Origin of the sequence: Mesorhizobium sp. YL-MeA3-2017 (assembly GCF_030814575.1) — a bacterium.
GTDB classification, from domain to species: domain Bacteria; phylum Pseudomonadota; class Alphaproteobacteria; order Rhizobiales; family Rhizobiaceae; genus Mesorhizobium; species Mesorhizobium terrae.
Map to the genome: position 1 here is coordinate 1,025,116 of NZ_JAUSVH010000001.1, position 56,010 is coordinate 1,081,125.

A 56,010-nucleotide genomic window follows, 5' to 3' on the forward strand; every position below is an offset into this window, starting at 1 on the left:
CATCACGGCCGGAAAATCCCTCGCACACACTCCGCGCAGCGTACGAACGTGCCATAAGCCGCCCGCTCGGATCGCGGGCACTTCGCCAACGACACCGAGCGGGGCTAAGGGCGCCACGCACACGGCAACGTCGCCATCCGCAGGTTTTTCGACACGATACCAACCAACGCTGGCCATGCGAGCACCAATGAAAGCGAGCATGCCACCGGCGCGCGTAATAATCGCCAGGGCACCAGCCTCATTACTGTAGCTGCCACGAATCCCAAGACCAGGATCCACGCCAAAGCAGTCACGCACATAGTTGCCGACGAAGAGCGTGCAATCTTGTTGCCCATACTGCCAGCGGTGCATGGCCGCAGCGTCTATGTACTCATAGGGCGTCATGCTGAACGCGCCAACGCTCGCTGGAACACCGTCGGCAATGCCGTGTCATCGCCCAACGCTACTAGATAACTGCGGTCCAGCGGACGGGTCGCACCATATCGACGCACGATCTCGGACCTCACACCGGTTTCTGAGATGACTGTCTGCTCGCAGAAGGCACCGAATGTGCCGGTCAGGTCGGTCTCTACCAGCTTATCCATTAGACCCGGAAAGTCGCGTTCACGGTCGTTTGACTGATGAAGGAAGGCAAATATCTCCGATTGCGACAAACTCGGCGCGGTGAGCAGCGGGGCAATTGGGTTCATCGCACCAGCCGGCAATTTTTCGCCGGCCGCTTGCCCGGCCACGAAATATGCCTGCGGCCCATTCAGCGCAGACCAGCCACAGAACACCAGTTGGTAAGCGAGAGAAAGGTCGGTTTTTTGTCGCTCGATGACCGCCCGCTGGACCAATAGGACGGCCTCTTCAAATGTTGTGGCGGATGAAGCGCGTTCGGCAAACCATTCCAACATCGACTCGGCGCCGCGCAGCGTCATCGCTCCGAAGTCCCGAAGGCGTCTGACCTTCGTAACAGGGGGAACGGCCGCGCCGGGATAGCGGCCGATTGCCAACCCATCAGTCAGAAGCCGAACATCCTTCGAACCGACATAGACGCAAAACGCGGTCACCGCGGCCCCATAATGAAAATCGGACTGGAAGCCAGCGCTAACAATGTGAAGTCTGAGATGATGGCAAAGACGGGAGGGTGGAGAGCCAAGCTTTCTCCATTCGGCCGGTAGATTTTCGGCGGAAGCACTGTTGTGCTCCGCAGAGCGGTTGCATACCTAAGTTTCATCTTCGATGCTCCTGCATTGCCATAAAGCGGGCGGCCCGGGAGAAAGCCCCGGCCGCCCGTCGCCTTGCCACCTTGACCCGCTATCCAGACTCGAGCGCCGGGAGGTGACTTTCCGTTATTGGCCTGGTTGTTCAGCCTCAGAATGTGCGCTCAGAGTGATTAGGGCTTGACGCCAAGGATCTTGCAGAAAGACTCAGGGTGCGCGAACCCGACATCTGCGCGAATGTGGCAGATGAAGCCGATCTGGCCATTGGCGGCGAACGCCTGGTCAAGCCGCTGGATGCTAAGGCTCTCGCGAAGCCCGAGAATCGCCTGACTGAAGTCGCCGACGAGAATCGTGGATGCCGCAACCTCGGTGCCCTGGGTCTGATTGATAGGCACGGACGTACTGACCAGGCGCTCAAGCGCCTTCACATCATCATGAGCGTTGAGCGGCTGATTGAGCGTGTCTTTCAGCTTGCGCAACGTGCGCGCCGTGCGCGGATTGTAGATAGCGGCATTGGCGGGGCCTGCGTTCTTCGCCTCGATCTCGTACAACGCATCAACGAACGGGTCATAGTTGGAGATCACCGCACCGTTGGCCCCGAGACTAACCGAACCGATTCCAGGCGTGTTGAACAGTCCAAGCGGCTCAACGACCGTGCCGGCGCCGAACAGGCAGGCCCTGTCCAGTTCGACCGACATCGACCCCAGAAGGGCCGTTTCGAGCGCCTGGTCGATGTTGACAGAGTCGGCCAGAACCTCCCGGCTCACCTTGACCAAGACGGAGAGCGACCGAGCGACAAAATCGACAGCCTCGAAATTGGGGTTGGATTCTGCAATGGCCGCATTCTCGGCGCGCCACGCCGGTACAGGGTCTGCGGCGGTGCGTACGATGCGCGTCTTCATCGTGTCGAGGATCATCGTCCTTGCGCCGGCCTTGATAAACGTCGTCCTCGCGCGCAGCTTGTCGAAGAACTCGCGCACGACGTAGGTGGGAACGGAATACCCGCCGGCGCTATCCGTGCCCTCCGAGAGGGCATTGCGCATGGCGTCCGATCTGGCACCGAAGAGCATGCCGTTGAGATAGGTGCCGACGGACGCTCCGGTGCTGCCGTCATATTGCGTGCGCAGCTTGGCGAGGTTCTCGTCCGAGTTGACGATTTCGACAACCTTGCCGGTGTTGGCATCGCGCCAGGAACCGTCGGCAGCGCCTCTAATAAGCCCGGCATCTTCGAGCGTCTGCATAGCGACCGCGCGGTTTTCGATCTCGCGATCGACGATATTCAGAAGCGCCATCGCGCCTTCGTATGCAGGCTCATCCTGCTTGGCATTCCAGTCCTGCCGGCCGACGAAATTATTGACCCAGTTGCGGAGTTCATTCGACAACCGCCTGAAGTCGGCAGGGTGTTTTGTCTTGCTGCGAAGGGCTTCGAACCGCCGCTCCACGTCGTCAAAGAAGTTGCTGTCCGCCTGCTGCATGGCGACGCGATTTTTCGCGACGGCCTCGCGACAGTCCTGCAGCGAGATATGTTTGGTCATGTGAGTACCCTTTGGGACAGCCGGCTTTTTCCAGACGCCGGCACGGTTGAACATCAGAGCAGCAAAGCTGCCCCGTTCGTGCCGACGCATTAGCCAGGCGCAAAGGGCGCGGGGTGGAGGCGTCTCTCACAGTGACTGGAAAGGCCAGTATGCGAGCCAATATGATTTTCGTACTGCTTTCCGATCAGATTTTCAAACCTGAAGCGACGATCCCGAGAAATCATCAACCGTTTTTGTACGGCTTTGAGATCGAGTGCTTTTGCCATGAGCCATTAAACCTTTCTTTTTGCAGGAAAAAATCTATTCGCTATTTTCGCGGCGATACGCGCTTCGACATCGACCGGTCCATGCCATCTGGGCCTAGACTTTCGCCCCCCACCCACCCTTGATGTCGTTTGATCCGCCATCGGCGAAGCCAGACCAAGGACCGCGTGTTTTTGCATTCGACGGAGCAAAACCGAGAGTGCCGGCCGCGTCTCTTCTTCGGCCGGACGATGATCTTCCCGCAGACCAAGCACCGGGTTTCGACCTCATCGAACGGGAGCTGACCCTGTTTCATGGCTGCGCCTCGGCCGCATCGGCAGCATCTCCGAACAGTTCGGGGTAGAGGTGCGGGTTCGCCCGCTGGAACGACGTCGGCTTCGATCGGGTGGGCACCGCTGGTTCACGTGCCTCGATTGGGCGGCGCGCAGGCTTTGGCCGCTCGGACAGCGCGAGCCACTTCCGCTCGGCGAGGTAACTGGCGAAGGTCCCGAAGAACTTTCGGCCAACAGCTTTTGTGGTGGAGATGTATCTATCAATCTCGGTCGCGGCGTCGCGGCGGTCTTCATCGCCCAGCTCGCACCAAGCCGCCAACGCATCCCCCCGACTGTCGGCGAAGCCAGTCGGCCAAGCTTTGCGAGCTGCCTCGAATTCTTCATTTTCGCGCGCGCGCTCTCTCTCTTTTCGTTTAACAGGGGTCGTTAACATTGGTGCCCGCTCATGGGTGGGCACCCCCTGCCCATCCTTGGGCGGGCACCCCTGCCCACCAGTGGGCACCCCTGCCCATGTATGGGCACCATCCTCGTAGTGGCTAATTTCGCCACCGTCGAGGTGCGGAAAATCCGCACCGTCCCGCGTATCGAGCAGAACGCGATATTCGTGCGCAGCATCAGCCCCGCTATCACGATAGATCACGCGGTGCTCAAGGTATCCGGCCTCAACCAGTCGCGTCAGCGAGCGTTGCACCGTGGCGCGACCGCATGCCAGCTCACGCGCCATCTTCACCTGAGAACGGCAGCACCAACCGCGATTGTCGGTATGGCGGCCGAGCAGACACAAGACCTGCAAGTCTCGCGGCTCCAGCCGCCTATCGGTGACAGCTGCGGCGGGAATGATCGAAAAGCGCTGGCGGCCGTTACTCATCGCCCAGCGCCTTTCGCCTCGCGCAGCGCCATAACAGCCTCATGCGCGGTGAGGCCAAAGCGCCTCCGCAGCGCCGGGATCAGCGGCCGCTCGGCCGTGTAGCGGTGGTCGCGATACCAGGCGGCGGCCTGTTCGATCGAGACGCTGGACTGGTGGGAAAGACCTGTCGTTCCGCCGACAGGCAGGTCAGCCGATGTCACGATTTCGGTTTTACAACAGTGCGGTTTGTTCCGCCCTTGTTCATGCTTTTCCGGGTTTTCGCTGGAAAACGCATCCCGTTGACATTCAACTGGAAATGGCCGCTTATCTGGAAGCCTCCACTTCTCCTCCTCCCCCCAAACTCCCCCCAAAAAGCCGCCGCACGCCACCCGGCCATCTTTGGCCGCATTGCCTGCAGACAGGCCAGCGCCAGGCGCACCCTCCCGAAACATCGAAATGCCTTTCGTCGAGCCGCGCGCCGTCCGGCTTGCGCCACCAAACTCGTGGGAAGACAGCCATGCAGAACCAAACCGATCATTTCATCGTGCTCACCGGCGGTCCCGGCTCAGGCAAGACCACGCTCATCGAAGCGCTTGCCGCGCGTGGTTATGCCACCGCGCCCGAGGCCGGACGCAACATCATCCAGGACCAATCGGCGGTCGGTGGATCCGCCCTACCCTGGGACAACAAGGCATTGTTCGCTGAATTGATGCTCGCGTGGGAATTGCGCTCCCACCGCGCCGCCGCCAGGCAGGACGGGCCTGTGTTCTTCGATCGCGGCGTGCCGGACACACTGGCCTATCTAAAGTTGTGCGGCCTGCCCACACCGGCGCACATGCAGAAGGCGGCTGAGCATTTCCGCTATAACCGCCGCGTCTTCATCGCGCCGCCTTGGCCGGAGATCTTCACCCAGGATGCCGAACGCAAGCAGGACATCGAGGAAGCCCAGCGCACCTACGACGCCCTGGCCGACACCTATCCGCGCTATGGCTATCAATTGATCACCTTGCCTCACGCATCGGTCGAGGAGCGGCTCGCCTTCATCGTTCAACGATTGAAGAAGCCGTAAGCGGCCTCAGCCGTCACGACCCGACATCATCAGGCCGCGCGCGGTAGCCTGGCACCTTCGGCCAGCGTGCGGTTGCGCCCGGCATGTTTGGCCGCGTAGAGCATCTTGTCGGCGCGGCCGATCGCGTCCCAAAGGTCCTCGCCGGCACGGCACTCGACGATGCCGAAACTGCAGGTAACCTTGAACCCTGCCGGCAGACCGGCCAGTTCGCAGCTGGCGATCGCGGCCCTGAGCTGCTCGGTCAGCATATAGGCATCGTCCGTCGAACAATCCCTGAGCAGGATGACGAACTCCTCGCCGCCGATGCGCGCCACGAGATCTTTTGCCCGCACCTGCTCGCGGATGACTCCAGCGACGGTCGAAAGCACGACGTCGCCGGCGGCATGGCCGAAGCGATCGTTGATCGACTTGAATCGGTCGATGTCGCAGGCGACAACGCTGAGGGGATTGCGCACGGCACCGGACAAAACCTCGACCGCGCGCGCCTCGAGACCACGCCGGTTGAGCAGGCTGGTCAAGAGATCGCTGTCGCGTTCGCTCTTGAGACCAAGAACCACGTCGGCGCACACAACCACGAGCAGGCCGAGCCCCATCGCTACGCCGAGCACCGACATGGCGAACTGCGCCCACAGCCAGAATGGCGATTCGAAGAAGGCGGCGATGTCACTAGTGGGCACCGAGCCGCCGGTAAGCAGTGTGCGCACCACGAAGGTCAGCGAAAGACCGGACAGGAGCCAAAGCATCGCTTTGTCGATGGTGCTGCCGCGCGTGAGATGCCGCAGCTTCCAGGCCGCGCTGAGCACGATACCGGCCATGCCGAGATTGAGCGCACAGGCCCTGATCTGGAGATTGTCCACGACATAATAGAAATAGCCGAGCAACCCGACCATCAATGCCATCCAGGCGGCATGTTCGAGGAGTGGCATCCGCTTGCCCGAGCGCGAAAGCACGCCTTCGGCCAGGAACAATGGCCCTGCCGTGTAGAGCACTGCGCAGGCCAGGCTGTTGAGGCCGATGTCGGACGGCCACAATGCGAGTTGCACCACCGTTCCGGCACTGACCGACAGGAAGGCCAGCGAAAACAGCACGAGATGCCGGCGCCGCCGATCAAGCAGCCAGACGCTGAAAAAGCTGGCCGCGAAAAGCAGCAGCAATGCCGAAGGAATGAACTTCAAGGTTTTCGCCCGCGCCCGTTGCCCGCGTCCAATGCAGCCCGACATCTACACGGCACGGGTAAACAAGAGGATAGCGCGGCACCTAAAAGCCGCGACATTCGGGCGCTGCGCTGGCTTTTTCGTCGCACAAACAAAAGGGCCGGACAATTGTCCGGCCCTTCCGATCAGTCTTGGGAGAGACTTATTCCGCCGGCGCTTCGACCACCTGACGGGCACGGCCGAGGGTGACCTGCGTCAGTACGAAGGCGATGACAGCGGCCAGCGTGATACCCGCCACCATCGGCAGCGGCGTGCCGTCGAAGAACAGTCCGGCGACGCCCATCGCCACCGCACCAATGGCGAAATGCAGCGTGCCCATCAGCGCCGACGCCGTCCCGGCGATGGTGCCGTGTTCTTCCATGGCCAGCACCGACGTGGTCGGGATGACGAGGCCGAGGAAGCCGTAGCCGATGAACAGCAGGCTTGCCATCACGCCCAGCCGGTCGACGCCCGAAGCCATCACCGCCAGCAGCACCACCATGGCGGTGGCGTAGCCGACGACGGCAACCTTCACCACGCGCTTCAGCCCGAACCGGTCAGCCAGCCAGCCGGTCATCTGCGACATGCCGATGAAGGCAACGGCGTTGATCGAGAAGAACACGCTGTAAAGCGATGGCGACAGGCCGTAATGGTCGATCAGAATGAAGGACGAACTTGCCAGATAGACGAAGAACGAGGCGATGCCGAAGCCGCCGATCGCGGTCAGGCCAAGGAAATTGCGATCCTTGAGCAGGAACCAGTAGCTCTTCAGCGCCGTGCCGAAGGATGATCCTACACGGTCCTCGACCGGCCGCGTTTCCTTCTGTGCCGTAGCCAAAAGCACAATGGCAATCACAGCAGCGCCCGTCAGCACCCAGAACACTGCACGCCAGCCAAGGGTTTCGATGATCAGGCTGCCGGACAGCGGCGCGAGGATCGGCGACACCGAAAACACCAGCATCAGCAGTGACATCAGCTTGGCGGCCTCATTGCCGGTATGCATGTCGCGCACGACAGCGCGCGGGATAGCCATGCCGGCGCTGGCACCCAGCCCCTGCAGGAACCGGAACGCGATGAGCCATTCGATGTTCGGCGCCATCGCGGAGCCGATGCCGCCGACGATGAACAGGGCAAGGCCGACATAAAGCGGCGGCTTGCGGCCATACATGTCGGACAGCGGTCCGACGACGATCTGGCCGAAACCCATCGACAGGAAAAAGATCAGAAGGCTCATCTGCACGGCGGACGTGCTGGCCTTGAGATCAGCACCGATCGAAGGCAGCGCCGGCAGATACATGTCGACGGCGAAGGCGCCAACGGCAGACATAAGGCCAAGCAACACCGCGGTGCGGAGGAAATGCGCGTTCATAATATGGCTCTTTCAATCTGGTTGACACCGCAATGCGGCGTCCAACCCAGGACGTTCCATCCCTCGAGATACCGACAACGGTGTGTCGATTCTCTCAATTCATAGTCCAGAAAATTAGACATCCTTGTCTAAATTGTCAATCACGACTATATAGATTTCCATGAGCCAGACGATTTCTGCTGACACCTTCCCGCCACGCGGCCACGAAGCCAAGCGCGCTTCGGTCATCTCCTCCGCCGCCAAGGTGTTTTGCCGGGAAGGTTTTGCTGGAGCCAATATCGACTTGATCGCGGTCGAAGCAGGGGTTTCGCGCCAGACGGTCTACAACCATCATGGCGACAAGGAGAAGCTGTTCGTCGCCGTTGTGCGCGAACTCACTGAACGGCTGAATGCCGAGAGCTTCGCTACGCTCGCCACTTTCCCGGATCAACCGAAGGATCTCGAGGCCGACCTGATCGCCTATGCCGTGCGCATGAACCGCAATTGCATCTGCAGCCGCGATGGCAAATTCCTGCGCAAACTGATCCAGACCGAGAGCGAACGCTATCCCGAACTGTTCGCTGAATGGCGCGAAAACGGCCCTGGCACGACATTGTCGGCGCTGGCGGCGCGTTTTGCCCGCCTCGCCTTTGCCGGCCATCTTGCCATCGAAGACCCGGACGTGACCGCTCGCCATTTCATCGCTCTCGTCAATGCCGAACTGCAGATTGCCTTCATGATGGGCATCCAGCCGACTGAAGAAGAAGTGCTGCGGTCCGCCACAAATGGCGTGCGCGCCTTCCTGCGGGCCTATGGCGCACGCCAGCCGGCCGGCTCATTGCGCGAAGCCATTACGGTCTGATCCAAACGGTAACCATCACGCCAAAAAACGCTGAAGCACGCTGGCTTGAACGGAGCCGGGCCTATATCCGGTTTACGAGCCCGCCAAGCTTGATTACAGCTATGCGGACGATTCAACGGAACCGCCCTGGCATATGGCCGACGACCACATCCGCTACGACATTCTGGCTCAAGAAGCTCTGCGCGGCGTCATGCGCAAGGTTCTGGCCGAAGTCGCACGCACCGGCCTGCCCGGAAACCACCACTTCTTCATCACCTTCCTGACCGGAGCGCCCGGCGTACGCATCTCCACGCGCCTGCGCGAACGCTATCCCGAACAGATGACGATCGTCATCCAGTTCCAGTATTGGGACCTGAAGGTGACCGAAGCCGGCTTCGAGATCGGCCTGTCTTTCTCGGATATCCCCGAAAAGCTCGAGATCCCCTTCTCCGCCGTGCGCGGCTTCTACGATCCCTCGGTGAATTTCGAGTTGGAGTTCGACGTCAAGACCGAGTCGTTGACCGAGATCGAAGAAAAGCCGGCCGTGGCACCAGTCGCGCTCGCGCCGGAAAAGAAGACCACGTCGAAGAAGAAGGCGGCGGAACCCGAAGTGGCGCCAGCCGAAGAGCCTGCCACCGGAAAGGGCGCCGACGTCGTTTCGCTCGACGCCTTCCGCAAGAAGTAGGGCCAGCGGCGCATGGCCGAGATCGTCAATCTCCGCCAGTTCAGAAAAGGCAAGGCGCGCGAGGATCGTAGCGCCGAGGCCGAGCGCAATCGTATCCTGCATGGTCGCAGCAAGACCGAGAAGCAGCGCGAGCGGCTGGAAGCGGAGCGCGCCGCCAATTTCGTCGAAGGTCATCGCCGCGAACCGGCGCCCGATAGCAAGCCGCCCTCCCCGGACCGGAACTGAGCTGGAAGACGTGAGCCTGGTCGAAAAACGCTCTGTCACCATTCGCGGCCATCGCACGTCCTATTCCCTGGAAAAGCCGTTCTACGACGAGCTCGTAGCCATCGCGGAAAACCGCACGATCACCGTCGCGGCCCTGGTCGCCGAGATCGACGAAACCCGCCCGTGCGAGGCCAATCTGTCCTCGGCGCTACGGCTTTATGTGCTGCATTGGGCGAAACAAAAGAACCAATAATTCGGTGCGCTATGGCGTTGGTGAAATTTCCGGGTGTCAGAGCAGCCCGCTCGAGCCATCGGGGAATATATCTTTCAGTATCTTCCGGGCATCTTCATTTCCTTGCCCTGCTGCCTTCCTCCACCAGCGCTCAGCTTCGACGAGGTCTTTCTTTACATCCCGACCATTGAAATAAACAACGCCGAGATCGTACTGCGCACCAGCATCTCCTTGTTCCGCAGCCTTCCTAATCCACTCCACCCCCAACACACCATCTTGCTTTGTGCCAATGCCGTTATAGTAAAATTTTCCAAGATTTGCTTGCGCTTCCTTCAATCCGCGCTCAGCAGATCGCCGCATCCATAAGAATGCGAGAAAATCATCCTTTTTCACCCCCTGACCATTCAGATACATTACGCCAAGGTGGAGTTGAGCTTCTGGGTGCTCTTGCTCCGCAGCTTTTTGCAACCAATGCAGAGCCAGCATCTCATTTTTCAAGACACCTTGCCCCTGCAGGTACATTGTCCCAGTCAGATATTGCGCCGAAACCTGCCCTTGCTCCGCGGCCTTACTACACCATTGGAATGCAGTCTCGTATTCCCGCGGCACACCGGTGCCCGAAAAATGCACCGAACAGAGATCATACTGTGCTTCGGCATTTCCCTGTTTAGCGGCCTTTCGAAACAATTGCACAGCCTTGGCATCGTCTCTAGCCACCCCACGCCCGCTACCATACATAGCACCCAGCGCCTGCTCAGCCTCAGGTAGCCCCTGGTCGGCAGCTTTGTGGAACCATTGAGCGGCCTGCGCGTCATCCTGTTTGACAGCGGTTCCGTATAAGTGGGCAACACCTAAACGGAATTGCCCCTGAGCGTCACCTTGCAGCGCAGCGAGGCGAAGCAACCGCATGGCTTCTTCGTCATCCTTTCCAACACCTTCACCTCTCATATAGAACCCAGAGAGCACTACCTGCGAGTACGCACTTCCCTTCTTTGCTGAATCTTCCAAATACTGTAAAGCAATTCTTAGGTCTTTTGAAACTCCAGATCCCGTATAATACTTACATGCGAGATAAATTCTATAGTAATCACTACCTATAGAAAGACGTTTTGCTTTCTCGAGGCCAATTTCACCGACGCCATCCTGGCATCCACGAGTCAAGCCTATTTCGGTTTTGTGGAAGGCGAAGAAATAGATGCCCGCAACACCCAGAAACCAGAGAACGACCGGCCACCGCTGAAGCAGCTGAGAGACTTTGATCGACGATAGCAAAACTGCCCCCGTATCACGCGCAGATCGGGATCACCTTGCCAACAACGGGCGGATGTTTTCAAGAGATAGAATTGTTCAAATCATCCTTCAGGCCACCGCAATTACAACGGGAATCCTCATGATTTTGCAGATACTTACGACACAACGGGAAAAGCCGGCGCAGTAGACCGTCCTGAGGAGACGCAAGGCTTATCGTCTTCATTGCGGCTCTATATGCCGGGACATATGAAACAGGTCGCGTGTTCAGAACACCACCTACCGGCAGGTTCGCACGCTTCGATCACATCCGCGAGAACAGCGCCGCCAGTCGCAATCGCGCCACAATCGCTTCCGCATCATCGCGTGTAAGGGACTCGCTGCAACACAACCACAAGGGTGTGTCGATGAAAAACCTGGCGCTTGCAGGAATGATCGCAACCATATTCGCCATGCCGGTTTCCCAGGCAGGGGCCGTGGGCTGCCTGACCGGAGCCGTTGCGGGCGGCGTGGCCGGGCACTATGCTGGACACCACGGCGTCGTCGGCGCGGTTGGTGGCTGCGTCGCCGGCCATGCCCTGCATAAAAAGCAGGTGGCGGCACGCAAGCTGAAGCATCAGCAGGAACTTCAGCAACAGCAGACGGCGCCCACACAGGCCACGCAGCCGGCGCAATGACCTGACGACGACCAGGCCGCGCCCGGCGGCGACCTGCCTGACGCACGCCGCTGCGATACGCGGCGGCCGGTTCGGAAACGGCGACTTCCGGCAATTTGGGGGGAATGACGATGGAAGATGCCACGCAGGAACATCTGGAACAGGCCGAACACGCCGAACATGCGGCAAGCGAAGGCAACCCCTTCCTCATCACCGTTTCGGTGACGATCGCTGTGCTTGCGGTGTTGGCGGCGACCGTCGGCAGCTTTGAATCGCTTGAGACCGCCGAGGCAATCAACGACAAGAGCGACGCCGCCTATCTGCAGAACAAGGCGAGCGACCAATGGGCCTTCTATCAGGCCAAGAGCATCAAGAAGAACCTTTACGAAGTGGCTGCGGCGCAAGGCGGGCCAACAGCGGACGCGATGACCGCCAACGCCAAGCGCAACGAGCAAGACAGCGCCAAGATCCAGGCCGACGCGAAAGCCCTGGAGCAGCAGGTCGACGAAAAGCTGACCGACAGCGAATTGCACACGCGCCGCCATCACATCCTGACGCTGGCGGTAACCTTGCTGCACATCGCCATCGCCATCGCCACATTGTCCATCATCATGCGCGGGCGACGCTGGCCATGGCACGGGTCGCTGGCACTGGGCGTGATCGGCCTGCTGGCCGCCGGCTTCGCCTATCTTTGAGGCTCAGAGAGAGCTGCTGCAGCCGGCGGTTTTCCCGCGTCAGCCGATACGTCTCGCCATCATCACCTCGTCGACTTCCCTGCCTTCGTGGATCACGCCGGCTGGAATGCGGCCGAACGGGATAAACCCGGCGCGTTCATAGAAACGTTGCGCCTGGCCATTGTCGGCGTTGATCGTTAGTTCGAGCTGCAGAATGCCGATGCCGCACGCATGTTCGGCGAGCGTGTCGAGCAGTGCCTTGGCCATGCCGGTGCCGCGCTCACTGGTCCGCACATAGACCATGACGATGGTAGCGCGATGGCGCGATTTCGAAGACTGCTCCCGCAACAATCCCATCAGGCCGACCGGCTCGGCGCCGCGAAAGGCGATGAAGACCGGGTTGGCGGCAATGCGCCGCCGCCATTCCTCGTCTGGCAAAACCTCCCAGTCCTCCACCCGACTGGCGAAAGCCGAAGGCTCCAGCCGCAGCGCTTCGATACGGATCTGCCTGAAGGCTTCGGCATCGTCGACATCGGCCAGCCTCACGCTGACATCGTTCATCGCAGCCTCCCTTCATTGGCCATAGTCCGCAGCCGCGCCTGCTTGGCACAGTCACGATGGCCCGGCTTTTTCGCGCTACTGCAGCGACTTCAAGAAATCCCGAATCGAAAACGGCTCCAGCGCCGGTTTGGGCGCCGATTTGGGCACTGGTGTCGGGGCCGGAACGGGCTCGGCACGCGGCGCAGGCACGACAGTTGGCGTCTGCTCGGCAGCCCGGCGTTCCGCCTCCAGCCTGGCCTTTTCCTCAACGGCCAGTCTGATCGCCGCTTCCGCCTTGCGCCGCTCGACCTCTGCGGCCGCTGCCTGTTCGGCGCGGGCTTTCTCTTCCGCGTCGGCCTTCGCCTTGGCCTCGGCGGCAGCCCTGGCGTCCGCTTCCGCTTTTTGCCTGGCCTCTTCTTCCGCCTTGCGCCTTGCTTCCTCGGCGCGATCGCGCTCTTCCTGCAACGCCACATAGTAGCGCGCTTCGCGACGCAACCTCTGCTTCTCCAGCAAAACCGCCTGCATCGCCTCCACCCGCTGCTGCTCCTTCTCCAGCGCCCGCTGCGTCAGGAACTGCGCCAGCGGCGCGCTGTCGAACGCGCGCGCCGGTGCCGCTATCGGTCCGTCGATGCTGTAGTTCAGCGCCGGCTCGGAGCCGACAAGCGCCTCGTCGCCCGGGCGATAGGTCAGCGTACCGCGCGCGGTGGCCGTTGCCTTGACGAGATCAGCGGAAAGCTCCGCCGACAGTGTCGAGGCCGGTGTCTCGAAGCTGACGGGCGGCGCGCGCAGCACGCCCCCGGCCACGGTGAAGGCGATGTCGGCATCGTGTGCAACGTAGCTGCCCTGCCCCACGATGCCGGGAGCGAAGCCTGCCGTCCGCGCCGCATCGATGTCGCGGCCGAGCTCGTCCGCCTTGCTCAGCAAGGCCGGCAGCGCATCCGGATTGAGGTTGGCGATCGTCATGCCTCTCAGCGCCGCTGTTCCCGAGCCTGCAAGCGAACCGACCATCGCGTCGACCGATTTGCCGCTGCTGGTAAGCGTGGCGGTGAAAGTACCGGAGCCCGACAGACCCGAAGCCGGCAACAGCGTGGCGAGATCAGTGCTGGAAAGCGTCGCCTGGCCGCTGAACAGGCCGTTGCCGTCATTGTTCTTTAGGTCGAACAGACCGGTGATCGTGCCACCGAACAGTTTCGCCGTCAGGTTGGAAACACCGAGCCCATCATCGCTAAGCTTCAGCGACATCGAGGCGTCGTGGGCGGTTGTCAGCGGCCCGGCGAACAGCGTGGCCGCGCTCAACTCAAGGTCGGCGGTCGCCTGCATCGCGGGTTTGGCGGCAAAGGGCGCCTTCGGCCAGTTGCTGCCGTCGCTTGCCAATGCGTCATTGCCGAACAGCATCGCCGCCAGCGGGTCGAGATCGAGCGTATCCAGCGCCAGCTTGCCGGTGAGATGCGGCCGTCCGTCATCAAACGCCGCGCTCAGATTGCCCGACACGGCGGTGCCGCCGACGCCGCCCTTGAGATCGGAAAGCGTCGCCTGGCCGTTGCCATAGCTTGCATCGGCCGACAGGCCAACCGCCGCCCCCATGCCCATGGTCGGCAGCACCACACCGGTGCTCATCAACCACGGCTCGATGTCGGTAGCGTCGAGACCGGTCTTTCCCTTGGCCTCCAGCCCCTGCGGCGTGTCGGTGAGCGTCCCGTCGAAACGCGCGCGGAAATCCAGTCCCGACAGGTTGAAGGCGGTGGCGATGCCGCCGGCCAACGTACCACGGGCAGTGATGTCGGTGGTCGCTTCGCCCAACATGCCAAGCGGCAGCGCCGGCAGCCCGTAAAGCGCGAGCAGAGCCGTGGCGTCAGGATTCTTCGCGTCGAATGTCAGCGAAAACGGCGCCTTGGCGAGCTCCGTCGCGCGCCCATGCGCCGACAGCGAAACCGACAGCGCGGAACCGCCCACCTTGCCCTTACCCGAAAGCGCCAGCCCCGTGGTGCCGTCGCCATTGTCGGCCGCGCTCATCACCACGTCGAGGCGCGCATCGGCGAACAGCCCCGGAAACGCTTTGCCGCGCTCTGACAGCGCCGACAGCACCCGATTGTCCGGGAAGCGGCTGGCCGCCGTGTCGATCAGCGGTGCCAGGTCGTCACCCAGCATCGAAGCATCGAGACTGCCGGTCGGCGCGGCCGGAAAATCCTTGATGCGGCCTGTCGCGCTCACCGCCGTGCCCGCCAATCCGCCGATCGACAATTTGTCGATCTCCAGCGTACCGGCGCGCAACCGCAGCGCAGTGTCCAGCGTGTCGGCGGAAAAGCCCCAGGCATTGACCGGCCCGGCCTTGATCTTGGCGTCCAGATCGCTCGCGGCGAAGCGGCTGGAACCCTTGTCCGATACGAATAGCGAGGCGAACGCCGTCAGCCCTTCGACATCGAGGGCGCTGCCTTCCAACTGCATCGCCACGGCCGGCCTCGCTCCGGTCGACTGGTTGGCGTCGAGGCTGCCGCGAAAGCTGGCCTTGCCGAGCGCCAGTTCGAGGTCGTCGAACTTCTGGCGGGCATCGGTCAGGTCGACCTTGGCGCGGAATCCCGCTCCAGGCAGGCGGCGGATCGCCTCATCGACATCTTTCGACAACCAGGCGGCAAAGCCGGAAGGTTGCGCCACCGCCAGGAGCAGCGAGCCGGTGAACCGCACTTCCCCGTCGACGCCGAGCAGTCCGTCGGCTTCCAATGTGGCGCGGCCGGGCAACGTCGCCGCCAGCGATTTGACCGCCCATCCGCCGCTGGTGGGTTCGGCCGATACGGCAACGTCGCGGATCGTGGTGTCACCCGCCACCACCGCCGGCAGCTTCACCTCGACCGTGCCGGGCATGGCCGGCTTGGGCAGCGCGAGCAGAACCCGCTCCAGCGCCGCAACGCGTTGCGGCATCGTCACGCCCGGACCTGCGCCGGATGCCTCGTCGAACTGTACCTGGGCGCCGCTGGCGGTGATGGCGAAGCGCGGGTCGGCACCGAGGTCGATTGAGGCCTTGCCGTCGGCCGAATAAGGATTGTCGAGCGGCCCGGTCTCGAAACGGAATTCGTTGACGGCCAGCTTGCTGTGATCGAGCTGGAATTTACCGGTCAACCGATAGCCGGGCGGTGCCTTGCCACCTTCCGCAGTGCCCGTCGCGCCTGCGTCCGGCTTGCCTTCGGCGGCCGGCCGGGCGCCATTGTCGCCAAACAGGCGGAATTGGCCTGCATAAAGCGCCTTGCCGTCCTCGACGCCAGCCGTGCCGTCTGTCTCGAAGGACAACGGGTAACCCTCGGGGTCGGCTTTGACCTTCAGCGCGATCTTGCCGGCCCCGTCCGCCTTGCCGGTCGTAGCATTGACGCGCGTGGCCACGCCGTCGGCCTTCAGCGCACCTTCCATGCGCCACGGTCCGGCCAGCGATTTTGCCGAGACGACGGCATTGATATCGCTCAAAAGATGGGTGCGGCCGCTCGCCTCCTGGCGCAGTTCGACAGAACCGCCGGTCACCGTCAGCTTTTCGATCGAAACTTGCGCAGGATCGAAGGGCGAAGACGGCCGCACCGTCCAATCGACCTTCCCATCCGCCGCGATGCCGATCGTCGCCTTGGGTCGCACCAGCCGCATATCGAAGATCAGCACCTCGCCGCGCAGGAACGGCGCCAGCTCCGCATCCATCGAGAAGGTGTCGACCGTCATTGCAGCAGCACCGCCGGGACCGCCCGCCACTGACACGTCGGTGAAGGTCACCGACGGGAACGGCAGCAGCCGCGCCGTGGCGCTGCCTTTCACTGTCACCTTGCGGCCAAGGATGGCACTCGCCTCGCGCTCGAAGTCGGCACGGTAGCCCGTCCAGTCGATGAACGGCGGCACCACCAGCGCCGCAAGCAGCGCCAGCACGAACAGGCCACCGAAGATAACGAACAGGCGTGCGAGCATCACTCCGAAACCGCTGGGTAAAAATGTGCCCGCAATCTAACGGCAATGCTGCGTTGATAAAGTGGCATCTCGCAATCCATTACATTTGTCGGTGCATTCGTGAATGTCGCTGATGGAAAAATGACGAAATCCACGCGCTAGTTTCGCCTTGCACTGCCTGGCCGCGTCTTGTCGGGTCGGGGGGCGTTTCATAAAATGAGCTCATACTGAAATAGAGATCCAACCGTGTTCAGAATAGCCGCCGCCTCCCTCATCGGATTTGCCGCCCTTGTGGGCGTTTCCACCGTACCGGCCAGCGCCGGGCGCACCGTGACATGTTCGTCCAATGGCGACCAATACAACGAATGCCAAGCCGATTTCCGATCCGCCGTCATCCTGCGACAGAAATCGGACAGCCCCTGCATCCGCAACCGCACCTGGGGTTACGACCGTGATTCAGGTACCATCTGGGTCGATGGTGGGTGCCGCGCCGTCTTCGGCGAAGGTTCGCCTAGCCGTCGCCCCGTGCGTCGTTACTATGACGACAATGGCGGCGGCATCATCATCGAACGGCGCCGCGACTACGATCCCTATTACGACCGTCGCTATGACGATCGCCGTCGGGACGACTGCTTCTTCAACGGCGATTGCTAGCCGCAATGTGACCGAGAGGCGGGCGGAACGGCTCACCGTTCCGCCCGTTTTGTTTTATCTGCCGGGACAGCCTTGTTCCGACGCCGGCCGCTGCATCAGGACGACCTCGCGCGATGTGCCCTCATCGTCCCGCTGGCTTCGTGAGACTTCAAGGAACCCCAAGCGTCGATAGAAGCCTATGGCCGCCACATTGGCCGCATAGACCTCCAGGTCGAGCGTTCCTTTCAGCGTTGCGGCGTACAGCACCAGCGCTTTGCCATGCCCGCTGCCATGCGCGGTCGGGTCGACGAACAGCCCGCCAATGAAATTGTCGATCAGGCCGATGAACCCGACCTGGCTGCCATTGTCCTCGACGACCCAATTCTCGGCTTGTGGCAGGTAGGTATTCCTGACCTTGGCCTGCTGATCGAGCAGTTCCGTCTCGCTCAGGAAAGGATGGCCGACCCGCGACGCCGCCAGCCAGATTTCGGCGAGCCGGTCACGGTCGAGATCGTCACGATAGGCGCGGATCGTCGCGCCACGGTCTTTTATCATGGAAATGTCCTTGGAATTTTTAGTTTCAGAGAGTGGCGCGCACGCGCCAGCATCGGCCTTGCGGCCTCCCGGTCGTGACCGGCATTCAGCGATGAACGTCTCTGCGCATAAAATTCCCGATTGGACGAAATGGCAGTAGCCGAGCCTGTCCGGACGATCAATGCGGCGGATTGGCCGAGGCCGGCAGGATCTTGCCCGGGTTCATGATGTTTAGCGGATCGAGCGCATGCTTGATCTGGCGCATCACGTCGACGCCGCGACCGTGCTCGGCTCTCAGGAACCCGGCCTTGCCCTGGCCGATGCCGTGCTCGCCGGTACAGGTGCCCTCCATCGCGATCGCCCGCACGTTGAGCCGGGCGACAAAGCGCTCGACCAGCGCCACCTCGCCGGCATCGTTCGGGTTCATCAACGCCAGCACGTGGAAGTTACCGTCGCCGGCATGGCCGACGATCGGCGCGATCAACCCCATCTCGGCGATGTCGGCCTCGGTTGCAGCCACGCATTCCGCCAATCGCGAAATCGGCACGCAGACGTCGGTGGACAGTCCTTTCGCGCCGGGCCGCAAGGTCAGCGAGGCCCAATAGGCATCATGGCGCGCCTTCCACAGCTTCGTCCGCTCCTCGGCAACGGTGGTCCACAGAAACGGTCCGCCGCCGTTTTCCTCGGCGATCATGCCGAAGGTCTCCGCCTGTTCGGCCACGCCTGCATCGCTGCCGTGGAATTCCAGGAACAGGCATGGGCTCTCGGGATAATCGAGCTTGGAATAGGCTTTCATCGCCCGCATTTGCAACGCGTTGACCAATTCGATACGCGCAACCGGAATACCCATCTGGATGGTCTGGATCACCGCCCGCGACGCCGCCTCCAGCGTCGGGAACGGGCAGACGCCGCCCGAAATCGCCTGCGGAATGCCCTGCAACTTCAGCGTCAGTTCCGTGATGATGCCAAGCGTGCCCTCCGAACCGACCAGAAGCCGAGTGAGGTCATAGCCGGCCGAGCTCTTCCTGGCGCGTTTGCCGGTCGTCACCGCCTCGCCGTCTGCCATCACCGCCGTCAGCGACAGGACATTCTCGCGCATGGTGCCATAGCGCACCGCATTGGTGCCCGATGCCCTGGTCGCCGCCATGCCGCCCAAAGTGGCGTTGGCGCCGGGATCGATCGGGAAGAATAGGCCGGTGTCGCGCAGATACTGGTTGAGCTGCTCGCGCGTCACGCCAGGCTCTATCCGGCAGTCGAGATCCTCGGCATTGACGGCGAGGATCCGGTTCATGCGCGACAGGTCGACCGAGATGCCGCCGCCCGGCGCGTTGACATGGCCCTCCAGCGAGGTACCGACACCGAAGGCGATCACCGGCACGTGGTGTGCAGCACAGGCCCGCACCACCGCCTGTACCTCTTCCGTCGTCTCGCAGAAGGCGACGCCATCCGGCGCCTGTGTCGGGATATAGGTGGTGGTGTGGGCGTGCTGCTCGCGGATCGCCTGCCCGGTCTGAAAGCGCTCGTCGAGCTGCAGTTTCAGGATACCGAGGACGGCGGCAATACCTTCCTCGTTGCGTTCGACCGATACGAGGTCGCTCAGGGCCATGCTTTCCTCCGCGAATGGACCAGCGCGGCCCTTGCTCTCACCTTATGGACACGTAGTCTGCCGTGCCATTCGGCTTTGTCCAGCGCCAGAGGAAACTACGCGATGCCCATCCCCGCCCCTTTTGTCTCCCGCGTCATGGATATCCAAAAGGACTGGATCGACTATAACGGCCACCTCAACATGGCCTATTACAACGTGCTGTTCGACCGCTGTTCGGACGAAGCCTTCGAGCTGATGGGCATGGGGCCAGACTATGCCGTGGGCCGCAAGCTCACCATCTACACGGCCGAAGTGCATGTCTGCTACGTGCAGGAACTGCATCTCGACCACAAGGTGACCGCCACCTTCCAGCTTCTCGACCACGATGAGAAGCGGCTGCGCGTCTATCAGGAAATCCGCCATGTCGACGGCTGGCTGGCCGCCACATCCGAATCGCTTTCGCTGCATGTCGACATGAGCGGGCCGAAGGTCGCTCCCTTCCCGGCGGATGTGCTGGCCAAGGTGGAAGCGATGCGCGCCGCCCATGCCGGCCTGGCCCTCCCCGAACGCGCCGGTCGTTCGATCGGCATCCGCCGAAAGACGGTCTAGATGAAGCCGCATCGGCTGCGTTAACCTTAATCAATATTGAACGGGGAGAAGCCGTTTCGCGCCGTTGAGCGAATCAGCGGCGCGCACGAAAACACGGCAGCGGGAGGCCGGCACGAAGCGCGGAGGATGGCCGGAGGAAGCCGGCCGAAGGACGAGCATGAAAATCGACATCGAGGCTCTCTCGGCCAAGCTGGCCGCCGACCCGCGCATCAGCGACTACGATTTCTGGCGTTCGCTGAAGAACCTCAACAACGAAATCTTCCAGATCGCCAACTCCAACGAGCCGATCCCTTTTGACATGCTGCGCTGGCGCGCCATCCTCAAGCAGGCGCGCTCGAAACGCGGGCCGGGTTGAATTCCGGCCACGTCAAAAAGAGGCGCGCCATGCACGCCTCTCCACAAATGCTTAGCCGAATGTGTGAAATTCCTGGGCGAACCCGTTCGCGCCCGCGCCTTCAGGTCACCAGCGACAGCGTCGAGGCGAAGGCCAAAAGGAAGGACGCCGCCACCATGAACGCATAGGCGCGCGGCAGGTCGAACAGGATCATGTGGCCGGCGATCCAGGCGGTGCCGGCGGCACCCAGCGCATAAAGGAAGCCGTTGCGGTGGCCCATGACGAGGTTGGCTGCCATCAGCCCGCCAATGATCAACGCGCCGAACACGATGATGACGGCGATGGCGGCCTTGTCGAAATTATCGTCCATTCTGGGTCCGGATCCTTTGGGGTCGAATGGTTTTTCCATGACATCGCCTTGACTGGCTTCTAGTAGCGCCGACAGACTTAAACGACCGCGCCCACGGGGCAAGACTAAACTCGCGCGCGGCGGCGATAACAAGGCGGCACTGTGGATTTCGGGAAACGCTTGCCGGCTTCCACGCCCTTGTCCCGGCCCATCATCTCTCCGCATCATGCCCAAGCGCGCGCAGCGCCGCCTTCAATGGCGAACGCGCGGTAACCGGCGAAGACTGGATGATCGCCGTGTTGGTCATCGCATAGGGAATGATGCGGTCGATCAACCGCTCCAGCTCGGCGACCGAACCGACATGGGCAAGCGCGATGAAACAATCCTCGCCGGTGACGCGATCGCATAAGGCGATCTCCGGCAGGCCGCGGATGATTTCGGCGACGGTAGCAAGCTGGCCGGGCACGGGCCTGATACGCAGCCATGCCGAAAGCGGCAGGCCAAGCGCGGTCGAACTGATGCGCACCGTGTAGGCCTCGATCACGCCGCTTTCCTGCAACCGCCTGATCCGCTCGGCCACGCTCGGCGCCGACAGCCCCACCGAACGCGCAAGCTCCGCGATGCTGGTCCGCGCGTCCTTTTCCAGAAGCCGCAGCAGCTTCACGTCGATCGCATCGATGTCGGCATTTTCGTTTCCGAGTCTCATCGGTCAAAACCATCTCCGTTTTCAAGGCATATCGAGTTTCCAGGGCACCATCCGCTCATATGGAAAAGCTGTTTTCCCTGCGATGATGATGCCATGAGCGATCAAGCGCAACCCCTTGCTACCAGCCGGCTGGTGACCAGCATCCCCGCACCGGCCTGGTTCCTCGTCAGCGCCGTCTTCCATTACCTTGGTCCGGCTTTCGCGGTGCTGCTTTTCGCGCAGATCGGCGTGCTTGGCATGGCCTGGTTGCGCATCGGTGTCGCGGCGCTCATCTTCCTGCCGTTGACGCGGCCATGGCGCACCTTCGCGCATACCGATGCGGCCACCAGGCGGTTGTTGGTTGCCTTCGGCGTCTGCCTCGCGATCATGAATTGCTCCTTTTACCTGGCGCTCGACCGCCTGCCGATCTCGCTGGTGGCGGCGATCGAATTCGTCGGCACCATCGGCGTGGCACTGGTCGGCCTGCGCAGCGCCCGCAATGTCGCGGCGCTGGTCGTCGCTGTCGCTGGCGTCCTCATGCTCATCGACATCCGCTGGGCAAGCGATCCCGTCGGCCTGGGTTTCGCTTTCCTGAATGGCGGCCTGTTCGTTGCCTACATCGTGCTCGGCCATCGCGTTTCGCGCGCCGAAACAGGCGGCCTGACCGGCCTCGGCGCCGCAATGGCGGTCGCCTTTGTCGTCGTGCTGCCGGTCGGCTTCGGACAAGCCCTGCCCGCCTTTTCCTCGCCCATGCTTTTGATGGCGGCCGCCGGCGTCGGCATCTGTTCCTCGGTTATTCCTTACATCTGCGATCAGTTCGCCATGGCTCGCCTGCCGCGCGCCACCTTTGCGCTGATGCTGGCGCTGCTGCCGGCCGTGGCGACACTGATCGGTGCTATCGTGTTGCGCCAGATACCCGAGATGAAGGACCTCGCTGGCGTCGCGCTGGTGGTGGCCGGCGTTGCCATGCACAAGCCGGCGCCGGCGCGCAACTGAGCCCCCTCGACGTTCAGGCGAGTTTTTGCTTCAGGAAGGTGGTGGTGCGCTCCCAAGCGAGATCCGCCGCCTTCTTGTCATAGCGCGCCGCCGACGTATCGTTGTTGAAGGCGTGGTTGACGCCGTCATAGACGAAAATCTTGTAATCCTTCTTGTTGGCGTCGAGCGCCGCGCGGAAGGCGTCGATGCCGGCGTCGATGCGTTCGTCCAGGCCGGCATAATGCAACAGCAGCGACGCCTTGATCTTGGGCACGTCCTCGGCCTTCGGCTGCATGCCGTAATAAGCGACGGCGGCCGCAAGGTCCGGCGCGTGGACCGCCATCTGGTTGACCATGCCGCCGCCCCAGCAAAAGCCGATCGCACCGACTTTGCCATTGGCGTCGGCCTTCAAGAAAGCGATAGACGCCGCCGCGTCGGTAACCGTGCGGTCGGCATCAAGCTGCGAGATCATCTCGCGCGCCTTGTCCTCGTCGTCCGGCGTACCGCCGAGCGACGACAGAAGGTCCGGCGCCAGCGCGACGAAACCTTCCAGAGCGACGCGACGCGCGATGTCCCGGATATGCTCGTTCAGGCCCCGGTTCTCGTGCACGACGACAACCGTGCCTGCCTTGCCGTCCTGTTTCGCAGGCCGCACCAGATAGGCTTTCACGGCGCCATTGCTGCCGGGATAGGTAATATCCTGCGCTTTCACGCGCGGATCGTCGGCCGCGACGATGGATGCCGCCGCGGCATTGGCCGACAGCAGCGGCGCGATGACGGCAGCCGCGGCGCCGGAGCCGGCCAAGCGGGTCAGCTTGTCCATGAAGCCGCGACGGTCGAGCGTCAGATGCGTGTATTCGTCATAGGCGTCGATCATCGCCTGGGTGATGGCCGGCCTGGTCATGTCATACTCCCGCGGTCAACGCCGGCCAGAATAAGGAGCCCGTCCAGAGCGTCGAATCACGACGAAGTGAATGGCCTCGTCCGAGCGACCATTCCATGCTTTGCCGGAGCCCGCGCAACGGGCACGGATATGGCGAAAGGTGAGCCCCATGAATGCCCAGGACGTTGTGAATACGATTGCGCAGAAAACCAGCATAGACCAGCCGACGACGGAAAAGGTGGTCGGCACCATCCTGTCGGTCATCCAGCATGAAGTCGACGCCGCCACGGTCGAGCCGTGGTTCGCCAAGCTGCCGGGCGCCGACCAGCTCGCCCAGCAATATGACGTGATGAGCGCGGCTCCCGCCAGCGGTGGCGGCGGGTTGCTCGGTTCGCTGCAGTCGGCGCTCGGCGGCATCCTCGGTGGCAAGGCCGGCGCGCTGGTCAACGGCGTCGCGCAGCTGGAATCGACCGGCCTCAGCATGGCGCAGATCCAGCAGGCCGCCGCCACGCTGATCCAGCAGGCGAAAACCGCCGCCGGTCCGCAATTGACCAGCCAGGTGCTGGATTCCGTGCCGGGCCTCAAGAGTCAGCTCGGCCTCTAGAAGAAAAAGGGCGCAAGAAGCCGGAAGGCCATGCCTTCCGGCCACAGCTCTGAACCGCAGCGGTACTGCCGGTCAGCCGGCCGTCACGATCTGCATGAAACGGATGCGATTGCCGAACGGGTCGATGACCTCGACCTCCAGCCGGTCGTCGACCTTTTCCAGCCCGGGCTTCATGTAGCGGTAGTCCTTCGCCGCCAGTTCGCGCTGGAAGGCCTCGACGCCGCTCATATAGACGACCATGTTGCCGCCCGGGCTGGCGTCGCCCGAATGTTCGGACAGATGCAGCCTGAGGCCTGCCCGGGATACCTGCGTGTAGAGCGGGAAATTATCGCCGTAGCGATGCTCCCAATCCACCGTGAAACCGAGGAAGCCGAGATAGAACTCGTGCGCCTTGGCGACGTCGAAGATACGCACGATCGGAACCGCCTGTTCGAAGGTGATATCGCCTGCATCGGCGGCCGGTGCCCCCGCCTGCCCGGCTCTGTCTTCGATCCGGGCGGACAGGATGTTCCAATTGTCGAGGCCGAACTGGCAGGCAACGATCTCCAGCGCCTCGGAATGGGAAATGTCGATTTTCTTGACGGCAAGCGTCTCGCGCATGGCTTTCGCCATCGCCTTGGCATCCAGGAATGTGCGCATAATGCGATCCTTCTCGTCAGGGCGCTCAGGCTTCACCGGGGTCCGCATTGCCGGCGCCTTCGCCCCAAGGGACAAGGACCAGACTGAAGTGTCGCGACGCATTCGCCATACCCATTTCGGGGCGCGGACTGCCGGCTGCGTCGAGCCGTAATCGACGCTAGCCGCATCCTGCTGGTGGCGTCAATGGCCCGCAAACCCGCCAAATTAGGGAACAGTGTGTGAACATTGCTGGCCTTTCTCGCCCGAATCACTACATTCGGAGGCGAAATGGCCGGCGACCCCCACGACATGCCCTTCTTCGACGAGGACGATGCTCCGCGTTTCGACAGCGCGCGTGCACCCGCACCACAGTCAGGCCCCTCCGGCATCGCCGCCCGCGCCATGGCCGCCCGCCAGGGCCACAACAACCCGCCCGACTATCTGAAGGGGCTGAACCCCGAGCAGCGCCAGGCGGTGGAAACCACCGAAGGTCCCGTGCTGGTGCTGGCCGGCGCCGGCACCGGCAAGACACGCGTGCTCACCACCCGCATCGCCCATATCCTCAGCCAGGGCCTCGCCTTCCCTTCGCAGATCCTAGCCGTCACCTTCACCAACAAGGCCGCGCGCGAGATGAAGCAGCGCGTCGGCATCCTCGTCGGCGAGGCGGTCGAGGGCATGCCGTGGCTGGGCACCTTCCACTCCATCGGCGTCAAGCTGCTCCGCCGCCATGCCGAACTTGCCGGCCTGCGCTCGGACTTCACCATCCTCGACACCGACGACGTCATCCGTCTGATCAAGCAGCTGATCCAGGCCGAGGGGCTGGACGACAAGCGCTGGGCGCCGCGCACCTTCGCGCAGATGATCGACGGCTGGAAGAACAAGGGTCTCGGCCCCGACGAGATTCCGGAAGGCGATGCGCGCGCCTTTGCCAATGGCCGTGGCCGCGAGCTCTACCGTGCCTATCAGGACCGGCTGACCACGCTGAACGCCTGCGACTTCGGCGACCTGTTGCTGCACCCGATCCGCATCTTCCGCCAGCATCACGACGTGCTGGCCGAGTACCACCGCAAGTTCAAATACATCCTCGTCGACGAATACCAGGACACCAACACCGCTCAGTACATGTGGCTCAGGCTGCTCGCGCAGCGACCGAAACAGCCCTCTTCTCCCCGTTCACGGGGAGAAGATGCCGGCAGGCAGATGAGGGGCGGCGCAAACGTCTCCGAGGCGAGCTCCCGCCCCTCACCCGGTCCTGCGGACCACCCTCTCCCCGTGAACGGGGAGAGGGAAAGAAACCTCGTCAACATCTGCTGCGTCGGCGACGACGACCAGTCGATCTATGGCTGGCGCGGCGCCGAGGTGGACAACATCCTGCGCTTCGAGAAGGATTTTCCGGGTGCCACCGTCATCCGCCTGGAGCGCAACTACCGCTCCACCGCCCATATCCTGGGTGCCGCCGCCCATCTCATCGCCCACAATGAAGGCCGCCTCGGCAAGACGCTGTTCACCGACCGGCCCGACCCGGAAGACCCCAAGGTCAATGTGCACGCCGCCTGGGATTCCGACGAAGAAGCACGCGCCGTCGGCGAGACCATCGAGGCCTATCAGCGAGACCGCCACAAGCTGAACGACATGGCCATCCTGGTGCGCGCCTCCTTCCAGATGCGCTCCTTCGAGGATCGCTTCATCGAGATCGGCCTCAACTACCGTGTCATCGGCGGCCCGCGCTTCTACGAGCGCCAGGAAATCCGCGACGCCATGGCCTTCTTCCGCGTCGTCGCCCAGGGCGCCGACGACCTTGCCTTCGAGCGCATCGTCAACGTGCCGAAGCGCGGCCTCGGCGACGCCACCATCCGCCAGATCCACGACACGGCGCGCGCGCTGCGCGTTCCGATGCTGGAGGCCGCCGGCAAGCTCGCCGAAAGCGACGAACTGAAGCCGAAGCCGCGCGCCGCCTTGCGCGAGGTCGCCGCCAACTTCGCCCGTTGGCAAAGCCTGCTCGACACCACGCCGCACACCGAACTCGCCGAGACAATTCTCGAGGAGAGCGGCTACACCGACATGTGGAAGAACGACCGTTCGGCCGACGCGCCGGGTCGTCTCGAAAACCTCAAGGAGCTGATCCGCTCCATGGAGGAGTATGAATCGCTGCGCGCCTTCCTCGAACATGTCGCGCTGGTGATGGACGCCGAGCAGAATGAGGGTCTCGACGCCGTCTCGATCATGACCCTGCATTCGGCCAAGGGGCTGGAGTTCGAGACCGTGTTCCTGCCCGGCTGGGAGGAAGGCCTGTTTCCCCACCAGCGCGCGCTGGACGAAGGCGGCCGCTCGGGCCTGGAAGAGGAACGGCGGCTGGCCTATGTCGGCCTCACCCGCGCCAAGAAGAACCTGCATCTGTGGTTCGTCTCCAACCGCCGCATTCACGGGCTGTGGCAATCGACCATCCCGTCGCGCTTCCTCGACGAATTGCCGGAAGCCCATGTCGAGGTGCAGGAGGGCGGTGGCTCGAACTATGGCGGCTACGGCAATCCTTATGGCGGCGGTGCCTTCGCTTCCGGGCGCGGCGGTTTTTCAGCCGGACGCCAGAACCCTTACGGCGCCTCGCGCTTCGACAGCCTCGGCTCGCCGTCCGGCGGTTTTGCCGGCCGTGGCGACCAGAAAGGCGGCGCAGCCGGACAAGAAAGGGGCCAGGGCGGCGCCTTCTCCAACAGCTATGCCACGCCCGGTTGGGCACGCGCGCAACAAAACCGCACCGAGGCGACCAGCCGCAATTGGGGCACGCGCAGCGGCCACCAGGTCGAGCGCATCGGCTATGGCGAGGTCGATTCCGGCTACGGCGCCGGCCGCACTTCGGTGAAGGGCCGCACCATCGAGGGTGAATTGGTGGCGAAGTCCGTCGCCGACCAGCCATCGGCCTTCAAGGTCGGCGACCGCGTCTTCCACCAGAAGTTCGGCAACGGCAATATTTCCGCGATCGACGGCAACAAGCTGACCATCGATTTCGACCGCGCCGGCCAGAAGAAGGTGCTGGACGGGTTCGTGACGGCGGTGTGAGAAACCGCCGAACGCGTTCAATTTTTAACCCGGCCAACAAGCTCAAACAGACAGAAGCGCTTGCCGCAAGCGCCTGAAGAGGCTTGGTGAACTTCGCCAAGCCTCGACGATCCAAGCCATCGCCGAGGGTCGGTGATGTCTGCGCCCGGCCTCCCGGAAACGCGCCGCATTCGAAGCTTGAAACGCCATGCACTTGGCTTTTCATCTCCTGCGCGGGCCGCTTCCACGCCCTTCCCTAACGTCATTTTCTTTGGGTGAATCGGACAAAAATCCTTGCCATGTGGCGTTTTTGCCGCTTTCTTGCCTTTTTAGGAGGGTTTGTCGCGGCGGGCTCCAATCCAAAGAGGGGCATCACAGGGATTGGTTAACCATCTTTGTCCATCCTTTGAGACGATCGGCAATGGAACGCGCCGCTTCGCCGGCCTCCCGGCGGGCGAATGGGTAGCGCGGTTTCCACGTGTAGCGCCGATTGAAAGAAGTTCGGTTGGCATGGCGTTCGCGCGTGAAGTAGTCCGGGGCGGCGGTTCCGCAAACGGTCTGAAAAAAATCCTCGCCCGCTCGGGCAAATTAGTCGCCTGGGTGGCCATCCCCGGCGCGGGTGTTGCCCTTGCGCTATGGTCGCTGGCAACCGTCGCGGGCGCCTATTCGGCCGCCACTTCGATCCGCGCCAATGCGCATTTCATGCCCGTGCGTGCCAGCACCGCCATGGTCGATCCGCGCGGTGGCGAAGCGGCGTCCAAGCTCAAACAAGCGCTTGTCGCGCGCGAATGGGCGAAATTCCGACGGCAGGCCGAGGCAGAGAAGCTGGCGATGGCGGAAAAGGCCAAGACGGCAGCCGCTGCCGCTTTGGTGGCGAACGCCCCGCTCGGTGAACGCTTCGCCGCAACCGCATCGATTTCCGCAACGCCCGACGCCGATCGTTTCGGCCCGCAGCTCGCCGAGCCGGAACGCGCCGCGCGCGTTGCGCTCGCGCTCTCTGGCCCGTCCAATGTCGAGCTCGGTTTCGCCGAGCCATCGCCGACGCCCGACGCCGCCGTGCGCGATGTTCTGGTGGCGAGCCTGGTGCTGCCCGACCAGCAGGACGACAGTGGTGATCAGGAGATCGCGCTGGCCGATCCCGGCCAGACCGACGCGCCCGCTTTCGCCGCCGTGCCGGACAGCGGACCGCTGCCGGTCTATCGCCCTCGCGCCGAAGAGCGCCCGAAGGCGGAAGAAAAGCCGCGCCGTGCCGAGGCGACACCTCAGCCCGTGACCCCACCGGCCCCGAAGCCGAAGCGCATCACCCAACCGTCGCAGCCGGTGCTCGCCTATGCGCGACCGGACAATCCGGCGGAAAGCGGCGGTCTTGGCCAAGCGTTCCGCAACCTGTTCTCTTCGCCCGGCTCCAGCGCCCGTGCCGGCAACGGTACCGCCGTCTACGACATCGCCTCCGCCACCGTCACCATGCCCGATGGCTCCAGGCTGGAGGCGCATTCCGGCATTGGCGAAATGGCCGACAATGTCCGCTACGTGAACCAGAAGATGCGCGGCCCGACGCCGCCCGACACCTACAATCTGTCGATGCGGGAATCCTTGTTCCACGGCGTCGAGGCGATCCGCCTCACCCCCACCGACGGCAAGACCAAGCATGGCCGCACCGGCCTGCTCGCGCATTCCTATCTGCTGCGCGGCGGCCGCGCGCAGTCGCATGGCTGCGTTGCCTTCAAGGACTACAAGCGCTTCCTCGCCGCCTTCAAGCAGGGCAAGATCAAGCGGCTGGTGGTAGTGGGCGGCAGTTCGCGCGGCAAGGCGGCCACCGTCGCCGACAATGGTCGCGGCGTCTGAACCTTTCCTAGCCTAGCCTGGCCGCTCTATGATGGCTTGCAGCTGATTCTACCATAGGCTGCAGCGGGAGAGAGCATGGGCAAAGGCCGCGTCGAAGCATTCACCGACGGCGTCGTCGCCATCATCATCACCATCATGGTGCTGGAACTGAAAGTGCCCGAAGGCGAAACCTTCTCGGCGCTGGTGCCGCAGTGGCCGATCTTCCTGTCCTACGTGCTGTCCTTCGTCAATGTCGGCATCTACTGGAACAACCTGCACAACATGTTCCACACGGTGGAACGGGTGGACGGCCGCGTTTTATGGGCGAACCTGCATCTTTTGTTCTGGCTGTCGCTGATGCCGGCAACCACCGCCTTCATGGGCGAGAACCATTTCGCGCCGGTCCCGGTCGCCGTCTACGGCATCGACCTGGTGCTGTGCGGCATAGCCTACTGGCTGCTGGTCACCGCCCTTCGCCGGCTGCACGGACCACAGACCGCCTTCGCGCGCGGGCTGGGCAATGACCTGAAGGGCAAGCTCTCGGTGGTCATCTATCTGGCGGCGGTCGCGCTCGCCTTCGTCAACCAGTGGCTCGGCCTCGCGCTTTACGTATGTGTCGCCGCCATGTGGTTCGTGCCCGACAAACGCTTCGAACGACAGCTGCACGAAAAACAAGGCTAGCGCCGCATCGCCTTCAGCTTCTCCGCCACGGTAGCAGCGAGATCGGCATAGCGTTCTTCGAGCCGCTCCGCGGCGGTGATGACGGGAAAGTCGTGGTCGAACTTTTCCAGGGCTAGCCTGAGCTTCTCAGCGAAATCGACCTGCTTCTCGAGCGCCGAAAACAGAGTCCTGACCTGCTGCTCGCTGATCTCGGGATGCGTGAGCATCTCCGGCACCTCGCGACTCATGCGCTCGCCGGTCGCGGTTTCCTGTTTCAGGATCTCCAGCCAGTCGGTCAATGTTTCGTCGAGGCCCATGATATGCCGATGCGCCCCTTCTACCGGCGGATCGCGGCAACACCAAGTCCATTGTGCAGCGCACACTTCTACTTCATCTCGAAAAGCAGTACAGCGTACAGTTTTCAGCACGCGGCCGCGCGTTCTTGAACTCTCCGAGATCAGAACGAATACATCTTAAGTTCTGTATATAATAACACGGTAATATATTTTTATGGATTCTATGCAAAATTTGAACTTGCAGGCAATGATGTCTGCTCTTCCGCCTTGAGCGGTACCTCGGGCCCCTTCCGCTTCGCACTAGCAGGCGGAAGGGGTCTGGTATCTGGAGATGCCATCATGCCCGAAACACTGGCGGGACCTGGGCACAAATGACGGCAAGGGCGCTGGGCGGATCGCTGATCTTGACCGCCAGCGTCGCATTCGGCTTGGCCGGCACCCCAGCCCGCGCTGGCGAGGCGCTGCAGCCAACCATCACCACCAGCATCGAGCGTCACTACACCACCAATGCGATGCGGAGCGATAAGCCAGTCGCCGACTGGTATTCCCTGCTGCGCGGCACTTTCTTCCGCAAATGGGGCGACGAGGACGCCTATGTTTCGCTGAACGCCGAAGGCCAAGCGACGCGCCATGACGAGGTCACCATCGAGGACGACCGCGCCGGCGGCGTACAGGTGCAGGCTTTCCGTCGCCTCGCCGGCGGCCTCGAACTGCGCGGCACCCTCGCCTACAACGCCACCACCAAGGGCGACCATATCGACTTCGGCCCCGTCGTGATCGGCACCCGCACGCTGAAGCAGGTGGTGAGTGGCCAGGTGCAGGTCGGCCTGGACCTCGGCAACGCCACCGCGCTCATCGTCGACGCCACGACCAGCTTCGAAAAAGCCGGCCTCACGCATTTCGAGAACGACATCTTCCTGCCCAGCAAGCTCGACCCCGACAAGCGCAACGCGCAGGTCGCGATCAAACTGGTGCGTACGCTCGGTCAGTTCACCCTGGGCGTCCAGGCGACGGCGCTGCGCATCGCCGTCGAGCGGCTCGGCAGTCCGCCGGTTGGCGTTTCGCTCAACCAATACGGCCTGCGTGGCGAGATCACTTATGTCGGGGCTGGCGGCGCCACTGCGGGCCTCGCGCTGGGCGCTGAGCTGCTGCATGGCGCCGACGACACCTATTCGCGCATCCGACCGGCCTGGCAGCTCACCTTCGCCAAGCCTTTGCCAAAGGGTTTCGACCTGCGCGGCACATGGTACGGCCGTTACGAAACCGCCGACAGCGACGACCCGCTCGCTTCCTGGGTCAACCGCGGCGAATTCGAGGTCGGCTATAAGCTGCGCGAGGACCTGAAGCTCGCCTCTGGTGTTGCCTGCGAGTTCAAGCGCAATCTTTTGTGGGAGAATGTGGAGCGCAAGCGCATCTTCTACGCGGAAGCTACCTATGACGCGAGCGCCCGCGCCGCCGTGGTGCTGCGGGTGGATGTGACCCGCACCTTCAAGACGGTGATCGACGTGCGTGAGAACACCGTCGATACTTTTATCGCGCTGCGCGCCAAGATCTGACCGCCAATATGCGCGCCGGGCAAACCAGCATCGCGCGCTCAGATGATCGGATGATCCTCAAATCCTGAAAAGGCAAAAGCGGAAGGGCTGCAAAACCCTCCCGCCCCCCGGATTGCCTTGTTCAGGCAAACCGCCCCTGATGCTCAGTGCTTGCCGAGCTTATAAGTGTTGCCACCGCCGAGAATGGTGTTGGTGACCTTGCTGAGACCGGTGCCGACACCCAGGATGCCGACGCCCACGCCGTTCAGGATACCACCGACCTGCGTGTTGTTGCCGCTGAGGATCGGCGAGCCGTTCAGGATGCCGATGTCTCCCAGGGCGATGCCGGGGGAAATGTTGATGAGCCCACCGCCCGAGTTGTTGCTGTTGCCGTGGGAACCGAAGCCGCCGGCATAAGCGCTGACGGTTGAAAACGAAACAACTGCGGCAGTGAGTACAATCGCGAATTTCTTCATGACTTCTCTCCTTGTTACAACAGTGTTTACTTGCGCCTCTTCATCAGTACCTCTGAGGATTGATAGTACACATGATCACAAACTACACAAGTATGAGCGAAGTGTAATTTAGGAATACACGATGTTTTCCAATTTTTAACTTTAATGTTTTACGTTAAATAATTTGGTTACCAAGAATGGTTACCGCGAACACCAAATTGAGCTTGCGCGATATCTCCGCGCAAACACTCATGGTTAAGAACTGAGACGAGGTGCTGGTGAAAATGACCTGAAGCCGGCCTAGGCTTCCCGTTCCCAGCGGTCGAGAAAGGCCTCGATGGCGAGCGCCTGCATGTCCGGAACAGCCCTGGCCAGCACCTCCGGTGGCCAGTCCCACCAGGACAGCGTCTCGATGCGCGCGGCAATCTCCTCGCTGAAGCGCCGGCGCAGCGGCCTCGCCGGCACGCCGGCGACGATCATATAGGCCGGCACATCATGCGATACGACGGCATTGGCGCCTATCACCGCACCGTTGCCGATGCTCACCCCCGGCAGGATCACCGCGCCATGGCCGACCCAGACGTCATGGCCTATCGTCACCGGCCTCGCCCGGCGCCGCTCGCGGAAACCGTTGTCGACGCCCAGCCAGCGGAAATACTCGTTCGGCCGGTAGCTGACCTTGTGCGTGGTCAGCCGCTCCATCGGATGTTCCAGCGCATTGATGCGGCTGTTGGCTGCGATGGAGCAGAACTTGCCGATGCTGGTGTAGATGGCCTCGGCATGGCGCTCGAAATAGGAGAAGTCGCCGACCGTCACCTCGCGCAGCACGACGCGCTCGCCTATGGCCGAATAGCGGCCGAGGCGACAGGATTTCAGCTCCGCGGTCGGGTGGATGCGAGGCTCCCGATCCTTCGGCACGAGTTGGTCGTTGCGGTCCATGACCCGGCTTTACGCCGGGCAGCCAGACCTCGCAAGCCGGGCTATTGCGGCTTGCCGTTCTTCCAGGCGACGTTCTGGTTGTAGAGCGGCACCGTCGAGATCGCCATCTTGGCCGAGCCGTTCTGCACCTGGCGCGAATGCGACAGGTAGACCAACGTGTTGTTGGCCTTGTCGTAGATGCGGTTCACCACCTGCTTCTTCCAGATCAGGCTGATGCCCTGCTTGAACACCTCTTCGCCACCCTTGCCGAGGTCGATGTCGCCGATGCTGAGCGGCCCGGTCTGCTGGCAGGAAATGGCCGAGTCCGACGGGTCCTCGAACCAGTTGCCTTTCTGCAGCCGGTCGATGACGCCGCGATCGAAATAGGAAACGTGGCAGGTCACGCCTTCGACCTTCGGGTCCTTGATGGCTTCCACGATGATGTCGTTGCCCAACCAGTCGACACCGACCTTGCCGACCTCCTGGGCAAAGGTCGCGCCGGCGGCGACGAGCAGCGAGCCGACCAGCGCCCCGCCAATCAGTTTTCGCGTCGTGCTGTGAAGCAAGAAAGCCTCCTTGGCTACGTTGATGCCACCTTCACTTGGGCCCGCCACCTGCTGCTTGCAAGGCGGTCCGCAGTCCAGGTTGCGGCAATGACGCACTTTGCGCTCGTTTCGGCAAGGCGATAATGTCGCCGCCGAACATGGTCTCGCCGTGCAAGTCCTGAAAACGGACCGGCTACCGAAACCGCAAACGAACTTCTGCCCGGACCCTTCCCATGATGCGCTCAATCCTCATCGGCATTCTCGTGCTCATGGCCGCCGGCATCGGCTGGCTGACCTTCGACTGGTATCGCGGCCACTATGGCGGCCAACCCTTCGGCGCGCCCTTCGCGTTGACCGACCAGACCGGCCAGCCCGTCACCGAAGCGGCCTTCCGCGGCCAGCCGACCGTGTTGTTCTTCGGCTTCACCCATTGCCCGGAAGTGTGCCCGACCACGCTGTTCGAACTCTCCGGCTGGCTGAAGACGCTGGGCGACGACGGCAAGAACATCAAGGCCTACTTCGTCTCCATCGATCCGGAGCGCGACACGCCTGACGTCATCAAGGCCTATGTCGGCAATTTCTCCGACCGCATCGTCGGCATCACCGGCGATCCCGACAAGGTGCGCGCCATGGCGAAGTCGTTCGGCATCTATTTCAAGCGGGTCGAGACCAGCGGCGGCGACTACACCATGGACCACACCGCTTCCGTGCTGATGCTCAACCGCAAGGGCGACTTCTTCGGCACCATCGCCTATGAGGAAAACCCGGACGCCGCACTTGCCAAATTGAAGCGGCTGGCCAAAGACGGCTAAGCAAGATCCTTTAACGCGGCCGAGCCGCAAGACAGGTGCCCATGGGCCAGACGCGCCTTTTTCTGACCGCTTCCAAGGCCGAGGCCGACCGCGTCTTCGCCGCTCTCGAACTGGTGTTCGAGGAGGACGGCTTGCCGATCGCCGTGCTGGAACTCGACGAGGATCGGGACCTGCACGAAGTTTCGCTCTACGCCGATGGCGACATCGAGCCGATCGAGGCCCGCCTGAAGACCGAGCTAGCCTCGCTTGGCCTGTCCAGGCCGGTCGAGCGCGAGGTGTTGCCGGATGTCGACTGGGTGGCACGTTCGCTGGATGGGCTGAAACCGGTGCGCGCCGGGCGCTTCCTCGTCCATGGCGCGCATGACCGCCAGATGCGCCACGCCGGCGACATCGCCATCGAGATCGAGGCGGGCCTTGCCTTCGGCACCGGTCACCATGGCACCACCGCCGGCTGCCTCGCTATGCTGGAGCGGGTGGCGATCCGCGAAAAGCCGCGCAATGCGCTTGATCTCGGCACGGGCAGCGCCGTGCTGGCCATCGCGCTCGCGCGCCTCGCCCATATCCCGGTTCTGGCCACCGACATCGACCCTGTCGCCATCGAGGTCGCCGTCGCCAATGCGCGGCTGAACCAGGTTTCGTCGCTGGTCGAGGCGGTGACCGCGCCTGGTTTCCATCACCCGGTCTTTGCCGCCCGTGCCCCCTTCGACCTGATCGTCGCCAATATCCTGGCCAGGCCGCTGATGAAACTGGCACCGGAAATGGCGAAATACCTGGCCCCTGGCGGCTCCATCGTGCTGTCCGGCATTCTGGACCGCCAGCGCGACGCCGTGGTGGCGGCTTATGCCGGCCAGCAGTTCCGCCATGTACGCACCACCCATCGCGAAGGCTGGGTGACCATCCACATGAAGCGCTGACATAGCCACGCATCCCGCTCCAGACTTCTGGACCACACCGCGCCGATTGTCAGGCATCGGCCATGCGGTTACGGTCCGGCCACGCAATCCAATAGCCCGCAGGTTTTAGCCCATGTTCCAGACCTTCGACCCCGCTGGCGATCCCACCGTGGGCAAGCCGCGCGTTGCCAGGCTGCGCCGATGGCTGGCCGACAACGGCCTCGACGGCTTCATGGTGCCGCGCGCCGACGAGCATCAGGGCGAATATGTGCCCGAGCGCTCGGCGCGGCTGCGCTGGCTGACCGGTTTTAGCGGCTCGGCCGGCGTCGCCATCGTGCTCGGCGACCGTGCCTTCGTCTTCGTCGACGGCCGCTACACGCTGCAGGTGCGCGCCGAGGTCGATCTCGACATCTTCGTCATCGAGAGCCTGATCGACAATCCGCCCGCTTCGTGGATTTCGGAGAACCTCGGCAAGGGCGCACGGCTCGGCTTCGATCCCTGGCTGCACACCATCGCTGAAGTGAAGGCGCTGAAGGCAGGCGCGGCAAGGTCCGGTGCTGAACTGGTTCCGGTGACCGCGAACCCGATCGATCTCATCTGGGACGACCAGCCCGATGCGCCGATCGCACCGGTCGAACTGCATCCCCAATCCTTCGCCGGCGAACTCGCCAAGGACAAGCTGGCGAGACTGGCTTCAGCGATCGAGAAGGACGGCGCTACTCATGCCGTGCTGACCGACCCCTCCTCCATCGCCTGGGCCTTCAACATCCGTGGCGGCGACGTGCCCCACACCCCGCTGGCGCTCGGCTTCGCCATCCTGGCGGCCAACGGCAAGCACCAGCTGTTCATGGACAGCCGCAAGTTTTCGCGCACCGTGGCCGCCTATCTCACCCAGCTCAGCGATCTGCACGAACCAGCCGAATTCGAGGGCGCTGTCGTGGCCCTCGCAAAAGGCGGCGCCAAGGTCGCGCTCGACCCGGTTCTCGCCGCCGACCGGCTGCGTATGCTGGTCGAGGACAATGGCGGCACCGTCATTGCCGCCGCCGACCCCGCCCGCATCCCGCGTGCCACCAAGAACCAGGCCGAGATCGCCGGCAGCCGCGCCGCGCATCGCCGTGACGGCGCCGCCGTGGCCAAGCTTCTGTGCTGGCTGGAGCGCCAGAAGCCAGGCACGCTCGACGAGATCACCGTCGTCAAGCGGCTGGAAGAGGTACGCCGCAAAACCGGCGAGGAAACCCAGATGTCGCTGCGCGATGTGTCCTTCGCCACGATTTCGGGCGCTGGCCCCAATGGCGCCATCATGCATTATCGCGTCTCCACCGAGACCAACCGCAAGCTAGGAAAGGACGAGCTGTTCCTGCTCGATTCCGGTGCGCAATATCAGGACGGCACCACCGACATCACCCGCACCGTCCCCATCGGCAAGCCGTCGGAAGAGATGCGCGAACGCTTCACGCTGGTGCTCAAGGGCATGATCGGCATTTCGATGCTGCGCTTCCCGGCCGGCACGCGCGGTTCCGAGATCGACGCCGTCGCCCGCATGGCCCTGTGGCAGCATGGCTGCGATTACGCCCACGGCACCGGCCATGGCGTCGGCTCCTACCTCGCCGTGCATGAAGGCCCGCAGCGCATCGCCCGCACCGGCACGGAGAAGCTTCTGGCCGGCATGATGCTGTCCAACGAGCCGGGCTATTACAAGGAAGGCCATTACGGCATCCGCATCGAGAACCTGATCATCGTCACGCCGGCGGAGGAAATCGAAGGCGGCGACATCGCCATGCACAACTTCGAGACGCTGACGCTCGCACCCATCGACCGCCGGCTGATCCGCGCCGATCTCCTGACCAAGGCCGAGCTTGAATGGCTGGATGCCTATCACGCCCGCGTCCTGGCCGAGATCGGACCGATGGTGGATGGCGAGACGCTGGCCTGGCTGGAAAAGGCCACGGCACCGCTGTAAGGCACCAACCTTCCCCCAGTGGAAAGGTGCTTACGCCACGAACTGGCGCGCCAAGATCAGCACCGCGGCGCCCGCCAAGAACATCGACAGCAGCCCGCCGCGCAGCGAGACGGCCCCTGCCACGATGAGCGCCGCCCATTCGGCCGGACCGGCGCCAAGCACCGCCGGCGCCACCAGCGTGGTAAGCACCGCGGCCGGCACCGCATTCAGCCCGGCCTCGACGCGCGGATGCACACGCTCGAAGCGCGAGATGACCAAATGGCCGCCGACCCGGGTAAGGTATGTTGCAATCGCCGCCGCGATGATGATCCAGAAGGTCGAACTCACGGCTGTTCCTCCATCTCGTCGCCAGGCTTGACGCCGACGCCGCTATGGTGCGGCGGCAGGATGACGGCGAGCAGCACGCCGGCGACCGCGCCGATCGAGACATGCCAGGGCGAGCCGACGGTCTTGTAGGCGATGATCGAGGCAACCGCGCTGACCGCCACCACCGGCAGCCACAGCGGCCGCTTGCGGAAACCCATGACCAGACCGAAAAAATAGATCGGCAGCAGGAAGTCGATGCCGAGCGAATGGGTGTTGGTGATCAGCTTGCCGAAATAGGCGCCAAGCGCGGTCTCGACCACCCAGAACACATAGACCGGCAGGCCGAGCCCCAGATACCAGATGAAGCTGACCGTCTCGCCGCTTTCAGCCTTGCGTTCCGAGATGGCGTATTGCGGATCGGTCAGGATGAAATAGCCGAGCGCCTGCTGCACGACCGGCCAATGGGCGATGCGCCGGCCGATGCCGGCCGAATAAAGCACGTGGCGGAAATTGACGGCGAAGATCGAAAGCACGATCAGCCAGGGCGCGACATGCTGGCCGAACAGCTCGATGCCGACCATCTGGCTGGCGCCGCCATAGACGGTGGCGCTCATCAAAATCGCCTCGACGACCGAAAAACCATTGTCGACGGCAAGCGCCCCGAACAGCATGGCGAACGGCGCCGAAGCCACGACAACCGGCGTGCTCAGCCGCACGCCCTGCCAGAATTCGCTGGCCCGGGACCTTTCGGCGATCGCTTGCGACGACATCGGCCTCTCCTGTGGAAGGCCGTATTTAGGTAGCCGGCGGCTGGTTGTCACACCAATTCGCTTGAGCCAAACGATCAGCGAAAATGATAGGTCGGGCCGTTCATTGCGGCGCTACGCTTCCCTGAATGGCCCTGCCCCAGTCAAGCAGCGGCCTGGCGTGAACCGCGAAGGCTGCGAGCTGGTCGGCCAGCGCCGGCGTGTGAATGTCGGCGGGATCGATAGTCTGGCGAACGACGAAATGGCGGTTGCGGATGGCCGCGGCGAGATCGGCATCCACGACATGCTCGAAGCCGCGCGGCATGCGCTTCATCGCGCCTTGCGTGCCGAACTCCAACCCGCCCTTGCCAAGTGCTGCGACCAGCTTGCGGAATTCAGCGGGCCGGGTTTCGATGGCTCGCCGCAGCGCCTGCAGCAATGCGGCGTCCGGCTGCCACCAGGCGACGGCGGCAAAACAGGCGTCGAGCCCGAGATAGAAGAAGAAAACACCCAAATCCGACTTGGTGCCGTCCGGCGACAGAATGGCCGAGACATGGGTGTTGTAGGGTTTTTTGTCCTTCGAAAAGCGCACGTCCCGGTTGATGCGGAACAGCGACTTCTTGCGGTCGCCGCGCAGGCCGAGGCCGGCGGCGCCAAACCGCTCGGTCAGCGTTTCGACCAGATCGCCGAGCGGCTCGCGCAGCTCCTTTTCGAACAGGTCGCGGTTTTCGTGGAACCACTCCCGGTTCTGGTGGAAATCCAGCGCCTTGAGGAACGGAATGGCCTTCTGGCCGAAGCCGGTGAACACGGCCGACATCAGCTGCTCCTGCCGACGCGTTCCAACCAGCTGTCCTCGTCGATCACCTCGATGCCGAGATCGGTCGCGGCTTTCAGCTTGGAACCGGCGCCGGGGCCGGCCACGACGAGGTCGGTCTTGGCCGAAACCGAGCCCGCCACCTTGGCGCCCAGCCGCTCGGCCATCGCCTTGGCCTCCGAGCGCGTCATCTTCTCCAGCGACCCGGTGAACACCACCGTCTTGCCGGCAACGACGCTGTCGGCCGAAACCGTCACGACATAGGGCTTGGGGTGCACCTGTGCCAAAAGCGCATCCAGCACCTCGTCATTGCGCTCATTGCCGAAGAAATCGCGCAGCGCGCCGATCACCGTGTCGCCGATGCCGTTGACCGACGGGAACACCGTATGCGGATCCTCGGCGGCTGCCGTCTCCTTGCCGACGCGGATCAGTTCCTCGATGGTCGAGAAGGTGCGGGCCAGCACCGCCGCCGTCGTCTCGCCGATGTGGCGGATGCCGAGCGCGAAAATGAAGCGGTCGAGTTCGGGCTCGCGGCGCGCGTCGATGGCCGCAAACAGCTTGTCCAGCCCCTCATAGGTGCGCTCCTCGGCCGTAAGCACCTTCTTGCGGGCCGTGCCTTTCGCCGCCTCGCGCTCGCGCGCCTGCGCCTCGCGCCGCTCGAACAGGGCCTGCTGGACGTCAGTGCGCCGGTCTTTCAGCGTGAAGATGTCGGCGGCCGTCTTGACCAGCCCGGCGTTGAAGAACAGGTCGATGTTCTCCGAGCCCAGCCCCTCGATATCGAAAGCGCCGCGCGACACGAAATGGCGCAGCCCCTCCACCGCCTGCGCCGCGCAGATCAGTTCGCCGGTGCAGCGACGGCGGGAATCCTCCTTGCCGGTCTTCTCGTTGATCTCGCGCGTCGCCGGCGAGCCGCAGACCGGACAGGTATGCGGGAATTCATAAGGCACCGCGTTCGCCGGCCGCTTGTCGATGACGACGCTGACGATCTGCGGGATGACGTCGCCCGCCCGCTGGATCACGACGGTGTCGCCGACGCGAATGTCGTTGCCCTCGCGGATCGGCTCGCCGTTCGAATCGAAGCCCTTGATGTAATCCTCGTTGTGCAGCGTGACGTTCTCGACGACGACGCCGCCGACCGTGACCGGCGCCAGCCGCGCCACCGGCGCCAGCGTGCCGGTGCGGCCGACCTGGATATCGATCTTGTGGACCGTGGTCGTTGCCTGCTCGGCCGGGAATTTGTGGGCGACGGCCCAGCGCGGCTCGCCGGTGACGAAACCCCAGCGACGCTGCAATTCGAGCTGGTCGACCTTGTAGACGACGCCGTCGATGTCGTAGCCGAGCGACGAGCGCTGTTCCTCGATCAGCTTGTACTGGGCGATCAGGTCGTCGACCGATTTCGCCCGCACCATCAGCGGGCTTATCCTGAACCCCCATTCGGCGAATTTCCGCACCGCCTCATACTGCGTCGGCGCCGGGTCCTCGGTGGTGTAGCCCCAGGCATAGGCGAAGAAATTGAGGTTGCGGCTGGCGGTGACGGAGGCATCCTTCTGGCGCAACGAGCCGGCCGCCGTGTTGCGCGGATTGACATAGTCCTGGCCGCCGGCGGCCGCCGAGCGCTGCTTGAGCGCCTCGAATTCCGCATAGGTCATGTAGACCTCGCCGCGTATCTCGATGGTTTCGGGCCAGCCTGTGCCCTTCAGCCGGTGCGGAATGTCGGCGATCGTCCTCAGATTGGCGGTGATGTCCTCGCCCACCGTGCCGTCGCCACGTGTCGCGCCCTGCACGAACACACCGTTCTCGTAACGCAAAGACGCCGACAGCCCGTCGATCTTCGGTTCCGCCGTGAAGGCGATGTCGAGGTCCTTGTCGCGCTCGAAGAACCGCCGGCCGCGATCGAGGAAGTCGACCACGTCCTGGTCCGTATAGGCCTTGGCGAGGCTGAGCATCGGCACGGCATGGCGCACCTTGGCGAAGCCTTCCGCCGGCGGCGCGCCGACCCTGAGCGACGGCGAATCCTCGCGAACCAGGGCCGGGAACCGGTCCTCGATGGCGAGGTTGCGGCGGCGCAGCGCGTCATAGTCGGCGTCCGAGATCGTCGGCGCGTCCTCGGCGTGGTAGCGCCGGTCATGTTCGGCGATCTCGCCGGCCAGTCGTTTCAGCTCGGCGGCCGCCTCCTCCAGGTCAAGCGTTTCGACGTCTTTTTCGGAGAGAGAGGACATGGCAATTTCCGTGGCTGCTTCGGCTGCGGACTATGGCCGGACCGGGGGTGCGGGTTCAAGAGGGGCGCGCATCACCACTGCCACACCCGGAAATCTCCGTCTGGCCTTTGCCGAGAAATGCTCCCTTGCGGGAGGTGGGAAGCGGGGCGCCGGGTCGGTGCCTCTTAGCAAACAGTACGTGGCGCCTTCCGGGCGCCCCGCCAGTGTTCTTGCCCCGGACCGACCTCGCCGTCATTCGCGACGGCAGACTTCGGACCTCAAAGCCGCCATTCGCGGCAGCCGGGTTTTTCCAGGGCCCGGACTTAGGGCTCGTCACCAGACAGCGCCACCGTTAGCGCTGCCAGTCCGGCACCGGCGCCCTCCCTGATACCCGGTGCGCACCAGGTTCCCGTGAGGGCGATGGGCCGATTGTCGTGCAAGCCCCGAACGTGTGGGCAAATCCGGGCGTGATTTTCGTGCGGTTTGCGGCAAGGGATTGAAGGGACGGGGTTCTTTCTTTGGACTTGCGCGCACCGCCGCGTTTTCTATCCACATCTTGCGCCGCCGCGTGCGGCACCGTCGCCGCGAAGGACGGAAAAGACAGGCCGCCTCAGAAAAATCCGTCCAGGAATGCCGCCGTCTCGTCGGAGATGCCGACGATCTTGTTGGTGGCCTGGCGGTAGAATTTGAAATTGAGCTCGCTCTCCGGCCGGCCGTCGTCCCAATCCTTGAAGCGCTTCAGCTCACCGCGCCCCAGCGGCCGCCTGGCAAAGGCGGTGCAGGTCACCGCGATGCTCACCCGTGGCGTCTGCCGCTCGACGTCGGCCTTGCGCGCGACCGCCTCGGCGGCGGTGACCACGCCCCGCGCAATCAGCCCCTGCCCGCCCTCGTTCTCGCTGGCGAACACAAACAGCGTATCGCCCGGCGCGATGCGCTTGCCGCCATACATGGTCTTTTGCGCCGTAAAGGTCAGCGTCTTGGCCCGGGGGTCACTCACTTCCGCCTTGATCGCGAACGCCATGGTCCCTCCGCTCATCTAGGACGAAGCCAGATTTTCCCTGAGCAGCCGTTCCGCCGCGGCGCGGGCCTCGTCGGTGATGGTGGCGCCGGCCAGCATGCGCGCGATTTCTTCCTGGCGCGCGGGACGATCCATCTCGGCAATGCCGGTGGCGACACGCTCGCTGCCGCCCGATTTCGAAATCAGGAAATGCGTCGCCGCGCGCGCCGCCACCTGCGGCGCATGGGTGACCGACAGAACCTGCACGCGCTTGGACAGCCTGGCCAGCCGCTGGCCGATGGCATCGGCCACCGCGCCGCCGACACCGGTGTCGATCTCGTCGAACACCAGGGTGGGCGCCGAGCCGCGATCGGCCAGCGCCACCTTCAGCGCCAACAGGAAACGCGACAGCTCGCCGCCGGAGGCAACCTTCATCATCGGCCCCGGCCGTGTTCCCGGATTGGTGCGCACCCAGAATTCGACCTGGTCGATGCCTTCCTCCAGACGGTTGTCCGCCTCGGTGGAAATCTCGACAAGGAAGTCGGCGCGTTCGAGCTTGAGCGCCGGCAGCTCGGCCATCACCGTCTTGGCGAGCGATGTCGCCGCCGCATGGCGCAGGCCAGACAGTTGCGCCGCCGAAAGGTCATAGGCCTCGCGCGAAACCGCCGCCTGCTTTTCCAGGCCGTGCAGCTTTTCCTCGCCGGCGTCGAGATCGGCAAGATCGGCCGACATCGTGTCACGCAATTGGGCGAGATTGTCGACGGTGACATTGTGCTTGCGCGCGGCGGCGCGCAGCGAAAACAGCCGCTCCTCGGCCTTCTCCAGCCGCTGCGGATCGTATTCGGTGGCACGCAAAGCCGCTTCGACGCCCGATTGCGCGGCATCGAGCGAGATCAATGCCTCGTCCAGCGATTTCACCACGTCTTCGAGCAGGCCGGGTGCCTCGCCGGCCTTGCGCTGCAGGCGCCTCAGCAGGCTGGCCAGTTGCGGCAGCGGCGAGGACTGGCCCGACAGCACGTCCTGCGCGTCGTGGATCTCGGCGGCGATCTTTTCGGCCCGCATCATCGTGGTGCGCAGGTCCGCCAGTTCGGTTTCCTCGCCCGGCTGCGGATCGAGTTTGGAAAGCTCGGCGACGGCGGCGCGCAGATAGTCGGCCTCGCGGGCGGCAGCCTCCACCTTGGCGCGGTGGCGCGCCAGATCCTGCTCGCAGGCGCGCCAGTATCGCCAGGCTTCGCTGGTGGCGCGCACGATGCCGAGATGACCGGCGAAGGCGTCGAGCAAATCGCGGTGGGCGCCGGGATCGACAAGTGCGCGATCGTCGTGCTGGCCGTGGATTTCGACCAGCGCACGGCCGATGTCGCGCATCAGCGTGACGGAGGATTGCTGATCGTTGACAAAGACGCGCGTGCGCCCGTCGCTCGTCTGCAGGCGGCGCAGGATGATGTCGCCGTCGTCCTCGATGGCGTTCTCGGCCAGGATTTCGCGCGCCGGATGGTTGCGCGGCACGTCGAACACCGCCGTCACCTGCCCCTGGGCGGCACCGTGGCGCACCAGCGAGGCATCGCCGCGCGCGCCGAGCGCCAGCGACAGCGCATCGAGAAGGATGGATTTGCCGGCGCCCGTTTCGCCGGTCAAAACGGAAAGCCCCGGCGCGAAATCGATGTCGAGCCGTTCGATCAGGACGATATCGCGAATCGATAGCCTGGAGAGCATCGGCGCTCTATAGCATCAACGATGGTTGATGCGCGCCCTCATCAGGCGCGCAATCTTGACAGCAGGACGATCAGGCGCCGCCGGTGATCAGCTTGCCGGCCTTGGAAATCCACGAGCCGGCATTCTCGCGCGGCTGCAGGCCCTTGCTCTGCAGCAGCTTGTAAGAATCCTTGTACCACTGGCTGTCTGGATAGTTCTGGCCAAGCACGGCGGCCGCCGTCTGCGCCTCGTCGATGAGACCCAGCGCATAATAGGCCTCGGTCAGGCGGGCCAAAGCCTCTTCGATGTGGCGGGTGTTGGAATAATTCTCGATCACCGTGCGGAAGCGCTTGATGGCGGCCAGATATTCCTTGCGCTCCAGATAATAGCGGCCGACCTGCATTTCCTTGCCGGCGAGCTGATCGTTGGCGACGCGGATCTTAGCCTTGGCGTCCTCGGCATATTCCGAATTCGGCCAGCGGGTCACCAGTTCCTGCATGGTCTGGATCGTCAGCTTGGCTTCCTTCTGGTCGCGGGTGACGTCCTCGATCTGCTTGAAGTAGCTGAGACCGATGATGTACTGCGCGTAGGCGGCATCGTCGGTCGAGGGATAAAGCGTCAGGTAGCGCTTGGCCGAGCTGATGGCGTCATCGTAATTGGCCTGGCGGTAATTGGTGAAGGCGCTCATCACCATCGATTTGCGCGCCCATTCCGAATAGGGATGCTGACGGTCGACGGCGGCGAACTTCTTTGCCGCCTCATCGAGGCGGCCGGCGTTCAGATTGGCGAGAGCCTGGTTGTAGAGCACATCGCCCGGCTCGGTGTTGTCGACATAGGTCGACAGATCGATGTCCTTTTCGGAGGACATGCAGCCCGAAAGCAGGAGCGGCGCGGCAAGCATCGAAAGTGCCAAAAGGGTCGCCGTTGCCGGCGCTTTCAGATGGTCGGCCTGTTTGAAAAACATGATCGAAATTCGCCCTCTCGGCGTCATTGCCTTCGTCGGCGAGCAGCCATAAACCAAAACCGCCGCGCGCGGCAACGCTATCGCCCTGCAATCGTGCAATTTTGTGGCGCAATCCGCCGTGAATTGGCACGCACTAATTTGCCGACCCGGTGATGCGTCCGCGCAACAGGCGCCGTACGCTGCCGGAAGCCGGTGGCGTTCAGATCGTCCAGGGAGCGTAGACCGGCGCGCTGATGGCGTTCATTTCGCCGGTGCGGCCACGCCGCGTCGTTTCCACCACCTCGAAGGCACTGCGGTCCGACAACAGCCGGCGCAGCGCCGCAGCGTTCAGCCGGTGGCCGCCGCGATAGGAGCGGAAGCAGCCGATGAAACGCGCGCCAGCCAGCGCCAGGTCGCCCATGGCGTCCAGCGTCTTGTGACGCGCGAATTCGTTGGGATAGCGCAAGCCGCCGACATTGATGATGTGGTGGTCGTGGCCGATCACCAGCGAATTGTCGAGCGAGGAGCCGAGCGCGTAGCCGGCCGCCCATAGCCGCTCCACATCCTTCATGAAACCGAAGGTGCGGGCGCGCGCGATCTCGCGGCGGAAAGTGTCGGCGGTCAGATCAGTGGCGAAGTTCTGGCGGCCGATGGCCGGGCTCTCGAAATCGATCTCGACCTCGAAGCGCGTGCCCGAATAGGGCCGGAACTCGGCCCAGGAGGCGCCATTCTCGATGCGGACGGTCTTGAGGATGCGGATGAAGCGGCGCTTTACCGCCAGGACCTCGATGCCCGCCTGGTCGAAGGCTTCCACGAACTGGATCGACGATCCGTCGAGAATGGGAACCTCGCGGCCGTCGATCTCGATGACCAGATTGTCGATGCCGAGCCCGAGCACGGCGGCCATCAGATGTTCGACGGTGGCGATGTGCTGGCCGGCGGGGTCGCCGAGCATGGTGCACAGGTCGGTGGCGCCGACTTCGGAGGCGAGCGCACGAAATTCGCGCGCCGGCTGGTCGCCGTCGGTCAGCTGGAAAACGATGCCGGTGTCGGCGTCGGCGGGAAGAAAGTGGACGGTGACCGTGGTGCCGCTATGGACGCCGATACCGGTCAATGTCGCGCGCGCTTTCAGGGTTGTCTGGTAGTCCTGCAAACTGATCCCCATGTGCCCTTTTTGGCGCGGCCTGTCGGCTTCTCTGGTAGCGCCTTTGATCATTCGGTTGGCGGGGCACATCCCCAAAAATACCCGCCACCGTTCAGTGCCAGCGGAAGATAGTGGTCCGTCAGGCAGGTTCCAAATCACGCTTTCTTACCCGATGTAACGGCAACGGGAGCAAGAAAGCTCATCATAACTATTTGTTTTTCAAAAGCTATTCAAGCAAACAGGCAGGCGGTTGCCCGCCTGCCTGTTAACAACTGTTACAATCCGTCAGAAGATCAGTTGGCCTGGCGGCGCAGGAAGGCCGGGATCTCCAGCTGATCGTCTTCGTGAGTCGCGCGCTGCTGCGGCGCAAAGCGGCCCTGGTCGTCGGCCTGGCCACGACGCGGAGCATAGAGCTGCGCATCCTGGTTGTTCAGCCGGCGCACTTCCGGAGCGGCCTGGCGCAGCTTGGGCTCGCGCGGCTGCGCAGGCTGCAGGCGGGCAGGCTCTTCCTCGCGGCGGGTCAGGCCGTTGGTCAGGCGCTTCAACAGACCCATCGGACCGCGGTCCTCCTGGTCCACCGGGTGCTGCTTGGCCTCGACTTCGGCCCTCACCACCGGCGGAAAGTCTTCGACGCGCGGCATGCGCGCCTGGACGGGAGCCGGCTGCGGAGCTTCACGCACCGGCTGCGGGGCGGGCTGCGGCGCAACCTGCTGCATCACCGGGTGCGGCTGCGGCTGGGCCGGCGGCGCCTGGAACAGCTTGCTCTGCGGGCGGAACTCGTCCTGCGGGGCGGCAGCAGCCATACGCGGCTGCTGGGCGAGCGCGGCGGCATTGGCCTCGGCCTGCTGGATGGCTTCCGCAACCGGGTCGACGCCGCGCGGTTCCTGCAAGGCCGACTGCGGCACCGGAGCGCTGCGGATTTCAGCAACCGCCGCGGCTGCCGGACGAGCCGGAGCCTTGGGCTGCGCGGCGCGGATCGAGATCGGCGTGGCCGCAATCTGCTCGGCCGATTTGTCGATGCCGGTCGCCACGACCGAGACGCGGATGACGCCTTCGAGTTCCTCGTCGAAGGTAGCGCCCAGGATGATGTTGGCGTCCTGGTCGACTTCCTCGCGGATACGGGTCGCGGCTTCGTCGACTTCGAACAGGGTCAGGTCGCGGCCGCCGGTGATCGAGATCAGCAGGCCCTTGGCACCCTTCATCGAGGTCTCGTCGAGCAGCGGATTGGCGATCGCGGCCTCGGCGGCGGCCATTGCACGGCCCTCGCCCGAAGCTTCGCCGGTGCCCATCATGGCCTTGCCCATCTCGCGCATCACCGAACGCACGTCGGCGAAGTCGAGGTTGATCAGGCCTTCCTTGACCATCAGGTCGGTGATGCAGGCAACACCCGAATAGAGCACCTGGTCGGCCATCGCGAAGGCGTCGGCGAAGGTGGTCTTGTCATTGGCGAGCCGGAACAGGTTCTGGTTCGGGATGACGATGAGGGTGTCGACGCACTTCTGCAGTTCCTCGATGCCGAGGTCTGCCGTCTTCATGCGGCGCTGGCCTTCGAAGTGGAACGGCTTGGTGACGACGCCGACGGTGAGGATGCCCTTCTCGCGGGCAGCGCGGGCAACCACGGGAGCCGCGCCGGTGCCGGTGCCGCCGCCCATGCCGGCGGTGACGAAGCACATATGCGTGTTGGACAGGTAGTCGGTGATCTCGTCGATGCACTCCTCGGCGGCGGCACGACCGACTTCGGGCTGGGAGCCAGCGCCGAGACCTTCGGTGACGTGGGCGCCGAGCTGGATCAGCCGCTCGGACTTCGACATTGTGAGCGCCTGCGCATCGGTGTTGGCCACGACGAACTCGACCCCGCGAAGGCCCGCCGTGATCATGTTGTTGACCGCGTTGCCGCCGCCACCGCCGACACCGAACACGGTGATGCGGGGCTTAAGCTCGGTGATGTCCGGCTTTTTCAGATTGATCGTCATAGTCCTCGTCCTTTTGCCTTTACCGCCGCTTCGCCGTCGCGGCCGCCTTTGGGGCTGTCCCCGTCAACTCAACTAAAAACTGTCTCTCAACCACTGACCCATCCGATGCAGTCTCCCGCCCGTTCCCGTCATCTTGAAACGCGAGACCCCAAACGTAGACCGGCTCTCGAAAGAGGCGACCTGCGGATAAATCATCAGCCCGACCGCGGTCGAGAATGCTGGACCCTTCGCCGCTTCCGGCAGGCCGGCGACACCGAGCGGACGCCCGACGCGCACATTGCGGCCCAGCACGCGGCGGGCCGCTTCCGGCATGCCGGCCAGCTGGCTGGCGCCGCCGGTCAACACGACCCGCTTGCCCACCACATTGCCGTAACCGGACTTGTTCAGCCGCTCGCGCAGCAGCTCCAGCGTTTCCTCGATACGGGCGCGAATGATTCGTGTCATCACCGAACGCGGAATTTGCTGCGGCGCTTCGCCCTCCTCGCCGATCGGCTGGATGGTGACGAGGTCGCGGTCGTCGGCACTGCCCGGCAGTGCCGAGCCATGCATGACTTTCAGGCGCTCGGCCGCTTCCAGCGACGTCGACAGGCCCTTGGCGAGATCGAGCGTAACGTGATTGCCGCCGACCGGGATCGAGTCGCCATAGACGAACTTGCCTTCCGAGAAGACGGAAATCGTCGTGGTGCCGCCGCCCATGTCAATGCAGGCCGCGCCCATTTCGAGCTCGTCGTCGACCAGTGCCGCAAGACCCGCGGCATAAGGCGTGGCAATCATGCGCTCGACCGACAGATGCGAACGGTTGATGGCAAGTTCGAGGTTGCGCAGCGGTGCGGAGTCGCCGGTCATGACATGCATGTCCACGCCGAGTGTATCGCCGATCATGCCGCGCGGATCGCGCACGCCGCGCTCGCCGTCGAGCGAGAAGCCGACCGGCAGCGCATGCATGACTTCGCGTTCCGACTTCAGCGCCTGCTTGGCGCCGGCGGCGAGCACGCGCTTGATGTCGTTCTCGTCGACCTCGTGGCCGCCGAGATTGATGGTGGCGTTGAAGGTTTCGCTCTTCAGGCGGCCGGCCGTCATGTTGACGATCAGCGAATCCACGGTAAGGCCGGCCATGCGCTCGGCGGCGTCGACCGACAGGCGGATGGCGTGCTCGGCGCGATCGAGGTCGATCACCACGCCCGACTTCACGCCATGCGACTTCTGATGCCCGATGCCGATGACCTGGATGCGATGCGAGCGACCGCGCAGGAGGTTGCCATCCTCGCGCGGCTTGAGCTTGGCCACCACGCAGCAGACCTTGCTCGAACCGACGTCGAGCACCGTGAGGATGCCGGACCGGCGCGAGGCTGCGTCATTGTTGCCGCCGAGCCAACTCATATCTGCTGCCCCGCCTTGCGCTTGGCCATCTTGGATTGTTCCTTCAGCGCCGCATCGCGGGCGGTGACCGCCTCGGGCGTCAGCTGCACCGTCAGCCGGTCGGGAAGGCGCATGTCGACCGCGGCGATATCGCGCGACAGAATCCCCTTCTCGCGATCCATGCGCGCCAGGTCGGCAAGAGCCTGGTCGATCCCGTCTTCAGGCAATTTGATGGTGATGCCGTTGTCGAGCTTCAGATCCCAGCGCCGCTCGGCGACGCGGATATAGCCGCGCACGCGCTTGGCGAGATCGGCGAAACCCGCAACCTTGGCCATCAGGTCCGGCGCATGTTCCGGCGCGCCGACGCCGACCAGAAGCGGCAGCCTGGACTGGTCGCCGCCGATGTATGGAGCGATCACGCGGCCGTCGCGCTCGATGATCGAAAGATCGGAACCGCGCTGCCAGATGGCGAAGGCCTGACGCTCCTCGATGCGGACTTCCAGCAGATGCGGGTAGATCTTGCGAACGGCCACGCCCTCGACCCAGGGCAGCGAGGCGATGCGCTCGCGCGCGCCCTCGGCGCTGAAGCCGACCAGCGAGGTCCAGCCATTGAGGTCCAGCTTGTCGAGAATGTCGATTTCGGAGGTTTCGCGATTGCCGACCACCTTGATCTGGTCGACGGCGAAACCGGTGCGAGCGGTCACGTCCTGCACGAAACCGTCGAGATGACCGCCGAGATAGGCGCCATAGGTCAGGCTGGAAGCCATCAGCACCGCCGTCATCGCGGTAGCGGTGAAGGGCGGCGCGGTGAAGTCGCCGCGGCCCAAGCGGCCCAGCGTGCGCATGGGCTTGCGCAGCATCTTCGGCAGCACGAAACGGTCGAACCACGAGGACGCACCGAGGCCGGCGCGCGGCATCGCGCCCCGCCTTCCGTTCTGTCCCCAGTTCAACGCCGACACGACGCCTCCTCCACCATCCAACTCAACAACTCGCCAAACGAATGCCCCGCATGCGCGGCGATTTCCGGCACCAGAGACGTAGGCGTCATGCCGGGCTGGGTGTTAACCTCCAGCCAGACAACCTCGCCGTTCTCGGAATAACGGTCATCGTAACGGAAGTCCGACCGGGAGACGCCCCGGCAGCCGATCGCTTGGTGAGCCTTGAGGGCCAGTGTCTGTATTTTTTGGTAAATATTTAGTGAAATTTTAGCGGGCACCTCGTGTTTTGAGCCGCCCGGAACGTATTTTGAATCATAATCGTAGAAGGAATGGCCGGTCGGGATGATTTCGCAGACCCCAAGCGCGACATCGCCCATCACCGCGCAGGTCAGCTCGCGCCCATGGATGTAGCGCTCGACCATGACCTCCTCGCCGTAATTCCACTCCGGAGAGGAAATCAGCTGCGGCGGATGGGTCTGCCCTTCCTTGACAATGACGACGCCGAAGCTCGACCCCTCATTCACCGGCTTCACCACATAAGGCGGCTTCATCGGGTGTTCGTTCTTGATCGAGAAACGGCTGGTGACCTTGGATTCAGCAACAGGAATGCCCGCAGCCTTCGCAACCCGCTTCGCCTGCTCCTTGTTCATGGCAAGCGCCGAGGCGAGCACGCCGGAATGCGTATAGGGAATGTCGAGATATTCGAGCACACCCTGGATCGTGCCATCCTCGCCGAACGGACCATGCAGCGCATTGAAGGCAACATCGGGCTTCAACTCCGCGAGAACCGCCGAAACATCGCGACCGACATCGACGCGCGTGACGCGATACCCCTCCGCCTCCAGCGCATCCGCACATGCCTTGCCGGACGACAGAGACACGGGCCGCTCGGACGAAAAACCTCCCAGCAAGACGGCCACATGTTTGTTCTTCATACCCCGTCATCCCTCTAGCGGCGGGTCTTCAATTTCAGTTTCCTAGCCATGAATCGCCCACGTCCGGAGAATGACTTCCCCAGATGGAACGCGGCCCCACGCGTCGAACGACTCAAATCAGGAAACGCTGTAGCCCCAAAGAATCAGAGAGTTGATTCACTGACAAGCCCTTATGATTCCGAGCGATTCACTTTCTCGAAAAAAGTCGCTCGAAAGCCGGCGTTTTGAGTCTTTCCTGCAACGGATGCGGCGGCAATCGCCACGCCTTTCGAGATAGCGAACTTAGCTGGCGCGTGGCTTGAGAAAGCCAGCGACGACCTGCTGCGCCAGTTCGCAAAGCGCGGCAAGGCGCTCACTGGAAACGCCATCGCGGGCCTGCACCGAAAGACCGTGCATGACCGAGGTCAGATAGTCGGCGAGACGCCCGACATCGGCATCCTCGACCAGTTCGCCATCGCGCACGGCACGCGCCAGCCGGCCGGCGATGGCCGCCGTCTGCTGGCGCCGTCGCTCGGCCAGCCACTCCTGCACGCGGCTGTTCTCGGCCGCGCAATTGGTCGCCGCCGTCACCACCATGCAGCCCCACGGCTTGCCGGGCCTCGTGTAGGTTTCGACCGCCTCGCGCAGCATCCTCGCAACCGCAAGCCGCGCCGTCGGCTCCTGCGCCAACGCGCGGTCGACGAAGCCGCCTTCCTTCACCTCGTAGAGACCGATGGCTTCGCGGAACAGGTCTTCCTTGGAACCGAAGGCGGCGTAGATGCGGGCCGAGGCGATGCCGAGTTCGGAGACGAGATCGGCCATCGACGTGCCTTCATAGCCGCGCGTCCAGAAGGCGTCGCGCGCCTTCGCCAGGGCCTCGTCACGATCGAATTCCCGGGGCCGCGCCATCCGCATCTCCATTCTTGATTGATCAACAAATAATTCGCTTGACAGCGCGATGCAAGCTCAAGTTATTTGTCGATCAACAAAGAACGATACAGGAGATTGTCACCGTGAGTGCATCGAACGAGGCCGTATCCCACGGCGCCATGGCTTCGGCCGGACGAACCAGGGCACAGCGGGGTGCGACGCTTGCCCTGCTGGCTTTTGCGCAGCTGATCATCGCGCTCGACCTCAACATCGTCTTCGTGGCCTTGCCGGAGATCGGCGCTGGGCTCGGTTTTTCCAGCCAGACGCTGCAATGGGTGGTCAGCGTCTATACGGTCTTCACCGGCGGCTTCCTGTTGTTCGGCGGGCGCGCCGCCGACCTGATAGGCCAGCGCCGCATGTTCATCTTCGCGCTGTGGCTTTACGCGCTGTCGTCGCTGGTCGGCGGCATGGCCTGGTCGCCCGAAATCATCATCGCGGCACGCGCCGTGCAGGGCATCGGCGGCGCTTTCCTGTTTCCGGCGACGCTCTCGCTGGTCAACCGGCTGTTCGCGGAAGGACCGGAACGCAACCGCGCGCTTGCGGTCTGGGGTGGGGCCGGCGCCAGCGGCCTGACCATCGGCTCTCTCGCCGGCGGCTTCCTGACCGGCATGTTCGGCTGGCCGTCCGTTTTCTATGTCAACGTGCTTCTGGCCGGCATCGCCATCGTTGCCGCGTTCCTCGTCATCCCGCGCGACCCGAAACGCCACGAGCACCGCAGCTTCGATCTTGCCGGCGCGGTGACGGTGACCGCCGGCGCGACCCTGCTGGTCTTCGCTCTCGTCCAGGGCCCGGAATATGGCTGGCTGTCGCCCTCGATCCTGTGGAGCGCGTCGCTCGCGGTGCTGTTTCTCGTCGCCTTCGCCATCATCGAGGCGAAAAGTTCCGACCCGTTGATGCCGCTGCGCCTGTTCGGCAACCGCAGCCTTGTCACCGGGATGACGATCACCTTCCTCTACATGGCGACGTTCGGCACCCTGCCCTACTTCCTCACCGTGCTGTTCCAGAACGTGCAGGGCTTTTCCGCCCTGGAGACCGGCGTCGCCTTTCTCGTGCCGTCGATCGCGATTGCCGCCGGCACGCAGCTTGGGGCACGCCTGTCGACCCGTTTCTCCAACCGCTCAAGCCTGATCGGCGGCATGGCGATCGGCGCCATCGGCACGGCGCTGATGGTGCCGGCGACAACGCCGGACAGCACTTACCTCGCGCTGGCACCAGGCCTCATCGTTTCGGGCATCGGCCAGGGCATCGTCTGGACGGCGATGTGGATCGCCGCCGCATCCGGCGTGCACCACGACCAGCAGGGCGTTGCCTCCGGCATGGCCTCCACCACGCTCAATGTCGGCAACGCCATCGGTCTCGCCGTGCTGATCGCGGTCGCCAACCAGCATGTCGGCGGGCTGACCGGGGATGCGCTGCGCCATGCGGTCACCGCAGGCATGCAGACGGCCTTCTGGATCGCGACGGCAGGCGTCGTGCTCAGCATCCTGGTCGCGCTGGTGTCCCAGTCGAAGACACCGGGCGACGGCGCCTGACCCGGCCTGCCGCGGCATGGCCCGGCGCTGCCGGGCCACTAGCGGGCGCGATAGCCCTTACCGTAATGGCTCTCCAGCCGCGACTGTACGAGCTCGAGCATGATCGACATGAACCAGTAGATCGCCGCCGCCGTGGTCAGCATCTCGATGTAGCGATAGCTGGAGCGGCCGTAGGATTGCGCCACGAACATCAGCTCGGTCACGCCCATCACCGAGATCAGCGAGGAATCCTTCAACATGGAGATGAATTGCGAGCCGGTCGGCGGGATGGCGACGCGGATCGCCTGCGGCATCACCACTTTCAGCATCAATTGCCAAGGGTGCAGGCCGAGCGCCAAGCCGGCCTCCCGCTGGCCAGCCGGCACCGACAACAGGCCGGCACGGAAGATTTCGCTGAGATAGGCGCCATAGTTGAGCGACAGCGCGATGATGCCGGACGGGATGGCCGCCGGCACCGGCCCGATCTGCGGAATGCCGAGATAGATCAGGAAGATCTGCACCAGCAGCGGCGTGCCGCGGAAGAAGGAGGTGTAGAAGGTGGAAATGCCGTAGGCGACGGCGCTTTTCGACAGGCGGCCGAGCGCCGACAGCAACCCCAGTACCACCGAGGCGATGATGGAGAAAAAGCAGACATAGAGCGTCAGCACGGCGCCCTGGATGAAACCGGCGCGGCTGAGCGTGAAGCCAGCCAGCGCCGGGAACTTGTCGACGATAAAGGGCAGATCGAGCCCGAAGGACAGGAAGAAGGCGACGAACAGCGTAAGCAACACCAGCCAGACGACGGCGACGCGAACGCGGAACGCCTTGTCCGCCGCGCTGATGCGCGCCTTGCCGGTTGATTGTTCCGCCGCCACGCCCTGACCGTCTACTGCTTGGCCGAAATGTCGCGGCCAACCCACTTTTCGGAAATCTTCTTCAGCGTGCCGTCGTCATACATGGACTTGAAGATTTCCTTGATCTTGGCTTCCCATTCCGGGTCGCCCTTGTCGGAGGCCACCATGATCGTCTCGTGATAAAGGTCCTCGCCGACGATCTTGAGCTTGCCTTCCGACTTCTTGACGCGGTCGGAAACCGTCATGTAGCCGGCGATCACGGCGTCGAGCCGCTTGCCGTCGCCAAGACCGAGGTCCTGGAAGGCAAAATCCTCGGTGTCGTAGGGCTGGGCCGTCAGGTCGCCAAAGGGGAAGTTCGGCTTCGAAGGCGCCTTGCCCGGCACCTCGTCGACCAGTTCCTTCTGCAAATACTTCTCATAGGGCGTGCCGGCCTGGACGCCGACTTTCTTGCCGGTCAGGTCCTTGGCGCTCGTGATCGAGGTGTTGGCGGCATTGACGGCGATCACCGCCGGCGCGCCGTAATATTCGGTGACGAAGTCCAGAACCTTGGCGCGCTCGGCGGTCGGCGACATCGAGCAGATGCAGATGTCCCAGCGGCCCTTCCAGTTGCCGGCGGTGATGATTTCCCAGGACGGCGTCTCGACCTTCAGTTCGACGCCCAGCCGCTTGGCGAATTCGCGCGCGATGTCGACGTCGAAGCCGACCACCTCGCCCTTGTCGTCGATGAAGGAGAACGGCGGATAGGCCTGGTCGGTCACTTCCACCAGCACCTTGTTCTTCATGACGCGATCCAGCGTCTCGCCCGCATGGGCCGACGAGATCATGCCGGCCAACAGGCCGCCCAACACCAGTTTCGCTGCGTTCTTCGATATCATTGACGCCTCCCTAAAAACGGCCGTTTCACGGCACCTAAAGACCGCCACGTCAAAGCACTATCGCGCTTCGACGGCACTGGTCCAGCCTGTTTGATTGTTCCCCGGCGTGCTGGTCCAGTCTCGATTTATGTATAGACATAAATTGTCTTGATCCGGACGGCAAGCATGTTCTGTCGCTGTCAGTTTAGATGATCGCAAATTCTTCGAAGGGTGAGGAAGTAGAATAAAAGCCGCCGCAATTTCAAACAAAATGACCTGATTCCCACGACCGCTCCTGCAACCGAAACAACTCAAAATACAACCTGAGATACACGGCAATTGATTGAAATAGTGCATGGACGGAGTAGC

55 protein-coding genes (1 of these 55 only partly in view) are annotated in these 56,010 nt (G+C 63.4%); 20 read left to right on the forward strand and 35 right to left on the reverse strand.

Features of this window, described 5'->3' with window-relative positions; translation table 11 throughout:
* The 5 genes from QFZ88_RS04830 to QFZ88_RS04850 form a co-directional block, all read right to left on the reverse strand.
* A protein-coding gene (locus QFZ88_RS04830) for a DUF6950 family protein (RefSeq protein WP_024924473.1) crosses the window boundary here: on the reverse strand, positions 1 to 384 show its 5' portion. The gene continues 57 nt to the left of window position 1, outside the view; the window shows 384 of its 441 coding nt (coding positions 1-384); the start codon lies at positions 382 to 384; the stop codon falls past the left edge of the window.
* On the reverse strand, positions 381 to 920 hold the full coding sequence (locus QFZ88_RS04835) for a hypothetical protein (protein WP_024924472.1): 540 nt from the start codon (positions 918 to 920) through the stop codon (positions 381 to 383). The genes QFZ88_RS04830 and QFZ88_RS04835 overlap by 4 nt, the downstream gene beginning before the upstream one ends.
* A 458-nt stretch (positions 921 to 1,378) precedes the next feature.
* Positions 1,379 to 2,740, reverse strand: coding sequence for a phage major capsid protein (locus QFZ88_RS04840; protein ID WP_024924471.1), 1,362 nt, complete (start codon positions 2,738 to 2,740; stop codon positions 1,379 to 1,381).
* Between the two features lie 555 nt (positions 2,741 to 3,295).
* The gene (locus tag QFZ88_RS04845; RefSeq protein ID WP_024924470.1) at positions 3,296 to 4,144 is read right to left on the reverse strand and encodes a helix-turn-helix domain-containing protein; all 849 of its coding nucleotides are present in this window, start codon (positions 4,142 to 4,144) and stop codon (positions 3,296 to 3,298) included.
* Entirely contained in the window at positions 4,141 to 4,344 is a 204-nt protein-coding gene (locus QFZ88_RS04850) for a hypothetical protein (RefSeq protein WP_024924469.1), read from the reverse strand. The genes QFZ88_RS04845 and QFZ88_RS04850 overlap by 4 nt, the downstream gene beginning before the upstream one ends.
* A 296-nt stretch (positions 4,345 to 4,640) precedes the next feature.
* Here QFZ88_RS04850 and QFZ88_RS04855 point away from each other — a divergent pair, with 296 nt between their 5' ends.
* Complete coding sequence (locus tag QFZ88_RS04855) at positions 4,641 to 5,192, forward strand: AAA family ATPase (protein ID WP_024924468.1); 552 nt, start codon at positions 4,641 to 4,643, stop codon at positions 5,190 to 5,192.
* A 29-nt stretch (positions 5,193 to 5,221) separates the two neighbouring features.
* Here QFZ88_RS04855 and QFZ88_RS04860 read toward each other — a convergent pair whose 3' ends face one another.
* On the reverse strand, positions 5,222 to 6,367 hold the full coding sequence (locus QFZ88_RS04860; protein ID WP_024924467.1) for a GGDEF domain-containing protein: 1,146 nt from the start codon (positions 6,365 to 6,367) through the stop codon (positions 5,222 to 5,224).
* A 181-nt stretch (positions 6,368 to 6,548) separates the two neighbouring features.
* On the reverse strand, positions 6,549 to 7,754 hold the full coding sequence (locus tag QFZ88_RS04865; protein ID WP_024924466.1) for a multidrug effflux MFS transporter: 1,206 nt from the start codon (positions 7,752 to 7,754) through the stop codon (positions 6,549 to 6,551).
* A gap of 160 nt (positions 7,755 to 7,914) precedes the next feature.
* Between QFZ88_RS04865 and QFZ88_RS04870 the strand changes: the two genes are divergently transcribed.
* The 4 genes from QFZ88_RS04870 (at position 7,915) to QFZ88_RS04885 (ending at position 9,716) form a co-directional block, all read left to right on the forward strand.
* Entirely contained in the window at positions 7,915 to 8,595 is a 681-nt protein-coding gene (locus tag QFZ88_RS04870) for a TetR/AcrR family transcriptional regulator (RefSeq protein WP_024924465.1), read from the forward strand.
* 133 nt (positions 8,596 to 8,728) lie between these two features.
* Complete coding sequence (locus QFZ88_RS04875) at positions 8,729 to 9,259, forward strand: SspB family protein (RefSeq protein ID WP_024924464.1); 531 nt, start codon at positions 8,729 to 8,731, stop codon at positions 9,257 to 9,259.
* Between the two features lie 12 nt (positions 9,260 to 9,271).
* Positions 9,272 to 9,484, forward strand: coding sequence for a DUF4169 family protein (locus QFZ88_RS04880; RefSeq protein WP_024924463.1), 213 nt, complete (start codon positions 9,272 to 9,274; stop codon positions 9,482 to 9,484).
* A gap of 10 nt (positions 9,485 to 9,494) precedes the next feature.
* A complete protein-coding gene (locus QFZ88_RS04885; protein WP_024924462.1) occupies positions 9,495 to 9,716 on the forward strand; it encodes a ribbon-helix-helix domain-containing protein in 222 nt (73 codons plus the stop codon).
* A gap of 36 nt (positions 9,717 to 9,752) precedes the next feature.
* Here QFZ88_RS04885 and QFZ88_RS04890 read toward each other — a convergent pair whose 3' ends face one another.
* On the reverse strand, positions 9,753 to 10,967 hold the full coding sequence (locus QFZ88_RS04890) for an SEL1-like repeat protein (protein WP_139116494.1): 1,215 nt from the start codon (positions 10,965 to 10,967) through the stop codon (positions 9,753 to 9,755).
* 383 nt (positions 10,968 to 11,350) lie between these two features.
* On the opposite strand from QFZ88_RS04890, the gene QFZ88_RS04895 reads away from it, so the two are divergent.
* Both QFZ88_RS04895 and QFZ88_RS04900 read left to right on the forward strand, forming a co-directional pair.
* Positions 11,351 to 11,620, forward strand: a complete 270-nt coding sequence (locus tag QFZ88_RS04895) for a hypothetical protein (protein ID WP_036255050.1) — start codon at positions 11,351 to 11,353, stop codon at positions 11,618 to 11,620.
* 110 nt (positions 11,621 to 11,730) lie between these two features.
* Positions 11,731 to 12,294, forward strand: coding sequence for a DUF4337 domain-containing protein (locus QFZ88_RS04900; protein ID WP_024924459.1), 564 nt, complete (start codon positions 11,731 to 11,733; stop codon positions 12,292 to 12,294).
* A 39-nt stretch (positions 12,295 to 12,333) separates the two neighbouring features.
* Here the strand turns inward: QFZ88_RS04900 and QFZ88_RS04905 are convergent, their stop codons facing one another.
* Entirely contained in the window at positions 12,334 to 12,834 is a 501-nt protein-coding gene (locus QFZ88_RS04905) for a GNAT family N-acetyltransferase (protein ID WP_024924458.1), read from the reverse strand.
* Between the two features lie 75 nt (positions 12,835 to 12,909).
* Positions 12,910 to 16,749, reverse strand: coding sequence for an AsmA family protein (locus QFZ88_RS04910; protein WP_024924457.1), 3,840 nt, complete (start codon positions 16,747 to 16,749; stop codon positions 12,910 to 12,912).
* A 225-nt stretch (positions 16,750 to 16,974) separates the two neighbouring features.
* Between QFZ88_RS04910 and QFZ88_RS04915 the strand changes: the two genes are divergently transcribed.
* The gene (locus tag QFZ88_RS04915) at positions 16,975 to 17,382 is read left to right on the forward strand and encodes a DUF3011 domain-containing protein (RefSeq protein WP_024924456.1); all 408 of its coding nucleotides are present in this window, start codon (positions 16,975 to 16,977) and stop codon (positions 17,380 to 17,382) included.
* 54 nt (positions 17,383 to 17,436) lie between these two features.
* Here the strand turns inward: QFZ88_RS04915 and QFZ88_RS04920 are convergent, their stop codons facing one another.
* Together QFZ88_RS04920 and QFZ88_RS04925 are read right to left on the reverse strand one after the other, a co-directional pair.
* Positions 17,437 to 17,916: a GNAT family N-acetyltransferase gene (locus tag QFZ88_RS04920; protein ID WP_024924455.1), complete on the reverse strand. Its 480-nt coding sequence runs from the start codon at positions 17,914 to 17,916 to the stop codon at positions 17,437 to 17,439.
* A 157-nt stretch (positions 17,917 to 18,073) separates the two neighbouring features.
* Entirely contained in the window at positions 18,074 to 19,501 is a 1,428-nt protein-coding gene (locus QFZ88_RS04925) for an FAD-binding oxidoreductase (RefSeq protein WP_024924454.1), read from the reverse strand.
* Positions 19,502 to 19,603: 102 nt separating this feature from the next.
* Here QFZ88_RS04925 and QFZ88_RS04930 point away from each other — a divergent pair, with 102 nt between their 5' ends.
* A complete protein-coding gene (locus QFZ88_RS04930; RefSeq protein ID WP_024924453.1) occupies positions 19,604 to 20,089 on the forward strand; it encodes a thioesterase family protein in 486 nt (161 codons plus the stop codon).
* Positions 20,090 to 20,246: 157 nt separating this feature from the next.
* A complete protein-coding gene (locus tag QFZ88_RS04935; protein WP_024924452.1) occupies positions 20,247 to 20,444 on the forward strand; it encodes a hypothetical protein in 198 nt (65 codons plus the stop codon).
* A gap of 100 nt (positions 20,445 to 20,544) precedes the next feature.
* Here QFZ88_RS04935 and QFZ88_RS04940 read toward each other — a convergent pair whose 3' ends face one another.
* Together QFZ88_RS04940 and QFZ88_RS04945 are read right to left on the reverse strand one after the other, a co-directional pair.
* Entirely contained in the window at positions 20,545 to 20,793 is a 249-nt protein-coding gene (locus QFZ88_RS04940) for a hypothetical protein (protein WP_024924451.1), read from the reverse strand.
* A 190-nt stretch (positions 20,794 to 20,983) separates the two neighbouring features.
* The gene (locus QFZ88_RS04945) at positions 20,984 to 21,478 is read right to left on the reverse strand and encodes an Lrp/AsnC family transcriptional regulator (protein WP_024924450.1); all 495 of its coding nucleotides are present in this window, start codon (positions 21,476 to 21,478) and stop codon (positions 20,984 to 20,986) included.
* Between the two features lie 93 nt (positions 21,479 to 21,571).
* Here QFZ88_RS04945 and QFZ88_RS04950 point away from each other — a divergent pair, with 93 nt between their 5' ends.
* On the forward strand, positions 21,572 to 22,453 hold the full coding sequence (locus QFZ88_RS04950; RefSeq protein ID WP_036255049.1) for an EamA family transporter: 882 nt from the start codon (positions 21,572 to 21,574) through the stop codon (positions 22,451 to 22,453).
* Positions 22,454 to 22,466: 13 nt separating this feature from the next.
* On the opposite strand, the gene QFZ88_RS04955 is transcribed toward QFZ88_RS04950, so the two are convergent.
* Positions 22,467 to 23,336 (reverse strand): dienelactone hydrolase family protein, encoded by an 870-nt coding sequence (locus QFZ88_RS04955; RefSeq protein ID WP_024924448.1) that lies wholly within the window; start codon positions 23,334 to 23,336, stop codon positions 22,467 to 22,469.
* A 148-nt stretch (positions 23,337 to 23,484) separates the two neighbouring features.
* Between QFZ88_RS04955 and QFZ88_RS04960 the strand changes: the two genes are divergently transcribed.
* Positions 23,485 to 23,919, forward strand: a complete 435-nt coding sequence (locus QFZ88_RS04960; RefSeq protein ID WP_024924447.1) for a hypothetical protein — start codon at positions 23,485 to 23,487, stop codon at positions 23,917 to 23,919.
* Positions 23,920 to 23,991: 72 nt separating this feature from the next.
* On the opposite strand, the gene QFZ88_RS04965 is transcribed toward QFZ88_RS04960, so the two are convergent.
* Entirely contained in the window at positions 23,992 to 24,558 is a 567-nt protein-coding gene (locus tag QFZ88_RS04965; protein WP_024924446.1) for a glyoxalase superfamily protein, read from the reverse strand.
* Positions 24,559 to 24,825: 267 nt separating this feature from the next.
* On the opposite strand from QFZ88_RS04965, the gene QFZ88_RS04970 reads away from it, so the two are divergent.
* From QFZ88_RS04970 to QFZ88_RS04980, 3 genes are all read left to right on the forward strand, one after another.
* The gene (locus tag QFZ88_RS04970) at positions 24,826 to 27,591 is read left to right on the forward strand and encodes an ATP-dependent helicase (protein WP_024924445.1); all 2,766 of its coding nucleotides are present in this window, start codon (positions 24,826 to 24,828) and stop codon (positions 27,589 to 27,591) included.
* Positions 27,592 to 28,080: 489 nt separating this feature from the next.
* The gene (locus tag QFZ88_RS04975) at positions 28,081 to 29,415 is read left to right on the forward strand and encodes a DUF2778 domain-containing protein (RefSeq protein WP_024924444.1); all 1,335 of its coding nucleotides are present in this window, start codon (positions 28,081 to 28,083) and stop codon (positions 29,413 to 29,415) included.
* Positions 29,416 to 29,490: 75 nt separating this feature from the next.
* Positions 29,491 to 30,075 (forward strand): TMEM175 family protein, encoded by a 585-nt coding sequence (locus QFZ88_RS04980; protein WP_024924443.1) that lies wholly within the window; start codon positions 29,491 to 29,493, stop codon positions 30,073 to 30,075.
* Here the strand turns inward: QFZ88_RS04980 and QFZ88_RS04985 are convergent.
* Positions 30,072 to 30,353, reverse strand: coding sequence for a hypothetical protein (locus tag QFZ88_RS04985; RefSeq protein ID WP_024924442.1), 282 nt, complete (start codon positions 30,351 to 30,353; stop codon positions 30,072 to 30,074). The genes QFZ88_RS04980 and QFZ88_RS04985 overlap by 4 nt on opposite strands.
* Before the next feature lie 401 nt (positions 30,354 to 30,754).
* Between QFZ88_RS04985 and QFZ88_RS04990 the strand changes: the two genes are divergently transcribed.
* On the forward strand, positions 30,755 to 31,906 hold the full coding sequence (locus QFZ88_RS04990) for a hypothetical protein (protein WP_137900515.1): 1,152 nt from the start codon (positions 30,755 to 30,757) through the stop codon (positions 31,904 to 31,906).
* Positions 31,907 to 32,049: 143 nt separating this feature from the next.
* Here QFZ88_RS04990 and QFZ88_RS04995 read toward each other — a convergent pair whose 3' ends face one another.
* The 3 genes from QFZ88_RS04995 to QFZ88_RS05005 form a co-directional block, all read right to left on the reverse strand.
* Positions 32,050 to 32,361, reverse strand: coding sequence for a hypothetical protein (locus QFZ88_RS04995; protein ID WP_024924440.1), 312 nt, complete (start codon positions 32,359 to 32,361; stop codon positions 32,050 to 32,052).
* 279 nt (positions 32,362 to 32,640) lie between these two features.
* Complete coding sequence (locus tag QFZ88_RS05000) at positions 32,641 to 33,279, reverse strand: DapH/DapD/GlmU-related protein (protein ID WP_024924439.1); 639 nt, start codon at positions 33,277 to 33,279, stop codon at positions 32,641 to 32,643.
* 41 nt (positions 33,280 to 33,320) lie between these two features.
* Positions 33,321 to 33,824: a CreA family protein gene (locus QFZ88_RS05005; protein ID WP_036255056.1), complete on the reverse strand. Its 504-nt coding sequence runs from the start codon at positions 33,822 to 33,824 to the stop codon at positions 33,321 to 33,323.
* Between the two features lie 212 nt (positions 33,825 to 34,036).
* Between QFZ88_RS05005 and QFZ88_RS05010 the strand changes: the two genes are divergently transcribed.
* The 3 genes from QFZ88_RS05010 (at position 34,037) to QFZ88_RS05020 (ending at position 37,468) form a co-directional block, all read left to right on the forward strand.
* The gene (locus QFZ88_RS05010) at positions 34,037 to 34,615 is read left to right on the forward strand and encodes an SCO family protein (RefSeq protein WP_024924437.1); all 579 of its coding nucleotides are present in this window, start codon (positions 34,037 to 34,039) and stop codon (positions 34,613 to 34,615) included.
* 41 nt (positions 34,616 to 34,656) lie between these two features.
* Positions 34,657 to 35,529: a 50S ribosomal protein L11 methyltransferase gene (locus tag QFZ88_RS05015; protein WP_024924436.1), complete on the forward strand. Its 873-nt coding sequence runs from the start codon at positions 34,657 to 34,659 to the stop codon at positions 35,527 to 35,529.
* Between the two features lie 112 nt (positions 35,530 to 35,641).
* Complete coding sequence (locus QFZ88_RS05020; RefSeq protein ID WP_024924435.1) at positions 35,642 to 37,468, forward strand: aminopeptidase P family protein; 1,827 nt, start codon at positions 35,642 to 35,644, stop codon at positions 37,466 to 37,468.
* Positions 37,469 to 37,498: 30 nt separating this feature from the next.
* Here the strand turns inward: QFZ88_RS05020 and QFZ88_RS05025 are convergent, their stop codons facing one another.
* The 13 genes from QFZ88_RS05025 to QFZ88_RS05085 all read right to left on the reverse strand — a co-directional run bounded on the left by QFZ88_RS05025 (position 37,499) and on the right by QFZ88_RS05085 (position 52,401).
* The gene (locus QFZ88_RS05025) at positions 37,499 to 37,795 is read right to left on the reverse strand and encodes an AzlD family protein (protein ID WP_024924434.1); all 297 of its coding nucleotides are present in this window, start codon (positions 37,793 to 37,795) and stop codon (positions 37,499 to 37,501) included.
* Positions 37,792 to 38,544, reverse strand: coding sequence for an AzlC family ABC transporter permease (locus QFZ88_RS05030; protein ID WP_024924433.1), 753 nt, complete (start codon positions 38,542 to 38,544; stop codon positions 37,792 to 37,794). The genes QFZ88_RS05025 and QFZ88_RS05030 overlap by 4 nt, the downstream gene beginning before the upstream one ends.
* A 100-nt stretch (positions 38,545 to 38,644) precedes the next feature.
* Entirely contained in the window at positions 38,645 to 39,337 is a 693-nt protein-coding gene (locus tag QFZ88_RS05035) for a DUF2461 domain-containing protein (RefSeq protein ID WP_024924432.1), read from the reverse strand.
* The gene (ligA, locus tag QFZ88_RS05040) at positions 39,337 to 41,553 is read right to left on the reverse strand and encodes an NAD-dependent DNA ligase LigA (RefSeq protein WP_024924431.1); all 2,217 of its coding nucleotides are present in this window, start codon (positions 41,551 to 41,553) and stop codon (positions 39,337 to 39,339) included. The genes QFZ88_RS05035 and ligA overlap by 1 nt, the downstream gene beginning before the upstream one ends.
* Positions 41,554 to 42,142: 589 nt before the next feature.
* Positions 42,143 to 42,553: a hypothetical protein gene (locus QFZ88_RS05045; RefSeq protein WP_024923424.1), complete on the reverse strand. Its 411-nt coding sequence runs from the start codon at positions 42,551 to 42,553 to the stop codon at positions 42,143 to 42,145.
* A 15-nt stretch (positions 42,554 to 42,568) separates the two neighbouring features.
* A complete protein-coding gene (gene recN / locus QFZ88_RS05050; RefSeq protein ID WP_024923425.1) occupies positions 42,569 to 44,242 on the reverse strand; it encodes a DNA repair protein RecN in 1,674 nt (557 codons plus the stop codon).
* Between the two features lie 70 nt (positions 44,243 to 44,312).
* Positions 44,313 to 45,185 (reverse strand): outer membrane protein assembly factor BamD, encoded by an 873-nt coding sequence (locus QFZ88_RS05055; protein WP_024923426.1) that lies wholly within the window; start codon positions 45,183 to 45,185, stop codon positions 44,313 to 44,315.
* A 199-nt stretch (positions 45,186 to 45,384) separates the two neighbouring features.
* Positions 45,385 to 46,329 (reverse strand): UDP-3-O-acyl-N-acetylglucosamine deacetylase, encoded by a 945-nt coding sequence (lpxC, locus tag QFZ88_RS05060; protein ID WP_024923427.1) that lies wholly within the window; start codon positions 46,327 to 46,329, stop codon positions 45,385 to 45,387.
* Between the two features lie 272 nt (positions 46,330 to 46,601).
* Positions 46,602 to 48,281, reverse strand: a complete 1,680-nt coding sequence (ftsZ, locus tag QFZ88_RS05065; RefSeq protein ID WP_024923428.1) for a cell division protein FtsZ — start codon at positions 48,279 to 48,281, stop codon at positions 46,602 to 46,604.
* Between the two features lie 72 nt (positions 48,282 to 48,353).
* Positions 48,354 to 49,661, reverse strand: a complete 1,308-nt coding sequence (gene ftsA, locus QFZ88_RS05070; RefSeq protein WP_024923429.1) for a cell division protein FtsA — start codon at positions 49,659 to 49,661, stop codon at positions 48,354 to 48,356.
* Positions 49,658 to 50,599, reverse strand: coding sequence for a cell division protein FtsQ/DivIB (locus QFZ88_RS05075; protein ID WP_024923430.1), 942 nt, complete (start codon positions 50,597 to 50,599; stop codon positions 49,658 to 49,660). Before QFZ88_RS05075 ends, ftsA begins: the two co-directional genes overlap by 4 nt.
* Positions 50,587 to 51,513, reverse strand: a complete 927-nt coding sequence (locus QFZ88_RS05080) for a D-alanine--D-alanine ligase (protein ID WP_024923431.1) — start codon at positions 51,511 to 51,513, stop codon at positions 50,587 to 50,589. The genes QFZ88_RS05075 and QFZ88_RS05080 overlap by 13 nt, the downstream gene beginning before the upstream one ends.
* 282 nt (positions 51,514 to 51,795) lie before the next feature.
* On the reverse strand, positions 51,796 to 52,401 hold the full coding sequence (locus QFZ88_RS05085) for a TetR/AcrR family transcriptional regulator (protein ID WP_036254249.1): 606 nt from the start codon (positions 52,399 to 52,401) through the stop codon (positions 51,796 to 51,798).
* Positions 52,402 to 52,505: 104 nt separating this feature from the next.
* On the opposite strand from QFZ88_RS05085, the gene QFZ88_RS05090 reads away from it, so the two are divergent.
* Positions 52,506 to 53,954: an MFS transporter gene (locus QFZ88_RS05090; protein ID WP_244431119.1), complete on the forward strand. Its 1,449-nt coding sequence runs from the start codon at positions 52,506 to 52,508 to the stop codon at positions 53,952 to 53,954.
* 38 nt (positions 53,955 to 53,992) lie between these two features.
* On the opposite strand, the gene QFZ88_RS05095 is transcribed toward QFZ88_RS05090, so the two are convergent.
* Complete coding sequence (locus QFZ88_RS05095; protein ID WP_244437870.1) at positions 53,993 to 54,853, reverse strand: amino acid ABC transporter permease; 861 nt, start codon at positions 54,851 to 54,853, stop codon at positions 53,993 to 53,995.
* Entirely contained in the window at positions 54,820 to 55,662 is an 843-nt protein-coding gene (locus QFZ88_RS05100) for a transporter substrate-binding domain-containing protein (RefSeq protein WP_024923435.1), read from the reverse strand. Before QFZ88_RS05100 ends, QFZ88_RS05095 begins: the two co-directional genes overlap by 34 nt.
* Between the last annotated feature and the right edge of the window lie 348 nt (positions 55,663 to 56,010).

Coding starts and splice junctions, on each gene's coding strand:
- QFZ88_RS04835 (WP_024924472.1), bottom strand. CDS start 920: ATGACGCTGCGCGGCGCCGAGTCGATGTTGGAATGGTTTGCCGAACGC.
- QFZ88_RS04840 (WP_024924471.1), bottom strand. CDS start 2,740: ATGACCAAACATATCTCGCTGCAGGACTGTCGCGAGGCCGTCGCGAAA.
- QFZ88_RS04845 (WP_024924470.1), bottom strand. CDS start 4,144: ATGAGTAACGGCCGCCAGCGCTTTTCGATCATTCCCGCCGCAGCTGTC.
- QFZ88_RS04855 (WP_024924468.1), top strand. CDS start 4,641: ATGCAGAACCAAACCGATCATTTCATCGTGCTCACCGGCGGTCCCGGC.
- QFZ88_RS04865 (WP_024924466.1), bottom strand. CDS start 7,754: ATGAACGCGCATTTCCTCCGCACCGCGGTGTTGCTTGGCCTTATGTCT.
- QFZ88_RS04870 (WP_024924465.1), top strand. CDS start 7,915: ATGAGCCAGACGATTTCTGCTGACACCTTCCCGCCACGCGGCCACGAA.
- QFZ88_RS04875 (WP_024924464.1), top strand. CDS start 8,729: ATGGCCGACGACCACATCCGCTACGACATTCTGGCTCAAGAAGCTCTG.
- QFZ88_RS04880 (WP_024924463.1), top strand. CDS start 9,272: ATGGCCGAGATCGTCAATCTCCGCCAGTTCAGAAAAGGCAAGGCGCGC.
- QFZ88_RS04895 (WP_036255050.1), top strand. CDS start 11,351: ATGAAAAACCTGGCGCTTGCAGGAATGATCGCAACCATATTCGCCATG.
- QFZ88_RS04900 (WP_024924459.1), top strand. CDS start 11,731: ATGGAAGATGCCACGCAGGAACATCTGGAACAGGCCGAACACGCCGAA.
- QFZ88_RS04905 (WP_024924458.1), bottom strand. CDS start 12,834: ATGAACGATGTCAGCGTGAGGCTGGCCGATGTCGACGATGCCGAAGCC.
- QFZ88_RS04910 (WP_024924457.1), bottom strand. CDS start 16,749: ATGCTCGCACGCCTGTTCGTTATCTTCGGTGGCCTGTTCGTGCTGGCG.
- QFZ88_RS04920 (WP_024924455.1), bottom strand. CDS start 17,916: ATGATAAAAGACCGTGGCGCGACGATCCGCGCCTATCGTGACGATCTC.
- QFZ88_RS04925 (WP_024924454.1), bottom strand. CDS start 19,501: ATGGCCCTGAGCGACCTCGTATCGGTCGAACGCAACGAGGAAGGTATT.
- QFZ88_RS04930 (WP_024924453.1), top strand. CDS start 19,604: ATGCCCATCCCCGCCCCTTTTGTCTCCCGCGTCATGGATATCCAAAAG.
- QFZ88_RS04935 (WP_024924452.1), top strand. CDS start 20,247: ATGAAAATCGACATCGAGGCTCTCTCGGCCAAGCTGGCCGCCGACCCG.
- QFZ88_RS04940 (WP_024924451.1), bottom strand. CDS start 20,793: ATGGACGATAATTTCGACAAGGCCGCCATCGCCGTCATCATCGTGTTC.
- QFZ88_RS04945 (WP_024924450.1), bottom strand. CDS start 21,478: ATGAGACTCGGAAACGAAAATGCCGACATCGATGCGATCGACGTGAAG.
- QFZ88_RS04950 (WP_036255049.1), top strand. CDS start 21,572: ATGAGCGATCAAGCGCAACCCCTTGCTACCAGCCGGCTGGTGACCAGC.
- QFZ88_RS04955 (WP_024924448.1), bottom strand. CDS start 23,336: ATGACCAGGCCGGCCATCACCCAGGCGATGATCGACGCCTATGACGAA.
- QFZ88_RS04960 (WP_024924447.1), top strand. CDS start 23,485: ATGAATGCCCAGGACGTTGTGAATACGATTGCGCAGAAAACCAGCATA.
- QFZ88_RS04965 (WP_024924446.1), bottom strand. CDS start 24,558: ATGCGCACATTCCTGGATGCCAAGGCGATGGCGAAAGCCATGCGCGAG.
- QFZ88_RS04970 (WP_024924445.1), top strand. CDS start 24,826: ATGGCCGGCGACCCCCACGACATGCCCTTCTTCGACGAGGACGATGCT.
- QFZ88_RS04975 (WP_024924444.1), top strand. CDS start 28,081: ATGGCGTTCGCGCGTGAAGTAGTCCGGGGCGGCGGTTCCGCAAACGGT.
- QFZ88_RS04980 (WP_024924443.1), top strand. CDS start 29,491: ATGGGCAAAGGCCGCGTCGAAGCATTCACCGACGGCGTCGTCGCCATC.
- QFZ88_RS04995 (WP_024924440.1), bottom strand. CDS start 32,361: ATGAAGAAATTCGCGATTGTACTCACTGCCGCAGTTGTTTCGTTTTCA.
- QFZ88_RS05000 (WP_024924439.1), bottom strand. CDS start 33,279: ATGGACCGCAACGACCAACTCGTGCCGAAGGATCGGGAGCCTCGCATC.
- QFZ88_RS05010 (WP_024924437.1), top strand. CDS start 34,037: ATGATGCGCTCAATCCTCATCGGCATTCTCGTGCTCATGGCCGCCGGC.
- QFZ88_RS05015 (WP_024924436.1), top strand. CDS start 34,657: ATGGGCCAGACGCGCCTTTTTCTGACCGCTTCCAAGGCCGAGGCCGAC.
- QFZ88_RS05020 (WP_024924435.1), top strand. CDS start 35,642: ATGTTCCAGACCTTCGACCCCGCTGGCGATCCCACCGTGGGCAAGCCG.
- QFZ88_RS05030 (WP_024924433.1), bottom strand. CDS start 38,544: ATGTCGTCGCAAGCGATCGCCGAAAGGTCCCGGGCCAGCGAATTCTGG.
- QFZ88_RS05035 (WP_024924432.1), bottom strand. CDS start 39,337: ATGTCGGCCGTGTTCACCGGCTTCGGCCAGAAGGCCATTCCGTTCCTC.
- ligA (WP_024924431.1), bottom strand. CDS start 41,553: ATGTCCTCTCTCTCCGAAAAAGACGTCGAAACGCTTGACCTGGAGGAG.
- QFZ88_RS05045 (WP_024923424.1), bottom strand. CDS start 42,553: ATGGCGTTCGCGATCAAGGCGGAAGTGAGTGACCCCCGGGCCAAGACG.
- recN (WP_024923425.1), bottom strand. CDS start 44,242: ATGCTCTCCAGGCTATCGATTCGCGATATCGTCCTGATCGAACGGCTC.
- QFZ88_RS05055 (WP_024923426.1), bottom strand. CDS start 45,185: ATGTTTTTCAAACAGGCCGACCATCTGAAAGCGCCGGCAACGGCGACC.
- lpxC (WP_024923427.1), bottom strand. CDS start 46,329: ATGGGGATCAGTTTGCAGGACTACCAGACAACCCTGAAAGCGCGCGCG.
- ftsZ (WP_024923428.1), bottom strand. CDS start 48,281: ATGACGATCAATCTGAAAAAGCCGGACATCACCGAGCTTAAGCCCCGC.
- ftsA (WP_024923429.1), bottom strand. CDS start 49,661: ATGAGTTGGCTCGGCGGCAACAATGACGCAGCCTCGCGCCGGTCCGGC.
- QFZ88_RS05080 (WP_024923431.1), bottom strand. CDS start 51,513: ATGAAGAACAAACATGTGGCCGTCTTGCTGGGAGGTTTTTCGTCCGAG.
- QFZ88_RS05085 (WP_036254249.1), bottom strand. CDS start 52,401: ATGGCGCGGCCCCGGGAATTCGATCGTGACGAGGCCCTGGCGAAGGCG.
- QFZ88_RS05100 (WP_024923435.1), bottom strand. CDS start 55,662: ATGATATCGAAGAACGCAGCGAAACTGGTGTTGGGCGGCCTGTTGGCC.